56 protein-coding genes (1 of these 56 cut by a window edge) are annotated in these 55,485 nt (G+C 63.9%); 23 read left to right on the top strand and 33 right to left on the bottom strand.

Features of this window, described 5'->3' with window-relative positions:
• The 7 genes from HZZ16_RS02670 to HZZ16_RS02640 form a co-directional block, all read right to left on the bottom strand.
• Positions 1–1,081 carry the 5' portion of a polyamine ABC transporter substrate-binding protein gene (locus HZZ16_RS02670; RefSeq protein WP_197946950.1) on the bottom strand. 26 nt of this gene lie to the left of the window's left edge, so the window shows 1,081 of its 1,107 coding nt (coding positions 1–1,081); the start codon lies at positions 1,079–1,081; its stop codon lies off the left edge, out of view.
• A 6-nt stretch (positions 1,082–1,087) separates the two neighbouring features.
• On the bottom strand, positions 1,088–2,269 hold the full coding sequence (locus tag HZZ16_RS02665; RefSeq protein ID WP_197946949.1) for an aminotransferase: 1,182 nt from the start codon (positions 2,267–2,269) through the stop codon (positions 1,088–1,090).
• Positions 2,270–2,276: 7 nt separating this feature from the next.
• Positions 2,277–2,603: a rhodanese-like domain-containing protein gene (locus tag HZZ16_RS02660; RefSeq protein ID WP_197946948.1), complete on the bottom strand. Its 327-nt coding sequence runs from the start codon at positions 2,601–2,603 to the stop codon at positions 2,277–2,279.
• A gap of 211 nt (positions 2,604–2,814) precedes the next feature.
• Positions 2,815–4,743, bottom strand: a complete 1,929-nt coding sequence (locus HZZ16_RS02655; protein ID WP_197946947.1) for a potassium transporter Kup — start codon at positions 4,741–4,743, stop codon at positions 2,815–2,817.
• Positions 4,744–4,883: 140 nt separating this feature from the next.
• On the bottom strand, positions 4,884–6,782 hold the full coding sequence (locus HZZ16_RS02650) for a potassium transporter Kup (protein ID WP_197946946.1): 1,899 nt from the start codon (positions 6,780–6,782) through the stop codon (positions 4,884–4,886).
• A 172-nt stretch (positions 6,783–6,954) separates the two neighbouring features.
• Complete coding sequence (locus HZZ16_RS02645; RefSeq protein ID WP_197946945.1) at positions 6,955–7,785, bottom strand: OmpA/MotB family protein; 831 nt, start codon at positions 7,783–7,785, stop codon at positions 6,955–6,957.
• Between the two features lie 23 nt (positions 7,786–7,808).
• Complete coding sequence (locus HZZ16_RS02640; protein ID WP_197946944.1) at positions 7,809–8,582, bottom strand: motility protein A; 774 nt, start codon at positions 8,580–8,582, stop codon at positions 7,809–7,811.
• Positions 8,583–8,859: 277 nt separating this feature from the next.
• Here HZZ16_RS02640 and HZZ16_RS02635 point away from each other — a divergent pair, with 277 nt between their 5' ends.
• On the top strand, positions 8,860–9,177 hold the full coding sequence (locus tag HZZ16_RS02635) for a hypothetical protein (protein WP_246509919.1): 318 nt from the start codon (positions 8,860–8,862) through the stop codon (positions 9,175–9,177).
• A 117-nt stretch (positions 9,178–9,294) separates the two neighbouring features.
• On the opposite strand, the gene HZZ16_RS02630 is transcribed toward HZZ16_RS02635, so the two are convergent.
• From HZZ16_RS02630 to HZZ16_RS02615, 4 genes are all read right to left on the bottom strand, one after another.
• A complete protein-coding gene (locus HZZ16_RS02630; protein WP_197946943.1) occupies positions 9,295–10,014 on the bottom strand; it encodes an RraA family protein in 720 nt (239 codons plus the stop codon).
• Between the two features lie 123 nt (positions 10,015–10,137).
• Entirely contained in the window at positions 10,138–11,016 is an 879-nt protein-coding gene (locus HZZ16_RS02625) for a CDP-alcohol phosphatidyltransferase family protein (RefSeq protein WP_197946942.1), read from the bottom strand.
• A gap of 86 nt (positions 11,017–11,102) precedes the next feature.
• Positions 11,103–11,825, bottom strand: coding sequence for a phosphatidylserine decarboxylase (locus HZZ16_RS02620; RefSeq protein ID WP_311973699.1), 723 nt, complete (start codon positions 11,823–11,825; stop codon positions 11,103–11,105).
• Positions 11,826–11,895: 70 nt separating this feature from the next.
• Positions 11,896–13,854, bottom strand: a complete 1,959-nt coding sequence (locus HZZ16_RS02615; RefSeq protein ID WP_197946940.1) for an ABCB family ABC transporter ATP-binding protein/permease — start codon at positions 13,852–13,854, stop codon at positions 11,896–11,898.
• Positions 13,855–14,056: 202 nt separating this feature from the next.
• On the opposite strand from HZZ16_RS02615, the gene HZZ16_RS02610 reads away from it, so the two are divergent.
• Positions 14,057–14,662, top strand: coding sequence for an LOG family protein (locus HZZ16_RS02610; RefSeq protein ID WP_197946939.1), 606 nt, complete (start codon positions 14,057–14,059; stop codon positions 14,660–14,662).
• Between the two features lie 10 nt (positions 14,663–14,672).
• Here HZZ16_RS02610 and HZZ16_RS02605 read toward each other — a convergent pair whose 3' ends face one another.
• The 4 genes from HZZ16_RS02605 to cysS all read right to left on the bottom strand — a co-directional run bounded on the left by HZZ16_RS02605 (position 14,673) and on the right by cysS (position 18,765).
• Complete coding sequence (locus HZZ16_RS02605) at positions 14,673–15,050, bottom strand: VOC family protein (RefSeq protein WP_197946938.1); 378 nt, start codon at positions 15,048–15,050, stop codon at positions 14,673–14,675.
• A 130-nt stretch (positions 15,051–15,180) separates the two neighbouring features.
• Positions 15,181–16,779, bottom strand: coding sequence for a citramalate synthase (gene cimA, locus HZZ16_RS02600; RefSeq protein WP_197946937.1), 1,599 nt, complete (start codon positions 16,777–16,779; stop codon positions 15,181–15,183).
• A complete protein-coding gene (locus HZZ16_RS02595) occupies positions 16,776–17,267 on the bottom strand; it encodes a GNAT family N-acetyltransferase (protein ID WP_197946936.1) in 492 nt (163 codons plus the stop codon). Before HZZ16_RS02595 ends, cimA begins: the two co-directional genes overlap by 4 nt.
• Positions 17,268–17,382: 115 nt before the next feature.
• A complete protein-coding gene (gene cysS, locus HZZ16_RS02590) occupies positions 17,383–18,765 on the bottom strand; it encodes a cysteine--tRNA ligase (protein WP_197946935.1) in 1,383 nt (460 codons plus the stop codon).
• A 289-nt stretch (positions 18,766–19,054) separates the two neighbouring features.
• Between cysS and HZZ16_RS02585 the strand changes: the two genes are divergently transcribed.
• The gene (locus HZZ16_RS02585) at positions 19,055–19,336 is read left to right on the top strand and encodes a hypothetical protein (protein WP_197946934.1); all 282 of its coding nucleotides are present in this window, start codon (positions 19,055–19,057) and stop codon (positions 19,334–19,336) included.
• 151 nt (positions 19,337–19,487) lie between these two features.
• On the top strand, positions 19,488–20,669 hold the full coding sequence (locus HZZ16_RS02580; RefSeq protein ID WP_197946933.1) for a DUF2865 domain-containing protein: 1,182 nt from the start codon (positions 19,488–19,490) through the stop codon (positions 20,667–20,669).
• A gap of 52 nt (positions 20,670–20,721) precedes the next feature.
• Here HZZ16_RS02580 and HZZ16_RS02575 read toward each other — a convergent pair whose 3' ends face one another.
• Positions 20,722–21,627 carry a DUF2189 domain-containing protein gene (locus HZZ16_RS02575; RefSeq protein WP_197946932.1) on the bottom strand — a complete coding sequence of 302 codons (906 nt, stop codon included), beginning with the start codon at positions 21,625–21,627 and terminating at the stop codon, positions 20,722–20,724.
• A 525-nt stretch (positions 21,628–22,152) separates the two neighbouring features.
• Between HZZ16_RS02575 and HZZ16_RS02570 the strand changes: the two genes are divergently transcribed.
• The 5 genes from HZZ16_RS02570 (at position 22,153) to HZZ16_RS02550 (ending at position 26,681) form a co-directional block, all read left to right on the top strand.
• Positions 22,153–22,986: a cytochrome c oxidase subunit II gene (locus tag HZZ16_RS02570; RefSeq protein ID WP_197946931.1), complete on the top strand. Its 834-nt coding sequence runs from the start codon at positions 22,153–22,155 to the stop codon at positions 22,984–22,986.
• A 76-nt stretch (positions 22,987–23,062) separates the two neighbouring features.
• Positions 23,063–24,841, top strand: a complete 1,779-nt coding sequence (locus HZZ16_RS02565; protein ID WP_197946930.1) for a cbb3-type cytochrome c oxidase subunit I — start codon at positions 23,063–23,065, stop codon at positions 24,839–24,841.
• Positions 24,838–25,542, top strand: coding sequence for a cytochrome c oxidase subunit 3 (locus tag HZZ16_RS02560; RefSeq protein ID WP_197946929.1), 705 nt, complete (start codon positions 24,838–24,840; stop codon positions 25,540–25,542). The genes HZZ16_RS02565 and HZZ16_RS02560 overlap by 4 nt, the downstream gene beginning before the upstream one ends.
• Positions 25,543–25,556: 14 nt before the next feature.
• The gene (locus HZZ16_RS02555) at positions 25,557–26,279 is read left to right on the top strand and encodes a heme-copper oxidase subunit III family protein (RefSeq protein ID WP_027571656.1); all 723 of its coding nucleotides are present in this window, start codon (positions 25,557–25,559) and stop codon (positions 26,277–26,279) included.
• Between the two features lie 9 nt (positions 26,280–26,288).
• Positions 26,289–26,681 (top strand): cytochrome C oxidase subunit IV family protein, encoded by a 393-nt coding sequence (locus HZZ16_RS02550; protein WP_197946928.1) that lies wholly within the window; start codon positions 26,289–26,291, stop codon positions 26,679–26,681.
• Positions 26,682–26,706: 25 nt separating this feature from the next.
• Here HZZ16_RS02550 and HZZ16_RS02545 read toward each other — a convergent pair whose 3' ends face one another.
• The 3 genes from HZZ16_RS02545 to HZZ16_RS02535 are packed head-to-tail and all read right to left on the bottom strand — an operon-like array spanning position 26,707 to position 30,233.
• Positions 26,707–28,464: an NAD+ synthase gene (locus HZZ16_RS02545; protein ID WP_197946927.1), complete on the bottom strand. Its 1,758-nt coding sequence runs from the start codon at positions 28,462–28,464 to the stop codon at positions 26,707–26,709.
• A gap of 22 nt (positions 28,465–28,486) precedes the next feature.
• Positions 28,487–28,840, bottom strand: a complete 354-nt coding sequence (locus tag HZZ16_RS02540) for a diacylglycerol kinase (protein WP_197946926.1) — start codon at positions 28,838–28,840, stop codon at positions 28,487–28,489.
• A 4-nt stretch (positions 28,841–28,844) separates the two neighbouring features.
• Positions 28,845–30,233, bottom strand: a complete 1,389-nt coding sequence (locus HZZ16_RS02535) for a class II 3-deoxy-7-phosphoheptulonate synthase (protein ID WP_197946925.1) — start codon at positions 30,231–30,233, stop codon at positions 28,845–28,847.
• A gap of 180 nt (positions 30,234–30,413) precedes the next feature.
• On the opposite strand from HZZ16_RS02535, the gene HZZ16_RS02530 reads away from it, so the two are divergent.
• Positions 30,414–31,310 (top strand): alpha/beta fold hydrolase, encoded by an 897-nt coding sequence (locus tag HZZ16_RS02530; protein WP_197946924.1) that lies wholly within the window; start codon positions 30,414–30,416, stop codon positions 31,308–31,310.
• A 7-nt stretch (positions 31,311–31,317) separates the two neighbouring features.
• Here HZZ16_RS02530 and HZZ16_RS02525 read toward each other — a convergent pair whose 3' ends face one another.
• The 5 genes from HZZ16_RS02525 to HZZ16_RS02505 all read right to left on the bottom strand — a co-directional run bounded on the left by HZZ16_RS02525 (position 31,318) and on the right by HZZ16_RS02505 (position 33,864).
• A complete protein-coding gene (locus HZZ16_RS02525) occupies positions 31,318–31,581 on the bottom strand; it encodes a hypothetical protein (protein ID WP_197946923.1) in 264 nt (87 codons plus the stop codon).
• Between the two features lie 202 nt (positions 31,582–31,783).
• Positions 31,784–32,362: a TIGR00645 family protein gene (locus HZZ16_RS02520; protein WP_197946922.1), complete on the bottom strand. Its 579-nt coding sequence runs from the start codon at positions 32,360–32,362 to the stop codon at positions 31,784–31,786.
• A 31-nt stretch (positions 32,363–32,393) separates the two neighbouring features.
• Positions 32,394–33,029: a TerC family protein gene (locus HZZ16_RS02515; protein WP_197946921.1), complete on the bottom strand. Its 636-nt coding sequence runs from the start codon at positions 33,027–33,029 to the stop codon at positions 32,394–32,396.
• Positions 33,026–33,388, bottom strand: coding sequence for a hypothetical protein (locus HZZ16_RS02510; protein WP_197946920.1), 363 nt, complete (start codon positions 33,386–33,388; stop codon positions 33,026–33,028). Before HZZ16_RS02510 ends, HZZ16_RS02515 begins: the two co-directional genes overlap by 4 nt.
• Before the next feature lie 2 nt (positions 33,389–33,390).
• Positions 33,391–33,864, bottom strand: a complete 474-nt coding sequence (locus HZZ16_RS02505; RefSeq protein WP_197946919.1) for a tellurite resistance TerB family protein — start codon at positions 33,862–33,864, stop codon at positions 33,391–33,393.
• A 251-nt stretch (positions 33,865–34,115) separates the two neighbouring features.
• Between HZZ16_RS02505 and HZZ16_RS38240 the strand changes: the two genes are divergently transcribed.
• From HZZ16_RS38240 to HZZ16_RS02485, 4 genes are all read left to right on the top strand, one after another.
• Entirely contained in the window at positions 34,116–34,436 is a 321-nt protein-coding gene (locus HZZ16_RS38240) for a hypothetical protein (protein ID WP_376707547.1), read from the top strand.
• A gap of 18 nt (positions 34,437–34,454) precedes the next feature.
• The gene (locus HZZ16_RS02495; RefSeq protein ID WP_197946918.1) at positions 34,455–35,684 is read left to right on the top strand and encodes a carboxylate-amine ligase; all 1,230 of its coding nucleotides are present in this window, start codon (positions 34,455–34,457) and stop codon (positions 35,682–35,684) included.
• A gap of 62 nt (positions 35,685–35,746) precedes the next feature.
• Positions 35,747–35,932, top strand: a complete 186-nt coding sequence (locus HZZ16_RS02490; protein ID WP_197946917.1) for a hypothetical protein — start codon at positions 35,747–35,749, stop codon at positions 35,930–35,932.
• A 330-nt stretch (positions 35,933–36,262) separates the two neighbouring features.
• The gene (locus HZZ16_RS02485; protein WP_197946916.1) at positions 36,263–37,402 is read left to right on the top strand and encodes a hypothetical protein; all 1,140 of its coding nucleotides are present in this window, start codon (positions 36,263–36,265) and stop codon (positions 37,400–37,402) included.
• Between the two features lie 248 nt (positions 37,403–37,650).
• Here the strand turns inward: HZZ16_RS02485 and gor are convergent, their stop codons facing one another.
• From gor to rpiA, 3 genes are read right to left on the bottom strand one after another with little or no spacing between them, the layout of a single operon-like run.
• Positions 37,651–39,039: a glutathione-disulfide reductase gene (gene gor, locus HZZ16_RS02480; RefSeq protein WP_197946915.1), complete on the bottom strand. Its 1,389-nt coding sequence runs from the start codon at positions 39,037–39,039 to the stop codon at positions 37,651–37,653.
• 47 nt (positions 39,040–39,086) lie between these two features.
• Positions 39,087–39,629 carry a DUF2059 domain-containing protein gene (locus tag HZZ16_RS02475; RefSeq protein WP_197946914.1) on the bottom strand — a complete coding sequence of 181 codons (543 nt, stop codon included), beginning with the start codon at positions 39,627–39,629 and terminating at the stop codon, positions 39,087–39,089.
• Positions 39,626–40,345, bottom strand: a complete 720-nt coding sequence (gene rpiA / locus HZZ16_RS02470; RefSeq protein WP_197946913.1) for a ribose-5-phosphate isomerase RpiA — start codon at positions 40,343–40,345, stop codon at positions 39,626–39,628. The genes HZZ16_RS02475 and rpiA overlap by 4 nt, the downstream gene beginning before the upstream one ends.
• A 180-nt stretch (positions 40,346–40,525) precedes the next feature.
• On the opposite strand from rpiA, the gene HZZ16_RS02465 reads away from it, so the two are divergent.
• From HZZ16_RS02465 to HZZ16_RS02445, 5 genes are all read left to right on the top strand, one after another.
• Positions 40,526–41,215, top strand: coding sequence for an HAD family hydrolase (locus HZZ16_RS02465; protein ID WP_197946912.1), 690 nt, complete (start codon positions 40,526–40,528; stop codon positions 41,213–41,215).
• 255 nt (positions 41,216–41,470) lie between these two features.
• Entirely contained in the window at positions 41,471–42,505 is a 1,035-nt protein-coding gene (gene moaA / locus HZZ16_RS02460) for a GTP 3',8-cyclase MoaA (RefSeq protein ID WP_197946911.1), read from the top strand.
• Between the two features lie 169 nt (positions 42,506–42,674).
• Positions 42,675–43,256: a TRAP transporter small permease subunit gene (locus tag HZZ16_RS02455; RefSeq protein ID WP_197946910.1), complete on the top strand. Its 582-nt coding sequence runs from the start codon at positions 42,675–42,677 to the stop codon at positions 43,254–43,256.
• 27 nt (positions 43,257–43,283) lie between these two features.
• Positions 43,284–44,939 carry a TRAP transporter large permease gene (locus tag HZZ16_RS02450; RefSeq protein ID WP_197946909.1) on the top strand — a complete coding sequence of 552 codons (1,656 nt, stop codon included), beginning with the start codon at positions 43,284–43,286 and terminating at the stop codon, positions 44,937–44,939.
• 117 nt (positions 44,940–45,056) lie between these two features.
• The gene (locus HZZ16_RS02445; RefSeq protein WP_197946908.1) at positions 45,057–46,346 is read left to right on the top strand and encodes a M20/M25/M40 family metallo-hydrolase; all 1,290 of its coding nucleotides are present in this window, start codon (positions 45,057–45,059) and stop codon (positions 46,344–46,346) included.
• 125 nt (positions 46,347–46,471) lie between these two features.
• On the opposite strand, the gene HZZ16_RS02440 is transcribed toward HZZ16_RS02445, so the two are convergent.
• Positions 46,472–47,860, bottom strand: a complete 1,389-nt coding sequence (locus HZZ16_RS02440) for a sensor histidine kinase (protein ID WP_197946907.1) — start codon at positions 47,858–47,860, stop codon at positions 46,472–46,474.
• Position 47,861: 1 nt separating this feature from the next.
• Positions 47,862–48,536 (bottom strand): response regulator, encoded by a 675-nt coding sequence (locus tag HZZ16_RS02435; RefSeq protein ID WP_197946906.1) that lies wholly within the window; start codon positions 48,534–48,536, stop codon positions 47,862–47,864.
• Between the two features lie 180 nt (positions 48,537–48,716).
• Between HZZ16_RS02435 and HZZ16_RS02430 the strand changes: the two genes are divergently transcribed.
• The 3 genes from HZZ16_RS02430 (at position 48,717) to HZZ16_RS02420 (ending at position 51,411) form a co-directional block, all read left to right on the top strand.
• A complete protein-coding gene (locus HZZ16_RS02430) occupies positions 48,717–48,953 on the top strand; it encodes a hypothetical protein (protein WP_197946905.1) in 237 nt (78 codons plus the stop codon).
• 317 nt (positions 48,954–49,270) lie between these two features.
• Positions 49,271–49,810 carry a TRAP transporter small permease subunit gene (locus HZZ16_RS02425; RefSeq protein ID WP_197946904.1) on the top strand — a complete coding sequence of 180 codons (540 nt, stop codon included), beginning with the start codon at positions 49,271–49,273 and terminating at the stop codon, positions 49,808–49,810.
• The gene (locus HZZ16_RS02420) at positions 49,807–51,411 is read left to right on the top strand and encodes a TRAP transporter large permease (protein WP_197946903.1); all 1,605 of its coding nucleotides are present in this window, start codon (positions 49,807–49,809) and stop codon (positions 51,409–51,411) included. The genes HZZ16_RS02425 and HZZ16_RS02420 overlap by 4 nt, the downstream gene beginning before the upstream one ends.
• Before the next feature lie 460 nt (positions 51,412–51,871).
• On the opposite strand, the gene HZZ16_RS02415 is transcribed toward HZZ16_RS02420, so the two are convergent.
• From HZZ16_RS02415 to HZZ16_RS02400, 4 genes are all read right to left on the bottom strand, one after another.
• Entirely contained in the window at positions 51,872–52,165 is a 294-nt protein-coding gene (locus HZZ16_RS02415; RefSeq protein WP_197946902.1) for a hypothetical protein, read from the bottom strand.
• Between the two features lie 98 nt (positions 52,166–52,263).
• On the bottom strand, positions 52,264–52,626 hold the full coding sequence (locus tag HZZ16_RS02410) for an SPW repeat protein (RefSeq protein WP_197946901.1): 363 nt from the start codon (positions 52,624–52,626) through the stop codon (positions 52,264–52,266).
• 93 nt (positions 52,627–52,719) lie between these two features.
• The gene (locus HZZ16_RS02405; protein ID WP_197947262.1) at positions 52,720–53,205 is read right to left on the bottom strand and encodes an Hsp20/alpha crystallin family protein; all 486 of its coding nucleotides are present in this window, start codon (positions 53,203–53,205) and stop codon (positions 52,720–52,722) included.
• A gap of 98 nt (positions 53,206–53,303) precedes the next feature.
• A complete protein-coding gene (locus HZZ16_RS02400; protein WP_197946900.1) occupies positions 53,304–53,756 on the bottom strand; it encodes an Hsp20 family protein in 453 nt (150 codons plus the stop codon).
• 466 nt (positions 53,757–54,222) lie between these two features.
• On the opposite strand from HZZ16_RS02400, the gene rpoH reads away from it, so the two are divergent.
• On the top strand, positions 54,223–55,125 hold the full coding sequence (gene rpoH, locus HZZ16_RS02395) for an RNA polymerase sigma factor RpoH (protein WP_197946899.1): 903 nt from the start codon (positions 54,223–54,225) through the stop codon (positions 55,123–55,125).
• The last annotated feature ends 360 nt before the right edge of the window (positions 55,126–55,485 follow it).

Here is a 55,485-nt window from a genome sequence, read left to right as displayed (position 1 = left end):
AGAGCCGGTTGATGATCCGCTGCGTGGCCGGCTCGCGCGCCGTGATGACGAACAACTTCGAAAGCGTTGCCTCGTCCGGATAGATGTTCTTGTCGTTCAGGATCTTCGGATCGATCAGCTTCTGGCTGGCGAGATTTCCGTTGGCATAGGACAGGAAGTCCGAGTTCTTGGCGGCGACGTCGGGGCGGTAGAGATAATTGATCAGCTCGTAGGCTTCCTTGACGTTCTTGGCATCCGCGGGGATCGCGAGATTGTCGAAGAACATCTGCGCGCCCTCCTTCGGGATGCTGTAGCCGATCTCGACGCCGCTCTTGGCTTCCGCCGCGCGGGCGCGGGCCTGCATGATGTCGCCGGACCAGCCGACCACGAAGCAGATCTCGCCGGTCGCGAGCGCGCTCAAATATTCGGAGGAGTGGAACTTGCGCACGGAGGGGCGGACTTTTGCCACGACATCGGCAGCCTTCTCGAGGTCGGCCTGCTTGGTCGAGTTCGGATCGAGCCCGAGCCAGCTCAGCGCCGCCGGAAAGATGTCGTCGGCGGAGTCCAGCATGTGCACGCCGCAATCTTTGAATTTTGCCAGGTTCTCCGGCTTGAAGACGATATCCCAGCTGTCGATCTTCGCGTCCGCCCCGAGGATCTGCTTCACCTTGGCGACGTTGTAGCCGATGCCGGTCGTGCCCCACATGTAGTTGGCGGCGTAGACATTGCCGGGGTCGTAGGTGGCGAGGCGCTGCGTCACCACCGGCCAGGCGTTGGCGAGGTTCGGCAGCTTCGACTTGTCGAGCTTCTGGAAGATGTTCGCCTTGATCTGCCGCTGCAGGAAATAGGCGGTGGGCACCACGACGTCATAGCCGGACTTGCCGGCCATCAGGCGCGTCTCCAGCGTCTCGTTGGCGTCGAAGGTGTCGTAGACGACCTTGATGCCCGTCTCCTTGGTGAAGGCCTCAAGGACATCCGGCGCCATGTAATTCGACCAGTTGTAGAAGTTGACGACGCGCTCCTCGGCGCCCGCCCCTTGCGGGAGCAATGTCAGCGCCGCGGCGATCGCGAGACCAAAGCGAGAGCGGCTGACGTTCGTCATCTCGATCTACCTCTTGCGTCCACGCACCGCGTCCGACAGCCGCTCCAGTGCGGTGTCCAGCGTCTGGTCCTTCTTGGCAAAGCAGAAGCGCACCACCGAGGTCACGGGGTCCTGCTCGTAGAACGCCGAGACCGGGATCGCGGCGACCTTGTAGTCTCTCACGATCCGCCAGCAGAACTCGGTGTCGCTCTCGTTGAGCCCGAGCGGCGACAGGTCGACGGTGAGGAAGTAGGTGCCTTGCGACTTCAGCACGGGGAAGCCGAGTCTCTCCAGGCCCTTGGTCAGGCGGTCCCTGCTCCGTGTCAGATCCTTGCGCATCGACAGAAAGTAGTCGTCGGACTTGCCGAGGCCATAGGCGACGGCGGCCTGCAGGTTCGGCGCGGTGGTGAAGGTCAGGAACTGGTGCACCTTGGCCGCGACGCGCAGCAGCGGTGGCGCCGCGCAGACGAAGCCGATCTTCCAGCCCGTCAGCGAGAAGATCTTGCCGGCCGAGCCGACCTTGATGGTGCGCTCGCGCATGCCGGGGATGGTGATCAGCGGGATGTGCTTGTGCTCGTCGAAGGTGACGTGCTCCCAGACCTCGTCGCAGATCGCGATGACGTCGAACTCCTGGCAATAGCGCGCCAAGAGCTCGAGGTCCTCGCGCGGATAGACCACCGCGCTGGGATTCAGGGGATTGTTGAACAGCACCGCCTTGGTCTTTGAATTGAAGACGCTTTTCAGCATGTCCTCATTCAGCCGCCAGTGCGGCGGCTCCAGACGCACCAGGCGCGGAATGCCGCCGGCCTGGCGGATGATGGGCAAATAAGAATCATAGACCGGCTGGAAGCAGACCACCTCGTCGCCGGGCTGGACCACCGCGAGGATCGCCGAGGTCAGCGCCTCGGTGCCGCCCGAGGTGACCATCACCTCGCTCATCGGATCGAGCTTGAGGCCGTGCCAGTGGCCGTAATGGGTCGCGATCGCCTGGCGCAGCTCCGGCAGGCCCATCATCGAGGGGTACTGGTTGTAGCCGTTCAGCGAGGCCTCGGCCGCGGCGCGGCGGATGTCCTCGGGGCCGGGATCGTCAGGAAAACCCTGGCCGAGATTGATGGCGTTGTTGTCGCGCGCCGCCTGCGACATCGCCTCGAAGATGGTGACGGGAAGGTCGGCGAAGACCTTGTTCAGCGAAGAGCTCTTGGTCGTCATTGCGCGGTTAGCCACCGACCTTGCTGGGAAGCCCCGCCGCCTTCCAGCCCAGCATGCCACCGGCCAGATGCTTGTCGTAAGGCAGGCCCGCCGCCTGTGCCGCCAGCGAGGCGGTCACCGAACGCTTGCCCGAGCGGCAGGCGAACACGACCTCCTTGCCTTGGGGATCGGGGATCGCCTTCGGATCGAAGGTCGAGAGCGGAACCACGACGCCGTAAGGGTAAGCCTCGGCCTCGACCTCGTTCGGCTCACGGACGTCGACCAGCAGATAGCGCCCTTCCGCGACACCCTTGGCGACCTCGTCCGGGGTCAGATCCTGCACTTGATTTGCCACATCATCCTCCAACGTCGCGGGCCGCATGCCGGGGCATCCCGGCCGGCGGCAACCTCGCCTCTCGGGAGACGAAAATCAAGCGCCACAAAGGCTTGAGCCGCGCGGCGCAAGCTAAAGCTAAATCGCAGCGACTTGAAGTGCGGGTTTCGAGGGACCTGCCCGGCCTTCACCTCTCCCGAAGGGAGAGGTGTGCACCGCGACCCGGCTCGTCCTAGATCGTCACCTGAGTGCCGACCTCGACGACGCGCCCCGACGGGATCTGGAAGTAGTCGGTGGCATCGTTGGCCGAGCGGCTGAGCGAGATGAATAGCCGGTCCTGCCAGCGCGGCATGCCGGAATGGGCGGCGGGCTTGAGCGCCCTGCGCGACAGGAAGAACGAGGTCGACATGATGTCGAACTGCCAGCCCAGCTTGCGGGCGATCGCGAGCGCCTTCGGCACGTTGGGCGATTCCATGAAGCCGAACTTCAGCGTCACCTTGGAGAAGGTCGGTGAAATCTGCTCCAGCTTCACCCGTTCGGCCGGATCGATCCGCGGGGTCTGCGCGGTCTCGATGGTGAGAATGACATTCTTCTCGTGCAGAACCTTGTAGTGTTTCAGACTATGCATCAGCGCGGTTGGCGCGCTGAGCGGATCCGAGGTCAGGAACACCGCGGTGCCAGGCACCCGCTGCGGCGGCCGCTTCTCCAGCATCGCCACGAGATCGGCGAGCGGGAACTCGAGCTTGCGCGACTTCTCGAACAAGAGGCGGCTGCCGCGCCGCCACGTGTACATCAGGATGATCATGACCGCACCGAGCGCCAGCGGCACCCAGCCGCCCTCGAACACCTTCAACAGGTTCGCGCTCAGGAAAGTCAGATCGAGGAACAGGAACGGCGCAATCAGCGCACCAGCGGCAAGCGCTGACCACCGCCAACCCTTCCAGACCACGACGAAGCCCATCATCGCCGTGACCACCATGGTGCCAGTGACGGAGATGCCGTAGGCGGACGCGAGCGCACTGGAGGAGCGGAACAGCAGCACCAGCAGCACCACCGCGACCAGCAGCAGCTGGTTGATGCGCGGAATGAATATCTGGCCGGAATGGGCTTCCGACGTATGGCGAATTTCGAAACGCGGCAGCAGCCCGAGCTGGATCGCCTGGCGCGTCAGCGAAAAGGCGCCGGTGATGACGGCCTGGCTCGCGATGACGGTCGCCATGGTGGCGAGCACGACCATGCAGCCTCGGATGAAGCCTTGCGGAAACAGCTGGAAGAACGGGCTCACGATAGCGCCGGGATCGCCGAGCACCAGCGCGCCCTGGCCCAGATAGTTCAGCGCCAGCGCGGGCAGCACGATGAACAGCCAGGCGGTCTGGATTGGCCGCTTGCCGAAATGGCCGAGGTCGGCATAGAGCGCCTCCGCGCCGGTCACGGCCAGGAACACCGCGCCCAGCGTCACGAAGCCGATGATGCCATGGTGCAGCATGAAGTTCACGGCGTAGAACGGATTGAGCGCGAGCAGCACCTGCGGCTGCTGGATGATCGGATGGATCGCTGCGGCCGCGAGGACCGCGAACCAGACGCACATGATCGGGCCGAAGAAAGCGGCGACGCGCGCCGTGCCGCGCGACTGCACGGCGAACAGGCAGACCAGAATCACCACGGTCAGCGGAACGATGTAGGGCTCGAACCTTAGCGTGACGTCCTTCATGCCCTCGATCGCCGACAGCACCGAGAGGGCCGGGGTGATCACGGCATCGCCGTAGAACAGGGCTCCGGAAATGATGCCGAGCAGCACGATGGTGGCCCCGCGGGTGCCGACCGCCCGCTGGGCCAGGGCCATCAGCGCCAGCGTGCCGCCCTCGCCGTTGTTGTCGGCGCGGAGCAGGATCACGACGTATTTGAGCGTCACCACCACGATGAGCGCCCACAGGATCAGCGAGAGCACGCCGAGGACGGCGGCCGGCGTCGGCAACCCGTCCGCGCCCGAGGCGGCCATCACGGCTTCGCGGAACGCGTAGAGCGGGCTGGTGCCGATGTCGCCGTAAACGACTCCGATGCTGCCGAGCGTCAGCGCGCCGAAACTGGCGGTGGTATGGGCATCGCCATGCCCATTGGCCGCCACCGTTGCCGGGGCGGGAACTGCTATGTCGCTTGTCATGGGAGAGCCCGATGGCCTCTAAATGCTTCACTGCACAACGGCGGAAGAGCGCGCGGGCTTATAGTGCTGCGCCACCGGCATAGCCTAGCCCGATTCTGGGCCATAGCCATGCAAATCTGCATGGCTACACCGGTTGCATTCTAGATGGTGACCTGGGTCCCGACTTCCACCACCCGGCCGGTGGGGATCTGGAAATAGTCGGTGGCATCGTTGGCTGATCGGCTCAGCGCGATGAACACATGATCCTGCCAGAGCGGCATGCCCGACTGCGCCGAGGCCTTCAGCGACCTTCGCGACACGAAGAACGAGGTCGACATGATGTCGAACTGCCAACCCTGCTTGCGGGCGATGGCGAGCGCCTTGGGCACGTTCGGCTGCTCCATGAAGCCGAAGCGCAAGCGGACCTTGGAGAACTTGTCGCTGATCTTCTCCATTCTGAACCGCTCCGACAGATCGACCCGGGGCGTCTGCGCGGTCTCGATCGTCAGGATCACGTTGTGCTCGTGCAGCACCTTGTTGTGCTTGAGATTGTGCAGGAGCGCGGTCGGCACGAAGGCGGGATCGCTGGTCAGGAACACCGCGGTGCCCTTGACGATGTGTGGCGGCCGCTTCTCCAGGCTGCGGATCAGATCGTCCAGTGGCACCTCGATCCGGCGGGTCTTCTGGACCAGGATTGCCGAGCCCTTGCGCCAGGTCCAGATCGTCCCTGCCATGACGATGCCGAACAGCAGCGGCACCCAGGCACCTTCGAGCAGCTTGAGCAGGTTGGCGCTGAAGAAGCTCAAATCGACGATGACGAAAGGCACGATCAGGGCCGCGGCAGCAGCCGCGCGCCAATTCCACAGCTTCCAGATCACGACGAAGCCCATGATCCCGTCGGCGACCATGGTGGTTGAGACCGCAATGCCGTAGGCCGAGGCCAGATTGCTGGGAGTGTGGAACAGCAGCACCAGCAGCATCACGCCGATCAGCAGCAGCCGGTTCACCCGCGGCAAATAGATCTGGCCGGCATGCGATTCGGAGGTGTACCGCACCTCGAAACGCGGCAGCAGTCCGAGCTGCACGGCCTGATAGACCAGCGAGTAGGCGCCGGTGATCACCGCCTGGCTCGCGATCACAGTTGCGGCCGTTGCGAGCCCGACCAGCGGCAGCACCAGCTTCTCGGGCACCATGCGATAGAACGAATGCTCGATCGCGCTGGGATCGGACAGCACCAGCGCACCCTGCCCGAAATAATTGATCAGAAGCGCGGGCAGCACGAAGAACATCCAGGCCGACTGGATCGGCTTGCGGCCGAAATGGCCGAGATCTGCGTACAGCGCCTCGCCGCCCGTCACCGCCAGGAACACGGCACCGAGGGTCACGAGGCCGATCGTGCCGTGCGACAGCACGAACTGCACGGCGTAATAGGGATTGATGGCCGCCAGCACGGAGGGGTCGTCGGCGATGTGGACAGCCCCCATGATGGCAATGACGGTGAACCAGATCACCATTACCGGCCCGAAGGCCGAGGCGACCAGCGCGGTCCCCTTGCTCTGGACTGCAAACAGCAGCACCAGGATGAGGACGGTGACCGGCACGACGTAGTGCTCGAGCGCAGGGGTTGCGAGCTTCAGACCTTCCACCGCCGATAGCACCGAGATCGCCGGCGTGATCATGGAATCGCCGATGAACATCGAAGCGCCGATCACGCCGAGCGCGAGCAGGATCCAGCTTCGCCGCCCCAGCGCGCGCTGCCCCAGCGCCATCAGCGAGAGCGTGCCGCCCTCCCCGTTATTGTCGGCGCGCAGCAGCAAGAGGACATATTTGGCGGTGACGACGATCAGGAGCGCCCACAGGATCAGCGAGAGCACGCCGAGCACGATGACGCGCGAGACCGGCTCGCCATGGGCGGCGGCCTTGACCGCCTCGTGGAATGCGTAGAGCGGCGAAGTGCCGATATCGCCGAAGACGACGCCGATGCTCCCGAGCGTAAGGGACCAAAAACCTGAGGTGGCCCGTCCCTCCTGGGTCTCGGCCTGTGTGATGCTCGCCGTCATGAAGGTGGAGAACGCTTCGTCCCTGAAATTGATCCGGCGCCTTTTGACGCTTCCGGTGCACCTGTCAATCGGCGCACCATCATAGCAGGCGCCGAGCCGGATGCTGTGACGCCACAGCCACGCTCATCGCCAGCGCAACGACATGCCTCAGGTAAGATGGTAGCGCAAGGGGTTACGGCTTCAGATTCGGCGGCAGCGGCGGATCTTCGCGCATCAAGGTGATGGTCACCCGCCGGTTGGCTGCCAGCGAGGGATCGTCCGGAAACAGCGGCTGGGTATCGGCCTTGCCGGAGACGGCGAAGATGTGCGACGGCGGCAGGCCCTCGCGTTCGAGGATCTGGCGCACGGCGTTGGCGCGATCGGCCGACAGATCGAAGGCGCCATAGTCGCTGCGGGTCGGCACGAACCCCACCGCGGTGTGGCCGGCGATGGAGACGCGGAGCGGCGTCGCCTTGAGCGGGATCGCGAGCTTCTCGATCAGGCGGCGGGTGCGGTCGTAGGGCACCTTGGAGCCGTCGGCGAACATCGAGCGGCCGTCCTGGTCGACGATCTCGAGGTTCAGGCCCTGCTTGGTCTCCTCGAACATGATGTGCTTGGACATCTCGGTCAGTTCCGGCATGTCCTGCAACGCCTGGCGCAGCGAGGCCGCGGCCAGCGCGAAATTGCGGTCGATCTTGATCTTCGCGCCGGAGGTCTTTTCGCGGTCTTCCTGATCGGGCGTCGGCGTGTTGGAGGCATCCTCCGGCTGGATGTGGTCAACGTTCTTGAGCCGCGGGCGCGTCGGCAGGCCGTCGGATTCGACGATGCCGGAGTAGCGCGCTTCGCTCTGCACGCCGAACGCCTCGCGCATCGAGCCCGCGACGATCTTCAGCTTGTTGGCATCTTGCGTGGAGAACGCGACAAGCATCACGAAAAACGCCAGCAGCAGCGCCATCAGGTCGGCGAAGGTCACGAACCAGCCGTGGCCGCCGCCGTGAGCATTGCCGCGCTTCTTCTTGGCCATTTCTCAAAATCCAGGCAGCGGCCTCAAGCCGGCACCGGCTCGCCTTCGGCGTGACGATGCTTCTCCGGCAGATAGGCCAGCAGCATTTCGCGCACCAGGGTCGGGCTCTTGGAGTCGCGGATCATCAGGATGCCATCGATGATCAGGGTGCGATTGGTCTCTTCGTCCAGCAGCTTGCCGTGCAGCTTGTCGGCAATCGGCAAGCAGATCAGGTTGGCGACAACGGCGCCGTACAGGGTCGCCAGCAGCGCGGTGGCCATGAACGGACCGAGCTTGGAGGGATCCGACATGTTGGAGAACATCTGCACCATGCCAAGCAGCGTGCCGATCATGCCGAACGCCGGGGCGCAGTCGCCGACGGCGCGGTAGATCTTGCTGCCTTCGTCGAGGTGCATCAGGAAGTTGTCGCGGTCGCGCTCCAGATTGTCGCGAATGAAATCGAGGTCGTAGCCGTCAGCAACATAGCGGATGCCCTTGGCGAGGAACGGCTCGTCGGTCTCGACCTTTTCCAGTCCGACCGGGCCCTGCTTGCGGGCGATTTCCGCGATGCGGGCGAGTTCGTCGACAAGGTCGTGAGCCGAAAGGCGGCTCAGAGTGAAGGCAAACTTCGCGCCGAGCGGCACGCCGTGGATCATCGCGGACAAGGGAAAGCGGATCATCGTTGCTGCGAACGAGCCGCCGAAAATGACGATCACAGCGTGGATGTCGTAAAACATCCCGAAGCTGCCGCCCATCAAGATCAGGGTCGACACCACAGTGGCGCCCGCGGCCAACCCGACAAGTGTTGCGATATCCATTACTGACTCCAACACGTACGCAACAACGGCTGTCCTGGCCGCTGGCGCGGCCCAAGGCGAACCGCTTCGCAGGACCCTAGAGCGCCGCCCTTAAAGCCGCGTAAAGGTTAAGTCTGGACGATGTGCCGCGCGCTGCCCCAAATGTTCCGGTTGCCGTCCAGCGATAGGAATTTCAACACTTCGCTAACCATGAGCAGGCGCGCCACGACGTCACATCGGCTGCGGCCCTCCGCCACATCGTGGACGGGGATCAGTTGGTGTCTGCTAGCGTTGCGACATGGCCGATCGCGGAGCCATCGCGATGTTGACGCTATTCAGTCTTCTCACGGCGATGCCCGCGGCACTGGCGTTCCACATGCTGGAGCCGGAACTCGTGCTTCCGGCGTTCAGCGTGCTGCTCTTTGTCGAGGCCGCCTTTGCCGTGCTCGCAGCGCGCTTGATGCACACCGCCGATAGCGCACACGACATCACGCTTTGGGACCTTGCCGGCGGCTTCACCCTGATCGGATGCGCCGCCGCCGTGCTCGGGGAACCGGATCAAGCCGCCCTGCTTCTGACCGAGCAAGACGGCCTCCGGCCGTCGTCGCGGCCATAGATTGCCCTAAAGCGCGATGCGATTCGGAGAATCGTCATCGCGCCTTAGGGTTATTGTTTGAGCATGATCTTTTCGGAAAACCGCTAGGCACTTTTCCGGATCATGCTCGAGCAGCCGTCAATGGATCTCCGCCGAGCGCTTCAGCGCGGCCTTCAGCTTCTCGAGCGAGAAGTCGGGGCTGCGGGCGATCTCCAGGATCGGCGTCTCGCGGCGGCCGCACAGTTCGGCGGCCTCCGGCAGCTTTGCGGCAAGCTCGAGCGGGATCACGATGGCGCCATGCCGGTCGGCGTGGATGAGATCGTCCGACTTCACGGTCATGCCGGCGACGCGCACTTCGCCGCCAAAGCTTTCCGCGTGCACCCAGGCGTGCGACGGACCGATCGAGCCGGCCAGTGCCTGGAACCCAGGGGCCCATTGCGGGATGTCGCGGATCGAGCCGTCTGTGATGACGCCGAGGCAGCCGAGCGCCTTGTGCACGTTGCTTTGGACCTCGCCCCAGAACGCGCCATAGCCGACGTCGGGTCCGTCGATGTCCTGGATCACCGAGATGCGCGGGCCATGGCCGGTGCCGACATATTCGTAATATTCGATTCGGCGCTTGGACTGCTCCTCGGCCGGAAGCGATGACTTCAGAACCGAGCGGATCGTCACCGTGCGGGCATAGCCGACGATCGGCGGCAGGTCGGGAAACGGGCAGACCAGTTGCTTGGTGGTGTAGCCGATCAGCCGCCGCTCGGGCGCCACGATCTCCATGGCATTGCAGATCGTCGGCGTGTCGTAGCGGCCCAGCGCTTCGAGGACGGAAGCGGGCAGCGGCCCGGTCGCGGAATTGGTCACGGCGTTCTCTCCCAGGTTGGCGGCGATTGATTGCGCGATGCCGCCGGCACAAGGGCGATATAGCCGAGATCGGCTCTCGACCCAACTCAGCGCGCCATCATGGCAGATATCTGCTTGCGGCCTTTAGTGCAGCCGCTCGGGCCGGTCGTCCTGGGGCGGCTCCGACAAATTCGCCAGCGTCGGCGCCGACGGCGGTGACGGGACCTCGCCTCCCGCCGGCGCGGTGGCCTCCATCGCGCGCGCCTGGTCGCGATAGGATTTGTAGCCGAGCGGCAGCGCGAGAAGATACAGCACCGTGCCGATCGACAGCACGTGCCAGGGATAGGCGATCAGGAGCGCGATGAAGACGATCACGGCGACGAACGCCGGCAGCACAAGCTCAGGCGGCACGCGCATGCGCTTGGTCTTGCCGGAGAACACCGGCAGGCGCGACACCATCAGAAACGCGATCAGAAGCGTGTAGGCCGCGGTCACCGCCGCAGGTGTGCGGCCGAGATCGAGGAACGCGACATAGATCGGCAGCAGCACGGTGATCGCGCCGGCGGGCGCCGGCACGCCGGTGAAGAAATTGGCGGCGAAGGCCGGCTTGTTCGGATCGTCCATGGTGGCGTTGAAGCGGGCGAGCCGCAGGCCGCCGGAGATCGCGAACACCATGGCGGCGATCCAGCCGGCATTGCCGAGCTCGTGCAACTGCCAGAAATACAGCATCAGGCCGGGCGCCACGCCGAAATTGACGAAATCGGCGAGACTGTCGAGCTCGGCGCCGAATTTGGACTGCCCCTTGATCATGCGCGCGATGCGGCCGTCGATACCGTCGAGCGCAGCGGCGAACACGATGGCGTAGACGGCGAGCGACATCCGGCCTTCGATCGACAGACGGATCGAGGTCAGGCCGGCGCAGATCGCCAGCAGCGTGATGACGTTGGGCACCAGCATCCGCACCGGGATCGGTCGGAACCGCCGGCGGCGGACGTCGGGATCCTTGAAGTCGTAAGGCGTCATGGCTCGTCCTTATCTCGAGGCGAGATATAGCAAGCCGCGGCGCCCTCCGCCATTGCGGCGGAACGCCTGCGAGCACCGACTATTGGTTAATTGGTGCGGAAGGCGCGGCCCGGGTCATCGCTGGCAAGGTCGGCAAGGATCGTCTCTCCGGCGATCGCCGTCTGCCCTTCCGAGACCAGCGCCTTGGTGCCCACGGGCAAGTAGACATCGAGGCGGGAGCCGAAGCGGATCAGGCCGAAGCGTTCGCCGGCGCCGATCGCCTGCCCCTCCCTCACGAAGCAGACGATGCGCTTGGCAACCAGGCCGGCGATCTGGACCACGCCGATCCGCGCCGTCGGCGTCGTGATCACCAGCGAGTTGCGCTCGTTGTCCTCGCTCGCCTTGTCGAGCTCGGCGTTGATGAAGAGGCCGGGCCGATAGGCGATACGATCCACCCTGCCCGCCACGGGCGCACGGTTCACGTGGCAATTGAACACGCTCATGAAGATCGAGACGCGCGGCAGCGGACGGTCGCCGAGCCCGAGCTCGGCCGGCGGCAGCGCCATGGTGATCATGGAGACACGCCCGTCGGCCGGCGACACCACGAGACCTTCGCGCACCGGCGTCACGCGGACGGGATCGCGGAAGAACAGTGCGCACCACACGGTCAGGATCGTGCCGATCCACCCCAGCGGCGACCACAGCCAGAACAGGATCAGGCTCGCCAGCGCAAAGGCGCCGATGAAGGGATAGCCCTCCTTGTGGATCGGCGGGATCTGACGCTGGATCGAATCGAGAATGGACATTGCTTTTTGCCGGTCGGGGTTGATGCGTGGGGTCGTCGCGCGGGCTTGTTTAGGCCAGACTTTGTTTAGGCCAGACTTGGGACCGGAGACAAGGTCACTCCGCCGCCGCGGGTGTCGTCAGGTTATCATCGACCGGCGGCGGCTCCCGGTTGGGCGCGGCATTGGTGTCGGCCATCTTGGCCAGCTTCTCGCGGGCCTCCTCGGCCTCGCGCTGCCTGTTCCACATGCTGGCATAGAGCCCGCCCTGCGCAAGCAGGCTGGCGTGAGTGCCGCGCTCGGCGATGCGGCCCTGATCCAGCACGATGATCTCGTCGGCGCCGACGATGGTGGAAAGCCGATGCGCGATCACCAGCGAGGTGCGGTTCTTCGCCACGCGGTCGAGCGCCCCCTGGATCTCGTGCTCGGTGTGGGTGTCGAGTGCCGAGGTCGCCTCGTCGAGCACCAGGATCGGCGGCGCCTTGAGCACCGTGCGCGCGATCGCCACGCGCTGCTTCTCGCCGCCCGACAGCTTCAGGCCGCGCTCGCCGACCTGGGTCTCGTAACCCTTGGGCGCCATGCGGATGAAGTCATCGATCTGCGCCAGCCGCGCGGCCTCCTCGACTTCGGCATCGGCCGCATCCCAACGGCCGTAGCGGATGTTGTAGCGGATAGTGTCGTTGAACAGCACGGTGTCCTGCGGCACCATGCCGACCGATGCGCGCAAGCTGGCCTGCGTGACCTCGCGGATGTCCTGGCCGTCGATCAGGATCCTGCCGCCGGAGACGTCATAGAGTCGAAACAGCAGCCGCGAGATGGTCGACTTGCCGGCGCCGGAGGGGCCGACGATGGCAACGGTCTTGCCGGCCGGCACTTCGAAGCTGATGCCCTTGAGGATGGGGCGCGTCGACTCATAGGCAAAGCGCACGTCCTCGAAGCGCACCGTGCCGGCGGAGATGACCAGCGGCTTCGCGCCAGGTGCATCCTTGATCTCGGCCTCGCGGCTGAGCACGCCGAACATCTTCTCGATGTCGATGATCGCCTGCTTGATCTCGCGATAGACCATGCCCATGAAGTTCAGCGGCTGGTAGAGCTGGATCATCATGGCATTGACCAGCACGAAATCGCCGACCGTGTTGGTGCCGTTGCGCACGCCGATCGCGCACATCAGCATGGTCGCGGTCAGGCCCAGCGTGAAGATCACCGCCTGGCCTGTATTGAGCACCGCGAGCGAGGTGTAGGTGCGGACGCTCGCCTCCTCGTAGCGCTCGACCGATCTGTCGTAGCGCTGCGCCTCGCGCGCCTCGGCACTGAAATACTTCACCGTCTCGTAGTTGAGCAGCGAGTCGATCGCCTTGGTGTTCGCCTCGGTGTCGGAATCGTTCATCTTGCGGCGGATGCCGATCCGCCACTCGGTCGCGACGTAGGTGTAGTACATGTAGAGCGTGACCGTGATCAGGGTCGCGACCACGTACCGCCAGTCGAATTGCCAGAGCAGCACCGCCAGCAGCAGCGAGACCTCGACGATGGTCGGGATCAGCTGCAGGATCACCATGCGCACGATGACCTCGATGCCCTCGCGGCCGCGCTCGAGCACGCGCGTGAGGCCGCCGGTCTTGCGCTCGAGGTGAAAGCGCAGCGACAGCTCGTGCATGTGGATGAAGGTGAGGGTCGCGAGCTTGCGCACCGCATGCATGGCGACGCGGGCGAAGATGCCGTCCCGCCATTGCGTCAGCACCGCCATCAGGATGCGCATCACGCCGTAGCTTGCGGTCAGCAGCAAGGGCGAGGCGATCACCCAGAGATGCCAATTGTCGGCCGCTACCGGCGCGGTGTTGGCGCCGGTCAGCGCATCCGTCGCCCATTTGAAGCTGAACGGCACGGCGAGCGTGATCAGCTTGGCGGCGAGCAGCAGCACCAGCGACCAGACCACTCTCATCTTCAGGTCGAAACGGTCGCCCGGCCAGATGTAGGGCCACAGATGTGCCAGCGTGCCCATCAGCGTGGCCCCGGCCTGCGGTCCTGCCACGGAAGGATCAGGAACGTCGGCGCCGTCGAACGATTGAGGTTGGTCCATCAAGAAACCTGGAAGCCCGCCGGGGTGCGGGCGCAACTGCGATTAACGATTTTCGCCCGTCATATAGAGCCTTCCCGATGGCCGCGCACCCCGCCAGATGGCGAATCCTGGATTGTTTGTGGCGATTTACCGGTAAATTCCCGGAAGTATCGAATCACCGTTTGGGCTTGACGCCACTTCGCTGCAATGCATCATGGCACCAATGAGCACGATCAAAACCGTCTGTGTCTATTGCGGCTCCGGCCCTGGAACAAATCCCAACTTCATTGAAGCGGCGAAGGCGCTCGGCAGAGCGCTGGCGGAAAGCAAGATCCGCCTCGTTTATGGCGGCGGCTCGCTCGGCCTGATGGGGGCGGTCGCAACCTCGGTGCTGGATCACGGCGGCATGGTCACCGGCATCATTCCCGACTTCCTCCGCATGCGCGAGAATGCGCTGACGCGCGTGCAGGAGATGGTCGTCACACCCGACATGCACGAGCGCAAGCGGCTGATGTTCGAGCGCTCCGACGCCTTCGTGGCCCTGCCCGGCGGGCTCGGCACGCTGGAGGAGCTGGTGGAGCAGCTGACCTGGCAGCAACTCGGCCGTCACGCCAAGCCCGTGCTGCTCGCCAATGTCGACGGCTTCTGGGAGCCGCTGTTTTCCCTGGTGGCCCACATGCGGCAGACCCAGTTCATCCGCGCCGGCCTCACCGTCGATATCCTGAAGGCGGACAAGGTCGAGGAGATCATCCCACGGCTGCGCGCCGCGGCGGCGCAGATTCCCGACGATCAGCGCGATCTCGCGCCCGACGTGGCCCGGCGCCTGTAGGCCGCCTTTCCTATTCCTGCGGAAACGTCACCGCCTCGATCCGGTTACCGTCGGGGTCGATGACGAAGGCGGCGTAATAGCGCACGCGATCGTGCGGCCGGAGACCCGGTGCGCCGTCGGAGGCGCCGCCAGCGGACAGCGCGCTTACGTGAAACGCATCGACCTCGGCCGTGGTTCTTGCCCGCAGGCAGATGTGCACGCCGCTCTCCGGCGCGACACGCGGCATCCCCTCGCGCAAGTTGATCCAGAACTCCGGATAGGCCTTGCCGAACCCGACCGTCCGCGGCCGCGTGACGAGGCGCGTGAGGCCGAGGGCGGCGAGCGCGGCTTCGTAGAATCTTGCGGCGCGATCGAGATCGCCGACGCCGACGGAGATGTGGTCGATCATGGCGGCCGTGCTCCCTCCCCTCGTCATTGCGAGCGAAGCGAAGCAATCCAGAATGCATCCTCGGAGGCAGTCTAGATTGCTTCGTCGCTTCGCTCCTCGCAATGACGGCGCTTGCAGCGCCTCCGTCACCTTACGCCGGCGCCCCCGACTTCACCAGCTTGTAGATCACCGAATCCATCAGCGCCTGGAACGAGGCGTCGATGATGTTCGGGGACACGCCGACCGTGGTCCAGCGATCGCCGTTCTCATCCTCGCTCTCGATCAGCACGCGCGTGACCGCGCCGGTGCCGCCATTGAGGATACGGACGCGATAGTCGATCAGCGTCAAGCCCTCGATGAATTTCTGGTACTTGCCGAGGTCCTTGCGCAGCGCGACGTCGAGCGCGTTGACGGGACCGTTGCCTTCGGCGGCCGAGATCAGATGCTCGCCGGCGACGTCGACCTTGACCACCGCGAGCGCCACCGTGACGCGTTCGCCGAGCGCGTTGTAGCGCTGCTCGACGTTGACGTCGAACTGCTCGACCTCGAAATAATGCGGCACCTTGCCGAGTGTGCGGCGCGCCAGGAGCTCGAACGAAGCGTTGGCGGATTCATAGGCATAGCCGGCCGCCTCGCGCTCCTTCAATTCCTCGACGAGACGCGTCAGCTTCGGATCGCTCTTCTCGTAAGGGATACCGGCGCGGTCGAGCTCGGCGATGACGTTGGAGCGCCCGGCCTGGTCGGAAACCAGCACCTTGCGGTGATTGCCGACCAGCTCCGGCAACACATGCTCGTAGGTCTGCGGATCCTTCAGCACGGCAGAGGCATGGATGCCGGTCTTGGTGACGAAGGCGCTCTCCCCGACATAAGCCGCATGCCGGTTCGGCACGCGGTTGAGCATGTCGTCGAGCGTCCGCGACACCTTGACGAGCGTCGCCAGCTTCTCCGTGGTGACGCCGATCTCGAAAGCGTCGGCAAAACCTGGCTTCAGCTTCAGCGTCGGGATCAGCGAGCAGAGATTGGCGTTGCCGCAGCGCTCGCCGAGCCCGTTCAGCGTGCCCTGGATCTGCCGCGCGCCGGCACGCACCGCGGCGAGCGAATTGGCCACCGCCTGCTCGGTGTCGTTATGGGCGTGGATGCCGACGTGATCGCCGGGGATGTGCCTCGTCACGTCTCTGACGATGGCCTCGACCTCATCGGGCATGGTGCCGCCGTTGGTGTCGCACAGCACCACCCAGCGCGCCCCGGCCTCATAGGCGGCCCTGGCGCAGGCGAGCGCAAAGGCGGCGTCTTCCTTGTAGCCGTCGAAGAAATGCTCGCAATCGAGCATCACCTCGCGACCGGCGGCCTTCGCCGCCGCGACGCTGTCGCGGATCGAGGCGAGGTTCTCTTCCTTCGTGGTCTCCAGCGCGACGCGCACCTGATAGGCCGACGCCTTCGCCACGAAGCAGATCGCGTCCGCCTTCGCTTCCAAGAGGCCCGCGACGCCGGGATCGTTGGACACGGACCGTCCCGCCCGGCGCGTCATGCCGAAGGCGGTGAAGCGTGCATGGTTGAGCTTGGGCTTGGAGCCAAAGAACTCCGTGTCGAGCGGGTTGGCACCGGGATAGCCGCCCTCGACATAGTCGATGCCGAGGTCATCGAGCATCGCCGCGATGACCTGCTTGTCGGCCAGCGTGAAGTCGACGCCGTTGGTCTGCGCCCCATCGCGCAGCGTGGTGTCAAACAGATAGAGACGCTGCTTGCTCATTGCCCCGCTCCGAGCGTCTTCTTCATGGTGGTGTTGGCGAGCCACTCGTCGTTCACAGTGACACTGTTGCGCTGCTGGGCGGTGTAGCCGCGCTTGGCGAAGAAGCCCTCCGCGGTATCGCTCGCATCCACCGATAAACTCTGGGCGCCGCGGCTGCCGGCGAGCTTCTCCAGCGCGTCGACCAGCATGGTCGCGATGCCCTGCCCGGCCACGGCCGGATGCACATAGAGCATGCGGATGTGATCGTTGCCGCGCAGCGAGGCGAAGCCGACGGGCGAGCCCTCCAGCGTCGCGATCAGCGTCAGGTCGGACGCGAGCCGCTTGCCGAACTCCTCGTCCTCGGCCGCCGCCATCCAGGCTTCCTGCTGCGCCTCGCTATAATCGTCGCCGGTCAATTCCTCGATGCTGGCGGCGAAGATCGCGGCGAGGATCGGCACATCCGCCGGCAGGAAAGGCCTAAGCGCGGGCTTTGGCAAAGTCTGTCCCATCGTCCTCACCACATCCCATAGAGCTTGAGCACGATCGCCACCGCGCCGGCGAGCAGCGCGATCTTCAGCGCGATGTAATAGAGCCAGTGCCGCGGAAATGGCGTGTCGGGCCGCTTCATCGCGCGATCTCCCAGGTCGTGCCTTCCTTGGAGTCCTTGATCGCAACGCCCATTGCAGCAAGCAGATCGCGGATGCGGTCGGACTCCCCAAAGTCCTTGCGCGCACGCGCAGCTGTCCGCTCCGCGAGCAGGCGCTCGACCTCCTTGGCGTCGACCCCGCTCGCCTGCTGCTTGCGTCCTTCCCACTGCGCCGCGCTCTCGGAGAGGAATCCGAGCAGCCGCAACGAGCCCGCAAGACCCGCGATATCCTTGCCGCGCAGGCCGTGCAGCGCCGCGATCGCCTGCGGCGTATTGAGGTCGTCGAGCAGCGGTTCGACCACCGACGCAGCCGGCTCGCCGGGCGCGACATCGGCCGCGACGCGATACCAGTCGTCGAGCGTCTTGGCGCTCTCCTCGAGCGACTTCATGGTCCAGTCGATCGGCGAACGGTAATGCGTCCTCAGCATGTTAAGGCGCAGCACCTCACCCGGCCAATCCCCGAGCAGCTCGTGGATGGTGATGAAGTTGCCGAGGCTCTTCGACATCTTCTCGCTCTCGACCTGCAGGAAGCCGTTATGCATCCAATAGTTCGCCATACGCTCGCGGTGGAACGCGCAGCAGGTCTGCGCGACCTCGTTCTCATGGTGCGGAAACACGAGATCGATGCCGCCGCCGTGGATGTCGAAATGCTCGCCGAGATGCTTCCAGGCCATCGCCGAGCACTCGATATGCCAGCCCGGACGCCCCTCCGCCTTGATGCCTGATGGCGACGGCCAGGACGGCTCGCCGGGCTTCGATGGCTTCCACAGCACAAAGTCGGTCGCATCGCGCTTGTAGGGCGCAACATCGACCCGCGCGCCCGCGATCATCTCGTCGAGCGAGCGCTTCGACAGCGCGCCATAGCGCGGCAGCGCGGAATTGGCCGCGTTCATCGCCTGCGGCGAGAATAACACGTGGTCCTCGGCGACATAGGCAAAGCCACCGGCGACCAGCCGCTCGATGATCTCGCGCATCTCGCTGATATGCTCGGTGGCGCGCGGCTCGACGCTCGGCCGAAGCGCGCCGAGCGCATCGACGTCGGCGTGAAATTGTTTTCCCGTCTGCTCCGTGACCTTGCGAATGGCCTCATTCAGCGGCAGGCCGGGAAAATCGCGCGCGGCGCGGTCGTTGATCTTGTCGTCGACGTCGGTGATGTTGCGCACATATTTGACATGCGCCTCGCCGTAGGTGTGGCGGAGCAGCCGAAACAGCACGTCGAACACGATCACCGGCCGCGCATTGCCGATATGGGCGAAGTCATAGACCGTCGGTCCGCAGACATACATGCGGACGTTGTTCGGATCGAGCGGCACGAAGGTGCGCTTTTCCCGGCTCAGCGTATCGTAAAGACGCAATTCCATGACAACCCATCCCTCTCGGCCGGGCGTCCAAGGCTCTCAATGTGTTTGAGAAAAGACGGCTCCAGCCAGCGAATCGCTAGCTCGTAATCTCGCGGCAAATGGCGCAAATGGCGAGGAGACCGTTCATGCGGTCACATATGGGCCACCACGGGCCCTGGCGTCAAGGGCCGCGAAAATGCCGTTTTTGCCCCCGCAAGGGGCGCGGCCGGCCTTAAGGGTTCATGATCCCCTAACCATTTGAGGCCATTCTGGAACCTGCGGTTCTCCAATTTCTTGACCCGGTATTTTCATGCGATCCCTGCTCGCGCTTATTTTCGGCGCCTCGCTCCTTGCAGCTCCTCCCGCGTGCGCCGAGACCCGCGTCTTCATCATCGCCGACCAGTGCCTGGCCAAGGGCGACACATGCGGCGCCTCCGCCGCGCACACCTATTGCCAGTCACGAGATTTTGCGAAGGCATCAAGCTATCGCCGGGTCGATCCCGACGAAATTACCGGCTCTGTCCCCAAAACCGGCACAAACTGCTCCCATGGCCATTGCGACGAATATGTCGCAATCACCTGCCAGCGCTGAATTCCCTCGGAGCCGGCGGACCTTAGACCGGTTCGGCCCCTGAAACGACGTGACGATGCCGCAGGAAGCGGCTATTGGGAGGGCGCGCTTCGGCCCCCAACCCACTTGGGACGTCACTTGGACAATTACGCCGGGCCGTGACCTCGCTAGAATGGCGGATATGCCTGAATTCTTCTCTCTCCTCCGTGCCCGCTCCCTCCTTGCCTGCACCGTGCTCCTCGGCAACGTCGTGCTCGCCAATGGCGCGTTGGCGCAGGCCGGCCCGCCGCCCCAGCCCAGCCAGAACGGGCTCGGACCGAACCCGATGTGCGTGCGCCTGGAAGCCCAGCTCGCCGCGCTCGATCGCGGCGGCGGAGGTGATGCCGCCCGCGAAGAGCAGATCCGCCGCTACCAGGATTCCCAGGCCAAGCAGCAGGCCGAGCTTGATCGCGTCACCATGCAGGCCAAGCGCATGGGTTGCGATTCCTCCGGCTTCTTCTCGCTGTTCAACGGCCAGTCGGCGCAGTGCGGCCCGGTCAACACCCAGATCCAGCAGATGCGCGCCAATCTGGACCAGATCACCGGCAGTCTCGAGCGGCTGCGCGGCGGTCCCGGTGCCAGCCCGGAGCGCGACAACCAGCGCCGCTCGGTGCTGATGGCGCTGGCGCAGAACAATTGCGGCCCGCAATATGCCAATGCCGCACAGTCCCAAGGCGGCGGTAATTTCCTGACCAGTCTGTTCGGCGGCAACAACCCGAACAATCCGCAAGTCATGCCGCCCTCCGATCTCGGCCCGCAATCCGGCACCTTCCGCACCGTCTGCGTGCGCACCTGCGACGGCGCCTATTTCCCGATCTCCTTTGCCACCGTGCCGGCGCGCTTTCCCGACGATGAGAAGACCTGCAAGGCGCTGTGCCCGGCCGCTGAAGCCGTGCTCTATACCCATCGCAATCCCGGCGAGGACATGAACGCGGCGGTTTCGATCGGCGGCCAGCCCTACACGGCGCTGCCGACCGCATTCAAATTCCGCAGCGAGTTCAACCCGTCCTGCTCCTGCAAGGCGGCAGGGCAGACCTGGGCGGATGCGCTGAAATCGGCCGACGACAAGGCGAGCGTCGAGCAGCAGGGTGACATCATCGTCACCGAGGAAAGCGCCAGGAAGATGCAGCAGCAGCGGCTCAACAAGGGCACGCCGCCTGCCAATGCCAAGAAGGGCGCGGCCGGCGCAGCGCCGACACCGACCGCGGCGACGGCACCGGCTGCAACGCCGGCGGATGCAGCCCCCACGACCTCGTCGGAGAACAAGCCGATCCGCTCGGTCGGCCCGACCTTCCTGCCGCAGCAGCAGAAGTAGGCCGTCGCTCTGTCATGCTCCGCGCAGGCGTCCCAGCGCGGCCGTTCCGCTGTTACGGCTCGCGCTCGCGGCTCCACGGGAAGAGATTGGCCGGAAAGTCTGCCGCGTAGCGCCTGCCCTTCGGGAGCGCCGTCGGTGCGTCCGGTGGGTTCGGATTGGGCTCGACCACCCGCCGATAGAGGTGCCAGGTGGCATGACCGAGCACCGGCAGAACGACGGCGAGACCGACGAAGAGCGGCAGCGAGCCGATCACGAGCAGCGCCGCCACGATGAGGCCCCATCCGGCCATCGCAACCGGATTCGCCGCCACCGCTCGGAGCGACGTGCGGATCGCGTCGATCGCGGTCGCATGACGGTCCAGCATCAACGGAAATGACACGACGCTGACGCACAATGCCACAACCGCAAACAGGAAGCCGACACCGCAACCGATGATGATGAGCGACCAGCCTTCGGGTGTCGTCAGCACGCGCGTTGCAAAGTCCGGAATGCTTGCGGCCGCAGCGTGACCGAAGATCGAGACATAGATTGCGTTCGCGACACCGATCCAGGCCCCGAACAGGACCAGCAGGAGCACGCCGAGTTCCACCATGGCGCCGAACGACGGTGCGCGCAGCACCTTGATCGCATCCCATGCTTCGACCTCCTCGCCGCGCTCGCGACGACGGCTGAGTTCGTAGAGACCGACAGCGGCAAAAGGACCGATCAAGGCAAAGCCGGCGGCCAGCGGAAACAGCAGCGGCAGCACCGAATAGCCGAGCACCATCCTGAACAGGACGACACCGAGAACGGGATAAATCAGGCACACGACGATCGCGTGGCTCGGCATCGCCTGGAAATCCTCCCAACCCAGGCGCAGGACCTCGGTCAAGTCGGACAAGCTGATCTTGCGAATGGGGTAGGAGGCCGCTTCACCGAATGCGTGCCGCCTGATGTCGTGGGAGTACAGAGTGGCCATGTACGGACCCTCCCGTGCTGAAAATCGCGGTTTTCGACGACACGCGCTCTTCAGCCACGCGTGTCCGCCTGACGAGCAGGAAACGCGATGGGTCGGTACGGCAACCCAGGTTCAGCAACCGAGCCTGGCCGGACGGAACCCGTCGCGACCTGCCGGCCAAGCTTAGCGCGCGCGGAGCGCGGCTGCACTCACGGTTGGGTGAATTGCGCACCAGCATGGATTTGTGCGTTGCATCACCCAAACCGAGCATCCGCACCTGATGGCTTGTCGGTTTGCCAGCAGGGCAATCACACCAATTCGGGCACCCACATTGCTCTATTGACGCCGGATTAGGCTGGTATCATTTTAGACTTGAGACGCCCTTAGAGTTGATGGTCGCGAGCGTTCTCTCGATTTCGCGATCAGTGGAATGGGCGAGGCAAGAGGCCGGCGATGGCATATGCCAAGAAAGGCCAGCCATCGCGACAGACATGAGCTCCGCCCTGGATTGGTATCCGTAGCCTTCAATGGCAAGGATGGATCAGGATGGCTGTCGCACTGATACTGCTTCTGGTCGCGATCGGCTCGGTGCTGTTTCACATCTACAGCCCGTGGTGGTGGACGCCGATCGCCACGAACTGGGCCTATATCGACCACACCATTAACATCACGTTCTGGATCACGGGCTTTGTTTTCGTCGCCGTGATCGCCTTCATGGCTTACTGCGTCTTCCGCTTTCACCACAGAGAGGGAAGACGGGCTGACTACAATCCGGAAAACAAAAGGCTCGAATGGTGGCTGAGCGTCGGGACCGGCGTCGGCGTCGCGGCCATGCTGGCGCCCGGACTCGTGGTCTGGCACCAGTTCGTGACGGTGCCTGCGGATGCCACTGAGGTCGAGGTCATGGGCCAGCAATGGCAGTGGAGCTTCCGCCTTCCGGGCAAGGATGGGCAGTTGGGCACATCGGATGTCCGCAACATCGCTTCCGACAATCCGATGGGGCTCAATCGTGACGACCGGCACGCGCAGGACGATGTCGTGATCGAGAACGGCGACCTGCACCTTCAAGTCGGAAAGCCGGTCAAGGTTCTCCTCCGCTCGGTTGATGTCCTGCACGATTTCTACGTGCCCGAATTCCGGGCCAAGATGGACATGGTTCCAGGCATGGTGACCTATTTCTGGATAACGCCTATCCGAACCGGAACTTTCGATGTTCTCTGTGCGGAGCTTTGTGGCGCTGCTCATTATCAGATGCGGGCCAAGGTCATCGTCGACGAAGAGGGTGAATATCACGCTTGGCTGGAGCAACAAAAAACGTTCGCAGAATTATCGCCGGCAAGAGCCGTCGTGAGGGCGACGTACCAATCCGGCGGCAAGTAGCAAGCTGCCGCCGGAGACAGATCGGGCGCAAGAGGCCAACGCCTCACCCCCGATGGAAACGACCGAGGAGGTCTCTATGGTCGATATTCCATATGAAGGAATCCGCGGCATCCCGCCTGCCGAAGTACCTGAGGTCGAGCTCTATCATCCGCGGAGCTGGTGGACACGGTATGTGTTCTCGCAGGACGCCAAGGTGATCGCCATTCAGTATTCGCTGACCGCCACGGCCATCGGGCTGGTGGCCCTGGTGCTGTCGTGGCTGATGCGGCTGCAACTGGGATTCCCCGGCACCTTCTCTTTCATCGATGCCAATCAGTACCTCCAATTCATCACCATGCACGGCATGATCATGGTGATTTACCTGCTCACCGCATTGTTCCTGGGCGGCTTCGGCAACTACCTGATCCCGCTGATGGTCGGCGCCCGGGACATGGTCTTCCCTTATGTGAACATGCTGAGCTACTGGGTCTACCTGCTCGCAGTCCTGGTGCTTGCCTCGACATTCTTCGTGCCGGGCGGCCCCACCGGCGCCGGTTGGACGCTGTACCCGCCGCAAGCAATCCTCTCCGGAACGCCCGGGCAGGATTGGGGCATCATTCTCATGATGGCGTCCCTGATCCTGTTCATCATCGGCTTCACCATGGGCGGGCTGAATTATGTGGTCACGGTGTTGCAGGCGCGCACGCGCGGCATGACTTTGATGCGCCTGCCCCTGACGGTGTGGGGCATTTTCACGGCGACCGTCATGGCGCTGCTGGCATTCCCTGCCCTGTTCGTTGCCTCGGTCATGCTGCTGCTCGACCGTCTCTTGGGAACCAGCTTCTTCATGCCCGCCCTCGTCGAGATGGGCACGCTTTCGAAATATGGCGGCGGCAGCCCGCTGCTCTTCCAGCACCTGTTCTGGTTCTTCGGCCATCCCGAAGTCTACATCGTCGCCCTGCCCGCCTTCGGTATCGTCTCCGATCTGATCAGCACGCATGCGCGCAAGAACATCTTTGGTTATCGCATGATGGTCTGGGCGATCGTAGCCATCGGCGCGCTCAGCTTCATCGTATGGGCGCACCACATGTATGTGAGCGGCATGTTCCCGCAATTCGGGTACTTCTTCGCCACCACGACGCTCATCATCGCAATCCCGACCGCGATCAAGGTCTACAACTGGGTGCTGACCCTGTGGCGCGGCGACATTCACCTCACGGTGCCGATGCTGTTCGCCCTCGGCTTCATCATCACCTTCGTGAACGGCGGGCTCACCGGCCTCTTCCTCGGCAACGTCGTCGTGGACGTGCCCCTCTCGGATACCATGTTCGTGGTCGCGCATTTCCACATGGTGATGGGCGTGGCGCCGATCATGGTCGTGCTCGGCGCGATCTATCATTGGTACCCAAAAGTCACGGGGCGGATGCTGAACGAGGCCCTGGGCAAGTTTCACTTCTGGGTCACTTTCCTCGGCGCCTACCTGATCTTCTTCCCCATGCATTATCTTGGACTGCTCGGGGTCCCGCGCCGGTATTTCGAACTGGGGGATGCGACGTTCATCCCGTCCTCGGCCCATTCACTGAACGCCTTCATCTCCGTGGTGGCCTTGACCGTCGGCTTCAGTCAGATGGTGTTCCTGTTCAACCTCGCCTGGAGTTTGTTCAAGGGTGAGGCCTCAGGCGGCAATCCGTGGCGGGCGACGACGCTGGAGTGGCAGACGCCGGAGACGCCCCCAGGGCACGGCAATTGGGGCAAGGAGCTCCCGGTCGTGTACCGCTGGGCCTATGATTACAGTGTGCCCGGCGCCGCGGAGGATTTCATTCCGCAGAACCAGCCGCCGCGCGCGACGCAGCTCGCTCAGGGAGCTGCTTCGTGAGCGCCGTCATCCTGTTCCTGGCTGTGCTTGCGGTGATCGCCGGATGGTGGCTGTCGCAGCAGCGCCTGACGGCCAAGCCCTGGCTGGAGGAAGGCCCGGCCGGTGACTTCCCTGGCAGCGATGCCATGACCTGGCCGGCAGCGAAGGTCGGACTTGGCGTGTTTCTCGCTGTCGCGAGCGCATTGTTCGTGCTCTTCATCAGCGCCTACTCGATGCGGATGAGCGTGGTGGACTGGCGGCCGCTGCCTGTACCGCGGCTGCTGTGGGTCAACACGGGCGTCCTGGTCGTGAGCAGCGTCGCGCTGCAATGGTCGTACGCGGCCGCGCGCCGACAGGATACTGAAGGCGTCGTCATCGGTCTGCTCGCGGGCGGAGCATCTGCCGTGATCTTCCTCGCCGGACAGCTCCTGGCCTGGCAGCGGCTCGGGGCTGCCGGATATTTCGTGGCGTCCAATCCGGCGAATTCCTTCTTCTACCTGTTGACCGCAGTGCACGGGCTGCATCTGACGGGCGGTCTGGTGGCCTTGGCCCGAACCTCAGCCAAGATGTGGCGCGGCGCCGACATCGCCGAGATGCGCTTGGGCGTGGAGCTCTGCGCCATCTACTGGCACTTCCTGCTGTTGGTCTGGCTTGTCCTGCTCGGTCTTCTCACCGGCTGGACCGACGATTTCGTCAACATCTGCCGCCAATTGCTGAGCTAGGGAGGCGAGACCAGATGGCTGAGACCGTGCTGACAAATCCAGGCCAATCGCCTGCGCGGCTTGAAGGCTGGCGCGGCATCGCCGCCGACTGGGCGTCCGATCAGCGCGCCTTCAAGAACGTGTCCTGGGGAAAGGCCATGATGTGGATCTTCCTCCTCAGCGACACCTTCATCTTCAGTTGCTTCCTGCTCTCCTACATGACGGCGCGCATGTCGACGACCGTACCGTGGCCGAATCCCAGCGAGGTCTTCGCCCTCAATATCGGGGGCAACCACATTCCCCTGATCCTGATCGCCATCATGACGTTTGTATTGATCAGCAGCAGCGGTACGATGGCGATGGCCGTCAATTTCGGCTACCGGCGCGATCGCGTGAGAACCGCAATCCTGATGCTGGTCACTGCAGCCTTCGGCGCAACCTTCGTCGGAATGCAGGCCTTCGAATGGACCAAGCTGATCATGGAGGGCGTTCGGCCCTGGGGCAATCCATGGGGTGCGCCGCAGTTTGGTGCGAGCTTCTTCATGATCACCGGCTTCCACGGCACCCATGTGACGATCGGTGTGATTTTCCTGATCGCCATTGCGCGGAAGGTCTTTCGCGGCGATTTCGACGTCGAGAGGCGCGGCTTCTTCACGAGCCGCAAGGGGTATTACGAGATCGTCGAGATCACGGGCCTGTACTGGCACTTCGTCGATCTCGTGTGGGTGTTCATCTTTGCATTCTTCTATCTTTGGTGAGGTGGGCGCATGACCAACGCGGCGGTACACATGGAAGGACAGCTCCACGCGCCGGCGCATGGCGCAGTCGCAACGGGAGCCGTTCATGCCAAGGAGCAACAGCACCCGATCAAGCTCTACCTCGTGGTCTGGGGCTGGTTGTTCGTCCTCAGCACGTGCTCCTATCTCGTCGACTACTTTGGCCTGCACGGCTATCTGAGGTGGTCGCTGATCCTGCTGTTCATGATGTTGAAGGCCGGCCTGATCGTCGCCGTCTTCATGCACATGGCCTGGGAGCGGCTGGCCTTGGCCTATGCCATCCTGCTGCCGCCGGTGGCGGTGTTGGTATTCGTGGCGATCATGGTGCTCGAATCCGAATATACGCACTTACTAAGGGTGCTGTTTTTCGCAACCCCGTCATAGCGCCCGCGGTCGCTCAAGCTGGGCTTCACCCCTCGAATGCGTCGATTGGCGCCGTGCTTCCACGTGACACCAGCGCCTCATCCGTCGCCGGCAACGGCTGGCCCTTGTCGCGGAAGCGGTTGGTGATGGGATAGCGGCGGTCGCGGCCGAAATTCTTCGGCGTCACCTTCACCCCAGGCGCGGCCTGGCGGCGCTTGTATTCGGCGACGTTGAGCAGATGGTCGATCCGGGTCACCGTTTCGCGGTCGAAGCCGGCGGCGATGATCTGGTCGAGCGGCTCCTCGCGCTCGATCAGACGTTCAAGGATGGCGTCGAGCACCTCGTAAGGCGGCAACGAGTCCTGATCAGTCTGGTTCTCGCGCAGCTCGGCCGTCGGCGGACGCGTGATGATGTCGGGCGGGATCACCTCGCCGGCCGGGCCGAGCGCGCCTTCCGGCTTCCAGGAATTGCGCAGGCGCGCCAGCCGGAACACCTGCGTCTTGTAGATGTCCTTGATCGGGTTGAAGCCGCCGTTCATGTCGCCATAGAGCGTGGCGTAGCCGACCGACATCTCCGATTTATTGCCGGTCGTCACCACCATCAGCCCGGTCTTGTTGGAGATCGCCATCAGGAGCGTGCCGCGGGTGCGGGCCTGGAGGTTCTCCTCGGTGATATCGGGCGGCAGATTCTTGAAGATGCCGGACAGGATCGTCTCGAACCCGGTCACGGCTTCCGCGATCGGCAGCACCTCGTAGCGGATGCCGAGATGGCCGGCGAGCTCGCCGGCATCCGCGATCGAATGCGGCGCGGTGTAGCGGTAAGGCAGCATCACGCCATGTACCTGGTCGACGCCGAGCGCGTCGACCGCGATCGCCGCGCAGAGCGCCGAATCGATGCCGCCGGAAATGCCGAGCAGCACGCCGGGAAAGCCGTTCTTGGCGACGTAATCGCGTAAGCCCAGCACGCAGGCCGCGTAGTCGGCCTTGTCGCCCTCGGGCAGTTCGGCGATTGGCCCGGTGCAGCGCCAGTCGTCGCCGTTTCTGCTGAAGCGCAGCGTGACGATGCTGTCTTCGAAGGCCGGCAGCTGCGCCGCGAGCGAGAGATCGCCATTGAGCGCGAAGGATGCGCCGTCGAAGACGAGCTCGTCCTGGCCGCCGACCTGGTTGAGATAGATCAGCGGCAGCCCGCTCTCGGTGACGCGCGCCACCGCGACCGACAGGCGCACGTCGTTCTTGTCGCGGGCGTAAGGCGAGCCGTTCGGCACCAGGATGATCTCGGCGCCGGTCTCGGCCAGCGTCTCGACCACGTTCTCATAGTCCTCGGACTCCTCCAGCCAGATGTCCTCGCAGATCGGCACGCCGATGCGGACGCCGCGCACGGTGACGGGACCGGCGGCAGGGCCGCGGGAAAACAGTCGCTTCTCGTCGAACACGCCGTAATTCGGCAGGTTGCACTTGAAACGCAGGCTCGCGATGCGGCCGCCATCGAGCAGCGCGCAGGCATTATAGAGCCTGCCCTCCTCGACCCAGGGCGTGCCGACCAGCATCGCGGGCCCGCCATCGGCGGTCTCGCGCGCGAGGCTTTCGATCGCGGCGCGGCAGGCGGCCTGGAAGGCGGGCTTCTGCACCAGGTCTTCCGGGGGATAGCCGGCGATGAACAATTCCGGAAACAGCACGAGATCGGCGCCGTCGGACTTGGCCTGCGCCCGGGCCGCGCGCGCTTTGCCCGCATTGCCTTCCACGTCGCCCATGGTCGGATTGAGCTGGGCGAGCGTGACCGCGAATGTGTCCAGACGTTCGGTCATGGCCGCTCTATCCGATCCCGAGTTACAGGAACCCCAATCGCTCGATGACGGCGATGATCCAGAACGCGCCGGTCATCAAGAGCGCAACGCCGACAGCGGCCGAGCCCATGTCCTTGACGCGGCCGATCTGCTTGTCGTGATCCATGGTTAGCCTGTCGGCGAGCTTCTCGATCGCGGTATTGAGCAGCTCGACCGTCAGCACGAACGCGACAGAACACACCAATTCCACCGCGCGCATCGCGGTCGCGCCGATGAACCAGGCAAACGGCACCGAGAGGATCAGGGCAAAGATTTCCTCGCGGATGGCCTGTTCCGAGCGGAACGCAAAGGCCATACCGTTGCGGGAATTGATCGTGGCCTTCCAGATCCGCAGCAAGGTCTTACAGCCCCGCTGCGGCCGGCATCGGCTGGGTCTTGCCGGCGCGCTCCTGCTTGAGCAGCTCCGCGACCAGGAACGCCATATCGATGGATTGTTCGGCGTTGAGGCGGGGATCGCAGACCGTGTGGTAGCGGTCGTTGAGATCCTCGTCCGTGATCGCGCGGGCGCCGCCGAGACATTCGGTGACGTCCTGGCCGGTCATCTCCAGATGCACGCCGCCGGCATGGGTGCCCTCGGCGGCATGGACCGCGAAGAACGACTTGACCTCGGACAGGATGCGGTCGAACGGCCGCGTCTTGTAGCCGGACGTCGAGGTGATGGTGTTACCGTGCATGGGATCGCACGACCAGACCACCACCCGGCCCTCGCGCTTCACGGCGCGGATCATGTTCGGCAGATGCTCGCCGATCTTATCGGAGCCGAAGCGGCCGATCAGCGTCAGCCGGCCCGGCTCGTTGTCGGGATTGAGCACATCGATCAGCTTCAACAGCTCGTCCACCTTGAGCGAGGGACCGCATTTCAGCCCGATCGGATTCTTGATGCCGCGGAAATATTCGACATGGCCGTGATCGAGCTGGCGGGTGCGGTCGCCGATCCAGAGCATGTGGCCCGAGGTCGCGTACCAGTCGCCGGTGGTGGAATCGACGCGGGTCATGGCCTGCTCGTAGCCGAGCAACAGCGCCTCGTGGCTGGTGTAGAAATCCGTGGCACGCAGCTCCGGATGGCTCTCGAGATCGAGGCCGCAGGCGCGCATGAAGTTGAGCGCGTCCGAGATGCGGTCGGCCAGCTCCTTGTAGCGGCGTGACTGCGGGCTATCCTTGAGGAAACCGAGCATCCATTGATGCACGCTGCCGAGATTGGCGAAGCCGCCGGTGGCGAACGCGCGCAGCAGGTTCAGCGTCGCGGCGGACTGGCGATAGGCCATCAGCTGGCGCTGCGGATCGGGAATGCGCGCTTCTCTGGTGAAGGCGATGTCGTTGACGATGTCGCCGCGATAGCTCGGCAGCTCGACGCCGTTCACCTTCTCGGTCGGCGATGAGCGCGGCTTTGCGAACTGGCCGGCGATGCGGCCGACCTTCACCACCGGCACTGCACCGGCATAGGTCAGCACCACCGCCATCTGCAGCAGCACGCGGAAGAAGTCGCGGATATTGTTGGCGCCGTGCTCGGCGAAGCTCTCAGCGCAGTCGCCACCCTGCAGCAGGAAGGCATCGCCGGCCGCAACGCGGCCCAAGGCCTTCTTCAGATTGCGCGCCTCGCCTGCGAACACCAGCGGCGGAAAGGTCGCAAGCTGCGCCTCGACGTCGGCCAAAGCCCTGGCGTCGGGATATTCGGGCACCTGTAGCACCGGCTTGCTGCGCCAGGACTCGGGCGTCCACCGCTCGGACATCGCAATCTCTCCGTGAAGCAAAAACCACAACCTGATCTAGGGGTTGCGAGGGCCGCCTTATACACAGGCCGGACACGCCCCGCCAGTTGTAAATCCATTTCGCAGCGCAAACCCTTGCGGCCAAAGCCGAATTCGCATTTGCTTGGGCAGGCTCAAGGAATCCGGAGGATACCGACCGCCATGGGCGCGGCACTGGATGACGTTTTCATCGACCAGATCAGCTTCCCGGCGGCCGACGGCTATGCCCTGACCGGCACCCTGTTCCTGCCGCGCGGCGCCAAGCGCCATGCCGTCGTGATCAATTCGGCGACGGCCGTGCCGCGAAAGATCTATCGGGGCTTTGCCTCCTACCTCGCCCATCGCGGCTGCGCGGTGCTGACCTACGATTATCGCGGCATCGGCGATTCCCGCCTGCCGGCGATGGTCGGCTACAACCGGCCGAAATCGCTGGTCGGCTTCAAGGCCTCGATGTCGGACTGGGCCGCGCTCGACGTCACCGCCGCGGTCAGTTGGATGCGCGAGCGCTATCACGCCCTGCCGCTCGCCTATATCGGCCATTCCTTCGGCGGCCAGGCGCTCGGGCTGATCGCGAACAACAGCGAGATCTCGCGCGCCGCCTTGGTGGCCTCGCAGGCCGCGACGTGGCGGTTGATGACCTCGCCGGAAAAATACCGGGTCTACGCCTTCATGAATTTTGTCGGCGTGCCGCTGGCCCATGCACTCGGTTACGCACCGGGCTGGGCCGGTATCGGCGAGGATTTGCCCAAGGGCGTCTTCCTGCAATGGACCGAATGGGTCTCGAGCCCGCGCTATCTGTTCGATTCAAAGCTGCCGGCGCTGGAGAACTTCGCCAAGTTCAAAGGCGAGCTCCGCGCGCTATGCTTCTCCGACGATCCCTGGGCGACGCGGCCCGCGGTCGAGCTGCTCGCGAGCGGATTCACTGCGATCAAGCCGGAAGTGCTGATGGTCAAACCGTCCGACGTCGGCGCCAAGGAAATCGGCCATTTCGGCTTCTTCCGCCCCGAGCACCGCGACACGCTGTGGCGCGGCGTCGCGGAATGGATTCAGGGGGAATGAGGCTGCGTCAGCGGATGATCGTCGTCAGCGACGAGTAGCGCCGGTTCGGCTTGGCGTCGCCAGGTGCGAACTGCGCGAAGGCGTCGCTGACGCGGACTGCCGGCGGCGTGTCGCTCGCGAACCGAAACTCCTTCGGCCGCGGTGCGTAGAAGCTGGCGCGGTAATAAGCGTCGTCGAAGCGCGCCTCGCCTACGCCGAACAATGCGTCACAGACCAGCAGGAGCGCGTAGACTCCCGCGACCGCTGCGACGATCTCCCTGAGAATTGTCATGCTGATGCCCTGCCCTTTTGCGGGCAGGATGCAGATCGGTTCCAAAGGCCTGGTTTAAGGCGCCGGGTCTCTTGTCCGGAGGGTTTGCCCGCGCTGAACGGATTGCAGACAATTTTATCGATCTCGAAGGAGAGCCCGCCCGACGAGACGATCGGGCGGGCTCAGGATTGGCCGCTCGGGAGGTATTGGGTGGCCGGTTGCGTCAGCCGTGGCCGGCCTCCTTGTGATGGCCGTTGTCGCTGAGGCGGTCGACCCAAGCGATGCCGATGGCCGAGAAGATGAAGGTCAGATGGATCAGCACCTGCCACATCACGCCGCCTTCTGTGAAATTGCTGCGGGTGGTGCCGAGATTGCCGGCCTCGATGAAGGTCCTGAGCAGCGAGATCGAGGAGATGCCGATGATCGCCATCGCGAGCTTGATCTTGAGCACGCTGGCATTGACGTGACTGAGCCATTCCGGCTCGTCGGGATGGCCGGTCAGGTTCAGGCGGGAGACGAAGGTCTCGTAGCCCCCGACGATCACCATGATCAGAAGGTTCGAGATCATGACGACGTCGATCAGCCCAAGCACGACCAGCATGATCTGCTGCTCGCTGGCGTCGAACGAGTGCAGGACCAGGTGCCAGAGCTCCTTCAGGAACAACAGCACATAGACCGCCTGCGCGACGATGAGGCCGATATAGAGCGGCAGTTGCAGCCAGCGCGAGCCGAAGATCAGCTTCGGAAACAAGCCGACCGGCGGCAGCGGCGCGGCCGAAGGTGCTTTGGGTTCAGGCGTCATTGATCACTCCGGGGTAGCAAGCAGCATGCGCTCAGAGACTCGCGATGACGGGTGCGAGCTCGAGCGAGCCCCGATAGATCATCTCGAAAGCCACGTAAATGATGATGGCGAGGCCGACATAGGCGACCCAGCGATGCTTCTGGAGCACGCGGCCGAGCAGATCGGCGGCGACGCCCATCATCGCAACCGACAGCAGCAGGCCGAAGATGAGGATGTAGGGATGCTCGCGCGCGGCGCCCGCCACAGCGAGCACGTTGTCGAGCGACATCGAGACGTCGGCCGCGACGATCTGCACCGCCGCCTGGCCGAAGGTCTTTCCCTGCACCGGCGCAGCTTCCGCGCCGCCATGGCTGAAGGCGAGCTGCCGCGAATGCGCAGAGTGCTCGCGCAACTCGCGCCACATCTTCCAGCACACCCAAAGCAGCAGCACGCCGCCGGCGAGCAGCAGGCCGATGATCTGCAGGAGCTGGGTCGCGACGCCGGCGAACGCGATGCGCAGCGCGGTGGCGGCCGCGATGCCGACGATGATGGCCCGGCGGCGCTGCCCGTCCGGCAGGCCCGCCGCGGCGAGACCAATGACGACGGCGTTGTCGCCGGCGAGCACGAGGTCGATCAGGATGACTTGGAACAGCGCGGTCAGCGCTTCGGCGGTGATGAATTCGGTCATGTTTGATCATTCTTCGATGCCGACGGATCGAGCCAATGCGGCTTGCGCCGCTCGATCCAGTCGAAGACCTTTGAACGGGAGGAGCGCAGCGCAGGCACGTCCTCGGCGAGTAGCGCGAGGCCGAGCGGCAGCATCCAGACGCCGAGCACCGGCAGGATGGAGAACACACCTCCGACGACCAGCAGCGTGCCCGAGGGGATCCTGACCCAGCGGCTGGACGGCTTGAGCAGATAGGTCAGGGTGTCGCTCATGCGCGGCGGCAGGCGGTCGACGAGCTTGGCCAGGCGCGGGTCTCCACCGGCGATCTGGTCGGTGTTCCCCTCGGTTTGCCTGGCGCGCTCGTTCGAAATCGTGCTCATGCTTACTCCCTCGAGGCGGCCTGCAGCTTGGGGCCCGACGCACTCGCCCCGACCGGCCTCGCGCGCGGCAGCACCAGCGTCAGCAAGCGCAACAATTTGATCGCCTGGACTTCGTGGGGATGTACGTCCTCGTCTGCGGCAGCAACGCGCTCCGACAGCTCCACCAGATGCGACGAGAGCGGCAGGTTCGAAACCGGTCGCAGCGTATCGATCACGACGTTGGCGAAATCCGGCTCTTCGAGCCGTTCGGCGAGTTCGTCGAACATCGCACAGAGCCGTTCGTCGGCGATGTGCGGCGCCAGCTTGCGGTCTCTGATGAAACGGATCACCTCGTCGCGTTCGACCGGCGAGACGCGCCGGTCGGCAACCGCTACCAGCGCGCCCACGATCACCACGGCGGCCGCGGCCTGCTCATTCAGGCTGGACGGTTCAGTGATCTCGATCTCGATCGGATTTGAGGTTTTGGCGTCGGACATCGTAGCTCCCTTAACTTGCGAAATGGCCGCACGGAGCTGCGATGGGGACGAATGGTCGGAGAAAACAAAACAGGGGCCCGACAATCGGCCGATCCATCGCATTCGCGCGGGACAGGTCATCCGACATCACGAGGTTTGCCGACATTGTCGGCGTCCTCGCCAGAGGGGCCCGGATTCTTGTTCGTGTTGAGAAATAAAGGTGGTCCTGTCGGAATCAAGTCGAACCGGATGCGACCAGCAGCCGCATCGGATTGGCGTTGCTGGATTTGGTTAAGCAGTCCTTTGGACCTGGAACCATGCAGCCGCACCGAGTGTTGGTGCACCTCGCGACACTTCAATTGACTGGCATAACCCGCATGTGCCGCACGCTGTACTTCCGCGTGGACGGCGGGCAGGTCATCGTCGTCTCCGAGCCGTTCGATGAGGAATCGGACTGGGCGGAAGTCCCGCCGAATCATGCCCTGATCGCGCCAGCGTCCGAATCCGTCAAAATTGTTCCGTTCGACCCTACAATTTCCAGTACATCGGGTGCGGAACCGGCCACAGTCGGACGGATTATCGCCCGCAGGTAGTGACCGCGCCGGTGGCCAATGACATTTGCTTCAGACGTTTCAAAGCTGCTGCGCCTCGCCCCCTCCGAGGACAGGCAGCACGTCGTCATCCGTTCTGCCGGCGTCGGCGGCAATCCGGCGGAATATTCCTTCGGAATCGAGGAGGAATACTTCCTCGCTGACCGCCGCAGCTTCGAGGTCGCGATCCGCACGCCCAACGAGCTGTTCGAATCGGCAAACTGGTCGACCGGTGGCCAGGCCATGCGCGAGATGCTGCAATCCCAGCTCGAGGTCGCAACCAACGTTCATGTCGACGTGAACGACGCGCGCGAGGAGCTGCGCTTCCTGCGACGCGAGGTCGCGAACGTCGCTGCGCAATACGGCTTCGTGATCATGGCCTGCGGCACGCACCCGAGCGCGGTCTGGCGCATGTCGCAGCCGAGTCCGAAACCGCGCTACGAGGAGATGATCGAGGATCTGCGCAGCATCGGTCACCGCAACATGATGTGCGGCATGCATGTGCACGTGCAGCTGCCGGATCCCGAGAAGCGCATGGCGGTGATGCGGGCGATGCTGCCGCACCTGCCGTTGTTCATCGCGCTATCGGCGTCCTCGCCGTTCTGGAATTCGCACAAGACCGGATTGAAGGGCTACCGCCTCGCGGCCTATTCCGAGCTGCCGCGCACCGGCCTGCCCGAATTGTTCGAAGGCAAGCAGGATTTCGACGCTTATGTCGGCGCGTTGCAGCGCTCCGGCGTGATCCCGGACGAAAGCCACATCTGGTGGGCAATGCGTCCCTCCATGAAGCATCCGACGCTGGAGCTTCGCGCGCCCGACACCTGCACCTTCGTCGACGACGCGGTTGCCATCGCCTCGCTCTACCGCTGCCTGACGCGGCATCTCTATCTGCGCCCTCAACTGTCCCGGGAGGTCACTGCGGTCGAGCGCGCGATCGCGGTCGAGAACAAATGGCGCGCCCAGCGCTACGGCACCGACTGCACCTTCGCCTCAAAGGACGGACCGGTGACGATCTCGGAACTGCTCACTGGGGTGATCGACGACATTGCGGAGGACGCAGCCGCACTGAACTGCTCCGCCGAGATCGAACACTGCCGCACCATCGTCGAGCGCGGCAGCTCGGCGGAATTTCAGCTCCGCGCCTATCGCGAAAGCGGCGACGACGTCGCAGCCGTGTCACAATGGATCGCTACCTCTACGCTGTCCGGAACGGGCGCGTCGGTCCAACGCAGTGCTCCTGCGCCGTCATAGCGCCCGCGCAAGCTTCGGCGACGAAAATATCATTCCTGAATTCGGAGATCGTGGAGCAGCGCATGAATCGCATCACACCTTGCGCCGGCTGCGGCCATGCGCTTGTCCCGATGCTGACGGCCAAAGGCCGCGCAGAGCCGAGCTGCCTCTGGTGCGAAGGCTTCGACGCGCGCGCCATGGACATGGCGAAATGGGCTGACAGCCCGTCCGGCAAGCCCGAGCCGGCGCTCCCTCGATCGTTCGACTGAACCGTACCAGGCGCCGGTCGCGGCGGCCGGCACGGCTGCATGCGCTTTTGCAGGGCATGCCGACAAATTAGACAAGACGAATAGCTTCGCCCACTTGCGGCTTGCGCGGACAGGCCGGGCGAGTTCGGCGGCACCTGTTGTCTAACCTCAGGTGCAATCTCGATTATTTGCGCACCGCCTGCAGCGGGCGGGCCGACACGCCGCATTGCGATCCGGCTGGCCTGAAATTCGCAAGACAGCGTCAGGCCAAGTCCCTGCCTGGCCATGATGAGGAGCGGCCAGTCACGTGCGCTCGGCTCCGGGATGAATGGCCTCAGATCGGAGATTGCCATGAACGTGCATGCCGCCGGAGACATCAAGTTCACCGGTCTCACCCATCCGAACGGTGCCCGGCTGCGTCTCAACGATCAGGACTTCGTGGCGATCGATCGCGACAGGAATGCGAAGTTCGAGGCGACCTACCGGCCGCAGGCGCTCTACAACCGCGCCAACGAAGGCTTCCACGCCAACAACGAAACCTTCCTCCTGCACGAGGTCGCGACCAACCTGCCGATCTACCGGCCCGACACCGGCCCCACCGATTTCCATCTGCATCTGCCGCCGGGCGGCTTTCAGCTCGTGCTGGTCACTTCGGGCGCGTTCACCTTCGACTATGACGGCCGCTGGTACAATGTCGGCCCGGGCGCGGTCATGCTGCAAAGCGCGATCGTGCATCGCCAGCTGTTCTACACCTGGTCGGGCCTGTCGACCGAAGAGAATTTGAAGACACCCCAGACGGTGGTGCCCGATCCGATCTCGATGGGCTATTCCGGCAAATTCCTCGAAGCCTTCATCACCGATCCCACCACCTTTCCTAATCCGACCATCGTGGGTCCGGATCAGATCAATGAGGACGAAACGCCGCGCGTGGCCTGGAGCCATCCGCTGCATGACCGTCCGGCCGATGCCGGCTTCTGGCTTCAGGATCCCCTGGCGCTCGACGCGCTGTTTAAGCCGCTCACCGATGGTTCTGTCAGATCGGCGATGCCGGTTTATGTGCGCGATATCGGCATCGAGATTCCGAGCGGGCATCTCGTCACGGGCCACATCATTGCGACCGACCCGCGTGGCCACGCACTCTTGCCGAAGAGCACGTCTGCCGCGGCGGACGCGACCTGTTTTGCGAAGGGCGAGGTCGTGATCTATCGCGTCATTCGTGGCACGGCCGAGTTCGAGAAAAAGTCCGGCGAGAGCTTTGAACTCTCCGCCGGCGACGTGGTGACCGCGGGCAAGGGTTCCATCAGCCTCATCGGCGTCGGCGAAAACACCCAGGTCCTCCGCCTCGGCCTGCTCAAGGGCATGAACGAGCTGCGCAGCTGGACGGCGACGCAGCGCGACGAGATCGACGGCCTCGCCGGGCAGATCATCACGCAAAAGGACGTGCGTCCCCTGCGCACCGAAGGCAAGCCGGTCGGGTATTTGTACGGGTAAGCGCCGGCCTCGTCTCGGCGTAGACGTGATCACGTTCAGTCAGCTGACTGAGTTTCCTTCTTCCCTTGTGGGAGAAGGTGGCGCGAAGCGCCGGATGAGGGGTCTCTCTCCGCTCGCACGACCGTTCGCGAGGAGAGAGACCCCTCACCCGCCGAGCTTCGCTCGGCACCCTCTCCCACAAGAGGAGAGGGTATCCGCGTCAAATCGACCAAATCCTGTTCGCTTGCGAGCGGCTCGTACCGCCGGCCCTACTCCGCCGCCTGCCGCACGTGCCGTGCGGTCGGGGTGCGCATGGTGACGAGCTCTTCGGCCGCGGTCGGATGCAGCGCGATGGTCGCGTCGAAATCGGCCTTGGTCGCCTTCATCTTCACCGCGATCGCGACGGCTTGCGTGATTTCGGCGGCGGCATCGCCGACGATGTGGCAACCGAGCACGCGGTCGGTCGCGCCGTCGACCACGAGCTTCATCAGCACGCGGGTGTCGCGGCCGGACATCGTCGCCTTGATGGGCCGGAACGTCGTCTTGTAGATGTCGACGTGGCTGAATTGCGCGCGCGCCTCGGTTTCCGTCAGGCCAACCGTGCCGACCTCCGGCTGCGAGAACACGGCCGTCGGGATGTTGGCGTGGTCGACCTGCACCTCGCGCTTGCCGAACACCGTGTCGGCGAAGGCATGGCCCTCGCGGATCGCGACCGGCGTCAGGTTGAAGCGATGGGTGACGTCGCCGATGGCATAGATGCTGTCGACCGAGCTCTTGGAGAAATGGTCGACCGCGATGCCGCCGTTCGCGGGATTGATGGCGACGCCGGCATTCTCCAGGCCGAGATTGGCGACGTTCGGATGGCGGCCGATCGCGAACATCACCTGGTCGGAGGCGAGGCTCGAGCCGTTCGACAAATGCGTGGTGAAGTCCTCGCCGTGGCGGTCGACCCTGGTCACGGTGCAGCCGGTGAGGATGGTGATGCCCTGCTTCTCCATCTCAGCGCGGACATGGGTCCGGACATCCTCGTCGAAGCCACGAAGGATGTTGTCGCCGCGATAGATCAACGTGACGTCGGAGCCGAAGCCGGCGAAGATGCCGGCGAATTCCAGCGCGATATAGCCGCCGCCCTGGATCACGATCCGCTTCGGCAGCTTCTTCAGATGAAACGCCTCGTTGGAGGAGATCACATGCTCGATGCCGGGGATCGCCGCGCCGTGGTTGGGCGCGCCGCCGGTGGCGATCAGGATGTACTTCGCCGTGACCTTCTTGTCGTTCTCGAGCAGGCGGACGGTCTGCTTGTCCTCGATCACCGCGCGGCTCTTGACGATCTGCGCGCCTGATTTCTCGACGTTGGCGGTGTAGGCCGCCTCCAGCCGCGCGATCTCCTTGTCCTTATTGGCGATCAGCGTCGGCCAGTCGAAACTCGCTGGCGGAACGGTCCAGCCGAAGCCGGCGGCGTCCTCGAGCTCCTGACGGACATGCGAGCCGATCACGAACAGCTTCTTCGGCACGCAGCCGCGGATCACGCAGGTGCCGCCCATGCGGTACTCTTCCGCGATCATGACGCGGGCGCCGTAGCCGGCCGCGATGCGGGCGGCGCGGACGCCGCCCGAGCCGCCACCGATGACGAAGAGGTCGACGTCGAAATCAGCCATTATCCACTCCGACCCCTTGTCAGGAACGACCTTTCAGATAGGTGCGCTCAGATCTCCTTGCCACGCTTGCGCATCTCGGCACGGAAAGCGCCCATCACGGTTTCCGAGAAGTTTTGGGCCCAGGTGTTCATGAACGTCATGCTCTGTCCGATCGCGCGCGGCTCGGCCTCGATCAGCTTCTTGCCCAGGGGCGACTTGTAGAAGGTGACGAGGTCCTTCAGCTCCTGCTCGGTGAACTCGCTGGCATAAATCTGCGCCATGCCTTCGCCGATCTCGTTCTGGCGGCCGTTGAGCTGCTGCGCCACGATCGGCGCGACCTCGTTGAGGTCCTTCTGGTAATTCAGGTTCTGCTGGATCAGCGCGCCCTTGGTCTTCTCGACCATGCCCGGCACGGCGCCCGCATACATCCCGGCGGCGTTCTTGATCTGCAAGATCTCCTTGGCCGCCGCAATCGCCGCGGGCGAGGCCTTTGGCAGGGCCGGCGCCGCGGGAGCCTTCTGGCCCGCCTGCTGCGCGGCGACTGGGGCGGCCGAAAGGGCCAATCCCACAGCGAGAGCCGCAGCCGGCAAGAATTTCAAGACGTTCTTCATTCCTGGTCTCCTTTCGGCTTGCGCCGTTCAATCACGCGGATTCCGCCGCCGCCCGCCAGAACGGCCGAGCTGGCCAAGCCGATGAACAGCCCGTGCTCGACTACACCGGGAATGGCGCTCAACGCCTTGGCGAGACCGGCGGGATCCGAAATACGTCCGAGCTGGGCATCGACGATCCAGTGGCCGCCATCGGTGACGAAAACGTGGCCGTCCTTGGCCTTGCGGACCGCCATTTGCCCGGAAACGCCGCATTCGGCAAATGCCTTTTCGATCGCGCGGCGCGTCGCACCGAGGCCGAAGGGGATGACCTCGACCGGCAGCGGAAACTTGCCGAGCGTCGGCACCCATTTGCTATCGTCGGCAATCACGATCATGCGATCCGAGGCGGCCGCCACGATCTTCTCGCGCAAGAGCGCGCCGCCGCCGCCCTTGATCAGATTGAGCTCGGGATCGATCTCGTCGGCGCCGTCGATCGTGAGGTCGAGATGATCGATCTCGTCCAGCGTCGTCAGCTTGACCCCGCAGCGTTCCGCATCGGCCCGCGTCGCCTCGGAGGTCGGCACGCCGATCACCTTGAGTCCGGCGGCGACGCGCTCGCCGAGCAGCTCGACGAAGTGCTTGGCCGTCGAGCCGGTGCCGAGCCCAAGCTGCATGCCGTCGCGCACCTCCTCCAGCGCACGCGCCGCAGCCTGCCGCTTCAACTGGTCCATGGTCACGTGTGCGCCTGCCTTGTGAAGTCTCGAACACGCGGCCGATTCCGGCCGCTTTCGGGCGCCTATGTAGCCTCGTTTTTCCCAGGAGAACAGGGCCTGGAACAGGGTCTGGGAACAGGCCTATAAGGTGATCTTATGGGCCCGCCCCTTGCGCGGATAGGACCGGGCCGGTAGCGCTGGATCATGACCTCCTTCAAGACGACATCCCCTCACACCATCGTCTTCGATCTCGACGGCACGCTGGTGGATACGGCGCCCGACCTGATCACGGCCCTCAATTACGTGCTCGACCGCGAAGGTCTGCCGCCGGTGCCGATGGCATCGGCTCGCAACATGATCGGCGCCGGAGCCCGCAAGCTGATCGAGCGAGGGCTGGAAGCGGAGGGCCGCACCGTCACGCCTGCGGACATGGATCGGATGACGGCGGATTTCATCGCGTACTACGCCGACCATATCGCGGTGGAATCCCGCCCCTTCGAGGGGCTCGAGGCCGCGCTCGACCAGTTTTCGGCGCAAGGCCACCGCCTCGCGGTCTGCACCAACAAGCTGGAATGGCTGTCGAAGCGCCTGCTGGACCAGCTCGACCTCAGCCCCCGCTTTGCCGCGATCTGCGGCGCAGACACTTTTGGCGTCCAGAAGCCCGACCCGACCATTTTTCGCGAGACCGTGGCCCGGGCCGGTGGCGACGTGAAGGCCAGCATCATGGTCGGCGATGCCGGAACCGATGTTGGCGTCGCCCGGCGGGCCGGCGTGCCCGTGATCGGGGTCAGCTTCGGCTACACCGACGTACCGATCGCCGAGCTCAACCCCGACCGGCTGATCCACCACATGCGCGACCTGCCGGCGGCCGCGATCAGCCTGATGACGGCTTAACTCGATGTAAGATACTGATATATCTACGGTATCCAGAATACCCCTGCATTACCCAGCCCAAGAGGCCGAAGCCGGCCGCGCCGGCGGCCGTTGCTGCACCCGCACCGAGCCCACCCTTCTCTGAATCGAATGCGGGCCGGCGCTGAGTTGCGTATACCAACCGATTGTCCTAGCTGCGTCCGATGCTTAGATTGCTTCCACCGCACCGCTGAAGCAAAGGTGCGCCCGCCGCCGTAAGGGACAAGGCATTTGGTTATGAACGGACTTCCTGTGAGCCCCCGCGCCCCGCTGTCGAGCGCGATGACCGATCCGTTCGGGCGGACCATCACCTACTTGCGCGTCTCCGTCACCGACCGCTGCGACCTGCGCTGTTTCTACTGCATGTCGGAAGACATGACGTTCCTGCCCAAGGCTGACCTGCTGACGCTGGAGGAGCTCGATCGGCTCTGTACGGCCTTCATCGCCAAGGGCGTGAAGAAGCTGCGCCTCACCGGCGGCGAGCCCTTGGTCCGCCGCAACGTGATGTCGCTGGTGCGCTCGTTGTCGCGGCATCTGTCGAGCGGCGCTCTGAACGAGCTGACGCTGACCACCAACGGCACCCAGCTGGCGAAGCACGCGCGGGAGCTCGCCGATTGCGGCGTCCGCCGCATCAACGTCTCGCTCGACACGCTCGATCCCAGGAAGTTTCGCGAGATCACCCGCTGGGGCGAGATCGACAAGGTGCTGGAAGGCATCGAGGCCGCGCGCGCCGCAGGGCTTGCCGTCAAGATCAACGCCGTCGCGCTGAAGAACCTCAACGAGGACGAGCTGCCTTCGCTGATGCGCTGGGCCCACGGCAAGGGCATGGGCCTGACGCTGATCGAGGTGATGCCGATGGGCGAGATCGGATCGGGCCGCATCGACCAATATCTACCGTTGTCGCTGGTGCGCGCCCGCCTCGCCCAGCAGTTCACGCTCACGGACCTCGCCGAGAGCACCGGCGGTCCGGCCCGCTATGTCAGTGTCGCCGAGACCGGCGGCAAGCTCGGTTTCATCACGCCGATGACGCATAATTTCTGCGAATCCTGCAACCGGGTGCGCATCACCTGCACGGGAACGCTGCACACCTGCCTCGGCCACGAGGATGCCTCGGACTTGCGCAAACCTCTGCGTGCATCGAGCGACGACCTGTTGCTGGCGGATGCGATCGACCGCGCCATCGGACTGAAGCCCAAGGGCCACGATTTCATCATCGACCGCCGCCACGACCGGCCCAGCGTCTCCAGGCATATGAGCGTCACCGGCGGCTGAAACCGTCGGGCTGTGGCCCTTATTCCCCTTAACTATCAACAAACTTCCGATTGACTGGCGGCACGCCCGCTGGTTTGGTGCGGCTGCCTCATGCCTGCGCGGCGAGATAAGCCACGCGCCCGCTCGGCGCAGTCAAGACGGCCGGGGCACAATCGGGGAGGACCTATCGTTGCAAGCGCTCCTAAAGTTGAGCAGCAGGATTGACGCGTTCACGCGGTATACGGGCAAACGCCTGGCGTGGCTGATCGTCGTCGCCGTCATCATCTCGGCGGTCAATGCGATCGTCCGCAAGACGTTCGACACGTCGTCCAATTCGTGGCTCGAGCTGCAATGGGTGCTGTTCAGCATCGTCTTCCTGCTCTGCTCGCCCTGGACGCTTCTCGACAACGAGCACATCCGCATCGACATCGTGAACAACACGCTGCCAAAGAAGGCGCGCAACGTCATCGACGTGATCGGTCACCTGTTCTTCCTCATCCCGCTGTGCATCGTGATGATCATCACGGGCGTGCCGTTCTTCCTGCGCTCGTTCCAGATCAACGAGCAGTCCGGCAATGCCGGCGGCCTGCCGCAATGGCCCGCCAAGGCCCTGATCATGATCGGCTTCGCCTTCCTGCTCGTCCAGGCCATCTCCGAGCTGATCAAGCGGATTGCGGTGATGCGCGGATTGATGCCCGATCCCCATGAATCGCAGGTGTCGGCGCTGGAGGCTGAAGTCGAGCACCTCGTCGAAGCGATCGAGAAGAAGTAGCCGTTGGCGACGGTTTAGGGGGAATCCATGACCGCATTCATCATCGCCAATATGGCGCCCATCATGTTCGCGTCGCTGGTCGTCATGCTGCTGCTTGGCTATCCCGCGGCATTCTCGCTCGGCGCCGTCGGCCTGTTCTTCGCCATCATCGGCGTCGAGCTCGGCCAATTCCACCCCGACTTCCTCCAGGCGCTGCCGGAGCGGGTCTACGGCGTGATGAACAACGACACGCTGCTCGCCATCCCCTTCTTCACTTTCATGGGACTGGTGCTGGAGCGGTCGGGCATGGCCGAGGATCTGCTCGACACCATCGGCCAATTGTTCGGCACCATCCGCGGCGGCCTTGCCTATGCCGTGATCTTCGTCGGCGCGCTGCTCGCCGCGACGACGGGCGTGGTCGCAGCGTCCGTGATCTCGATGGGCCTGATCTCGCTGCCGATCATGCTGCGCTATGGCTATGACCGCCGCGTTGCCGCCGGCGTGATCGCCGCATCAGGAACGCTCGCGCAGATCATTCCGCCCTCGCTCGTCCTGATCGTGATGGCCGACCAGCTCGGCAAGTCCGTCGGCGACATGTACGAGGGCGCCTTCGTTCCGGGCCTCGTGCTCGCGGGCCTCTACGCAATCTACGCCTTTCTCGTCAGCATGATCTTCCCGAAGGCAGCTCCGGGCCTGCCGAAGGAGGCGATCGGCTTCCGCGAGGACGATGGCGGCCGCGGCCTAGTTTCGCTCGGTATGCTGTTCCTCGCAAGCTGCGTGTTCGGATGGTTCATGATGCGCAATTCGAGCGTGCATGGCGCCGATTACGTCGTGCTCAGCATGTTCTACGGCATCATCTTCGCGTTCGTCGTCGCGGTGGTGAACTGGGTCATCGACAAGCTCACCGGCTTCCGGTTCCTGTCCAAGATGGCGCAGCAGACCACCTTCGTCATGGTGCCGCCGCTGTTCCTGATCTTCCTGGTGCTGGGCACGATCTTCATCGGCATCGCGACGCCGACCGAAGGCGGTGCCATGGGTGCCGCAGGCGCGCTCATCCTCGGCGCCGTGAAGCGGCGGCTGAGCTGGGACCTGATCCGGCAGGCCACGGAATCGACCGCCAAGCTCTCGGCTTTCGTCGTGTTCATCCTGGTCGGCGCCCGCGTGTTCTCGCTGACCTTCTACGGCGTCAACGGGCACGTCTGGGTCGAGCACCTGCTCACATCGCTGCCCGGCGGCCAGATCGGCTTCCTGATCTTCGTCAACGCCTTTGTCTTCGTGCTCGCCTTCTTCCTCGATTTCTTCGAGCTGGCCTTCATCGTGATCCCGCTGCTCGGGCCTGCGGCCGAGCACCTCGGCATCGACCTGATCTGGTTCGGCGTCATTCTCGGCGTCAACATGCAGACCTCGTTCATGCATCCGCCGTTCGGCTTCGCCCTGTTCTATCTCAGGTCGGTCGCGCCGAAGGAGCGATACACCGATCGCGTCACAGGCAAGCGGATGGACCCCGTCACCACCGGCCAGATCTATTGGGGCGCAGTGCCCTTCGTCGTCATCCAGATCATCATGGTCGGCCTCGTGATCGCGTTCCCGTCGATGGTGATGCACTACAAGGGCGTGCAGACCAACATCGATCCCAGCACGATCAAGATCGAGGTGCCGCAGATCGAGCTGCCGCCGCTGGATCTCGGCCCACCGCAGAAGTAGCGGGAACGAGGCTCGCCGTCATGCTCCGCTAAAGCGGCGCATGACGTGCTCGGCGCGTGACATGCACCGGAATCGGAGGCATACCGGGCCGTCCCCCACCCGCATGGATGGCCGCTCATGCCCCGATCGTACCCCGCTTCCACGTTCCTTGGCGCGTTCATCGCCTCACTCTGGCTGGTATGTGCCGCAATGCCGGTGCACGCCGAGCCGGTCGCCGACGTCCATGCGCTGGCACAAAAGGAACAACAGCCGCTCCTCGACACGCTGCGCGATCTCGTCAGCATCGAATCCGGCAGCAAGGACATCGAGGGCTTGAACCAGATCGCCGAGCGTGTCGCCAGCCAGCTCAAGCAGCTCGGCGGTACGGTGGAGATCCTGCAGCCCACCGACATTTATCGTCTCGACGACACTCCTGAGAAGATTGGCCCCGCCGTCCACGCCGTGTTCAAGGGCACGGGGACCAAGAAGATCATGCTGATTGCCCACATGGACACGGTGTACCTGAAGGGCATGCTGAAGGACCAGCCGTTCCGCATCGACGGCGACAAGGCCTATGGCCTCGGCATCGCCGACGACAAGCAAGGCGTCGCGCTGATTCTCCATACCGTCGCATTGCTGCAGAAGCTGAACTTCAGGGATTACGGCACGCTCACGGTGCTCACGAACGGCGACGAGGAGATCTCCTCGCCCGGCTGGCGCAGCACCATCACCAAGCTCGCATCGGACCAGGACGTGGTGTTCTCGTTCGAGGGCGGCGGCACCGACGGCACGCTGCGGCTCGCCACCAGCGGCATCGGCTCGGCCTATCTCACCGTGCAGGGCAAGTCGTCACATGCCGGCGCACGGCCCGAGGGCGGGGTGAATGCGCTGTACGAGCTCTCGCACCAGGTGCTGCAGATGAAGGACTTGTCCAAGCCGGAGCAGGGCCTGAAGCTGAATTGGACGGTGTCCAAGTCCGGCACCAACCGCAATGTCATCCCTGCCGAGGCCACGGCCCAGGCCGACGCACGCGCGCTCAAGGTGTCCGACTTCGACGAGCTGCAGAAGGCGCTGCAGGACAAGATCAAGAATCGCCTGCTGCCCGATTCCAAGGTCGACCTGAAGTTCGAGGTGCGCCGCCCGCCACTCGAAGCCAGCGAGGCCTCGCGCCGCGTGGCGACCTACGGCAAGACGATCTACGGGGAGATCGGACTGACCCTCAAGGTCGACGAGAAGGCGACCGGCGGCGGCACCGACGCGGCGTTTGCCGCGCTGCAGTCCAAGGGAGCCGTGGTGGAAGGCATGGGCCTGTCGGGCTTCGGCGCGCACTCCAACGATGCCGAATATGTGCAGGTGGGCAGCATCGTGCCACGGCTGTATCTGGCGACCCGCATGATCATGGACCTGTCCACGGGCAAGCTGAAATAATGACTGCGCTGTCTTCCTTCTCCCCTTGTGGGAGAAGGTGGCGCGCAGCGCCGGATGAGGGGTCTGTCTCCGCGTATTCAATTGAGAGTGAGACTCGCGGAGAGAACCCCTCACCCGTCTCGCCGCTATCGCGGCGAGCCACCCTCTCCCACAAGGGGAGAGAGTAAAGCGCCCTTCTCCGCCAGCCGGAACCGCAGCGTGAACTCCGCACCGCCGCCGGGGAGATTTTCCACCGCGACCGTGGCGGCGTGATCATCGGCCACGGCGCGCACGATCGACAGTCCCAGCCCCGCGCCGTCGCTGCGCCGGCGGTCGGCGCGCCAGAAGCGCTGGAAGATCAGCTCGCGCTCAGCCTCCGCGATGCCGGGGCCGGAATCGCGCACGCGCACCAAACCGTCCTCCCCCACCTCGACCTCGACGGTGGTGCCCTCGGCCGTGAACTTGATGGCGTTTTCGGCAAGATTGAACACCGCACGCTGCAGCATCTCCGAATTGCCGTGGATCAGGACCGGCGTATCGGTGCCCTTCAGCGCAATGTCCTTGCGTTGCGCGATCGCGAACGGGGCGATCGAGCCGACCACCTCCGCACAGACGCCGCGCAAATCCGCGGTCTCGCCGGGATCGAGCACCAGGGTGTCGAGCTCGGCGATCTCCAGCAGTTGGGCGACGATCCGGCTCATGGCCTCGATGTCGGCATGCAGCGCCTGCCGTTCGGCGCCGTCGCCGAGCGTCTCGATCCGCGTGCGCAGGATTGCGAGCGGCGTGCGCAATTGATGCGCGGCATCCGCCGTGAACTGCCGCTGCACGCGAAAGCCGGCCTCGAGGCGGTCGAGCGCGTGGTTTACGGCGGTGACCAGCGGCACGATCTCACGCGGAATCCGCGCGGTCGGCAGCCGGATGTCGGTGCGCGCGGGGCCGATATTGCTGGCCTCCTGCGATGCCTTCCATAGCGGCGCGATCGCGCGGCGGAAGATGACGATGTCGGTAGCAAGCAGGACCAGGAGGATGGGGATGGTGATCCACCCGACCCGCCGGAAGAAGTTCGAGATGATGTCGTCGATGATGACGTCGCGGTGCGCGAGGTCCTCGGCAACCTGGATGCGCACTGTCCTGCCGGCAATGTCCCGGGTGACGCCCGCGCCCGAGATGGTCTCGGACAAACGTGGCGCCGCCGCAGCGGCGGAGCGCCGGTGCGAGGAGAACAGCAATCTTCCGTCGGAATCGCGAATGTCGAACTGGTAGCGGCCGTAAGCGTCCGAATAAAGCCCCTTGAGGCTATCCGGCAGGTTGAAGGTCAACGTGCCGTCCGGCTGCGCGACAATGCGCTCCGCCAGCACCTCGGCCTGCGCACGCATGGCATCGCGATGCAGCTGGTCGATCTCGGAGTTGAGCAGCCAGAACAACACCAGCGGCAGGAAGATCGCGACCACCGCGACCGCGACGATGTGCAGGAACACGATGCGCGAGATCAGCGATTTGAAGGTCAGCGATCCGGCACGGCCCGCGGCGGGCACGCTATTTCTCCTCGGTCATGAGATAGCCGACGCCACGGATGGTATGGATCACGACCTTAGCGCCGTGCTCTGCCAGCTGCTTGCGCAACCGCGACACATAGACCTCGACCGCGTTGGAGGCGACGTCGCCTTCGAGACCGAAGATGTGGTCCTCGACGTTCTTCTTCGGCACCACCCGCCCCTGCCGGCGCAGCAGGATCTCGAGCACCGAGGTCTCGCGCGCGGAGATGATCCGCGGCTTGTCGTCGACAAAGATCTGCCGGCTCTCGGTGTCGTAGACGAGGTTGGCAAGAGTGAGCGAGCGGCCGAGCAACTGGCCGGGGCGGCGCAGGATGGCCTCCAGCCGCGCCACCAGCTCCTCCATCGCGAACGGCTTGGCAAGGTAGTCGTCGGCGCCGCTGCGCAGGCCGGTGACGCGGTCCTGCAAGCCGCCGCGCGCGGTCAGCACCAGCACCGGCAGCGGCTCCATCTTGAGGCGCAGTTCGCGCAGCACCGAAAGGCCGTCGCCGTCGGGCAGGCCGAGGTCGAGGATCATCGCGGCATAGTTCACGCTGCTCACCGCCTCGCGCGCCTCGGCCGCGCTGCCCACGATGTCGCTCTCATAGCCGGCCGTCGCCAGCCCGCCGGCAACGAGCCGCGCCAGCTCGGCATTGTCCTCGACGATCAGAAGGCGCATCCTAGTCCCCACGAAAACCTGAGGTCGCCGCACGGACCCGCGGCATCTTCGCTCTCTTCCACTATTCCGGCCGCGGCGGCTAGCGAAAAAGGTCCGATGGCCTTACGCTTGTCAGGTTGGTGTAAGCCCATCATCGCAGATGCCTGCGAACCATCCGGTTCGGACCAAAGGATGAGCGTCATGAGCAAACCTGTGAAGACTGAAAGGGAGCTCATCGCCATGGCGAAGGCCGAGTTGAAGGTTCATGCCGACTGCCCCGAAGGGATGATGATCTCGATCCTGCGCGACGGCAAATCCTGGGAATTTCGCGCCAGTGCGGATCGGGCCACCTCGGATCGGCCCGGCTATCCTGAATGCGTTGCGATGCTGGTCCAGATCGGCGATCACCTCAGCAAGCAGTACGACGTCGAGGGTTAGAGGGAGCTCGACGAACTGCGCATGTCGGATCTCGGAGTATCCGTTCGATAGCCATCGTCGGAGCCGCCGTGAGCCCAATCTAACGGCCGCTGCGGCGGATTGTCCATTTTTCGGTTGACCAGGAAATTGGCGACGGTAAAGCTGCCTTGCTTCACGCGCGGCCGGGACATCCACATGCCCCGGCGAAAACCGACAAGAATAACGGGCGGGAGCATCAGGAGGGTGAACTAGCTCCCGCGCAGATCTGAGGCTGCTGATGCAGCACCACGTTCCTGCTCGTTTGGGCTCAGCACTCAAGGAGCGGGGAAAAGTCTGCAATGCGCCTATTGTTGGCGGTAAGTACGGCGATCGACTGGCTGAACGAAAAGATCGGTAACGTCTGCAACATTCTGGTGCTCGCAGCCTGCCTGGTCAGCGCTGTGAATGCGATGATCCGCTACGCCTTCAGCTACAGCTCGAACAGCTGGCTCGAAACGCAGTGGTACATGTTCGCCGTCGTCGTGATGTTCGGCGCGTCCTACACCTTCAAGCGCAACGAGCACGTCCGCGTCGAGATCCTCTATCTCATGCTCTCCGAACGCGGCCAGCTGTGGCTGGACCTGATCGGGACATTGGTCTTCCTCGTGCCGGCCTGCCTGCTCCTCAGCTACCTGTCCTGGGCGATGTTCTACAACTCGTTCGTCATCGGCGAAATGTCCAACAATGCGGGCGGCCTCCTGCGCTGGCCGATCAAGTTTGTCCTGCCGGCCGGATTCTTCATGGTGGCTTTGCAAGGTGTCTCGGAGGTCATCAAGCGCGCCGCCGCCTTGCGCGGTGAAGTCACCATCGATGCGAAATACGAGCGGCCGACCCAATGATCACGATCGAAATGATGCCGCCGCTGATGTTCGGCGGACTTGTGCTGGCGATGCTGATCGGCTTTCCGGTCGCTTTCACGCTGGCCGCCCTCGGGCTTTCGTTCGGATTTCTCGCGATCCATTTGGGGTTTTTCGGGTTCAGCTTCCTCCAGGCGATCCCGGAGCGCATCTACGGCAGCGTTCTGGCCAACGAGCTGTTGCTGGCGATCCCATTCTTCACGTTCATGGGCGCGATCCTCGAACGATGCGGCCTCGCAGAGGACATGCTGGATTCGATGGGGCAGTTGTTTGGCCCCGTTCGCGGCGGTCTCGGCTATTCCGTGATCATCGTCGGCTTCATCCTCGGGGCCATCACAGGCACCGTGGCAGCGCAGGTGATCGCGATGGCGCTGATCTCGATGCCGGTCATGATCCGCTACGGCTACAACGTGCGCTACATCACCGGCGTGCTCGCGGCCTCCGGCACCATAACCCAGCTGGTGCCTCCTTCGCTCGTTCTGATCGTGCTCGCGGACCAGCTCGGCAAGTCGGTAGGCGACATGTATCTGGGGGCCTGGGGGCCATCGATCCTCCAGATCGCGCTGTTCGCGGGCTACACCTTCGTTCTGAGCATCGTCAAGCCGGGCCATGTTCCGGCGGTGCCCAAGGAAGCGAGGACGCTCAAGGGCTGGGCGCTCTGGCGCAAATGCCTTTTGGGCATCATTCCGTCCGCCGTTCTGATCTTCGTGGTGCTCGGCACGATGATGCTGGGCCTCGCAACGCCGACCGAAGCAGGCGCGATGGGCGCCGTCGGTGCGATCGTCCTCGCCGTCATCCATCACAAGGATTTCAGCTCGGCCGGTCACAGGATCTTGCTCGTCGGCGTTGCCGCTGCCGGAATCGGCACCATCATCGGCATCTACTTCACGCCGAATCTGCCGTTCAAGATCGCCTTTGCAATTGCCTATCTCGCGGTGGCCTGGGTCTGCATCGAGGCGATCAGGATCCCTGACCTGCGCACCCTGGTCAAGCAGGGCTATGAGACCACCATGCGCATCACCTGCATGGTGACCTTCATCCTGATCGGATCGACGTGTTTCTCGATCGTCTTTCTCGGCTGCAACGGTGGTGTCTGGCTGGAGCACATGCTGACGTCGCTGCCGGGCGGCGTCTGGGGCTTCCTCATCTTCATCAACCTGTTCATCTTCTTCATCGCCTTCTTCCTCGATTTCTTCGAGATCGCGTTCATCATCATCCCGATGATTGCGCCCATCGCGCAGAAGCTGCTTGCCCCCGTTGTGGGCGCAGACGCCGCCTTGATCTGGTTCGGCGTCATGCTTTGCGTCAACATGCAGACGTCTTTCCTGCATCCCCCCTTCGGCTTCGCCTTGTTCTACCTGCGCGGCGTGGCGCCGAAGGAGGTCAAGAGCTCGGACATCTACTGGGGCGCAATGCCCTGGATCGGCCTGCAGGCGATCATGGTCGCGGTCGTCATCGCCTTCCCGATCACGGTGACGGGACTGCTGGATGCGCCAGTGAAAGTGGACCTGGACAAGATCAAGATCGAGATCCCGGACGTCGAGCTGCCACCGCCACTCGATTTCGGCCAGCCGAAGAATTGATCGGCGAAACTTAGGGGCATACCGATCCAGGTCCTGCGCCCGCAACAGGCCCGATCCAGTTGAGGTGGGACGGTCGCCTCGCGCTTTGGCTAGCCCAAGCCGTCGGCCGGCATCGGTCCGGCATGGTGAAATCAGTAGGCATGACGGGCGTTCAATGACGAAGTTCAGATCCGCAATTGGGCCTGCGGCCGGTATGTCTATTGAGCGGTCCTTTGCGCGGCCTTCTCAATCCTTCTGGAAGAGAACAATCATCCTTGGCACCATCGTATCCCGAGACCCCGGTCGGCGCCTTTTGCGCCACGATCCGCGGACGTGGTTGCCGCAGCGCCTCGTCACTCGGTGCTTTGAGTGGGCGGCTCTTTTCGCGCAAGCCGGCGAACAGGCTCCTTGCCCAAGATCCCATCCCTGCGAAGGACGTGTATTTTCGCCAACCCTCCATGATCAGCACGCGCAATCGTCTTCAGGCAGCGGTCTGCTTCCGCGCGGCCTCCATTCTCCGGAATAGCTCCAGCCACCGCTGCTCTTTCGGAGAGAGCGGTAGTTCGGAATGTCGCCAAGCCGGTTTGCCGTCCAGCGGAAGCTGAGCATCCAAAAGTTCGAATTCGGTCGTCTCCTCAGGGGTAAGGCCTGCTAGGACTCGGCGACGTTTCTTATCAAGCGTGTACAAACGCGAGGTCAGCACGATCTCTCCGCTTGGCGCAACGATCGACGGAGAAACTATTGGCGTATTCCCTTTCACTGCAACACCCATCATCGTTCATCTCCCGGGCAACAAGCTTGGCCGGCAAAATTGTGCAATCGCGCAGGTCAGTTGCGAAGGAAGGCTGACTGCAGCCTCCCCTCGCCGAGCATTCACGCCGTTACACGTGGATGGCTCTGATGCAGTTGCCAGACTCGCAGAGCCGCAACAGCGGCGACGAGGATTCCGGCGATGACGTGGAGCGGTGTCACCGTTGCCTTGGCCGAGAAGTGCAGCACCCAGGGTGACACGGCGACCCAAACGCCGGCGGCTAGAGCTATCCACTCCTGCCATTCGGCGAAGATCGCCAGCGCCGCTACGGCCAGCGCAGCGATCAGGATGCCACTCAACCAGGCATTCCAGTTGGTGGGACTTTCAGCGGCGAACCCGAAGGCCCATGGCGAGATGAACAAACCGAGGCCGATCACAAGGTTGACCCCGTCGGCGATCATCTCCTTTTTCCAGATGGTGTTCATGTTGCAACTCCTTACATTGGCTCCTTTCCCTCACACTTTTTGCACAGACCAGTCCGGCGAGGGGCGAAAGCGAAACTTCCGCCCGCCCCGCGGTTACTTGCCGCTGATGGCGATCCGTTTCACCTTGTGCTGCGCAGTCGGTAACTTCGGCAGTGTCACGGTGAGCACGCCATTCTTGAATGACGCCTCGACCTTGTCCTGGTCGACATCCTCGACCGGGACGGAGCGCTCGAAGCGTCCGTAGTAGCGCTCGCTGAAGCGGCGCTCCTTGTCTTCTGTCTCGCTTCTTTTTTCGCCGCTGATGGTCAACACGCCATCCCTCAGTTCGACGTTGACGTCCTTCTCCTCGAGACCGGGGAGCTCGGCGATGACGTTGACTTCATTCTCGGTCTCATTGAGTTCGAGGTTCGGCCATCCGATCGCCTGGGAGCCAAACGGAGCGACGTCGAACGTGCGGAACGCATCGTCGAACAGCCGATTCATCTCGCGATGAAGCGCGAGAAACGGATTGGCTTCGCTGCGGTGCGTACTCAGATCGCGAGAGCCGTTATTCCGGGGAATGAGATCGCGTAGTGGCATAGCTTTCCTCCTTCCTGTTTCTTCATGCTCACTTGACAAAATTCAGCCGCGCGCGGCCGCGCCGCGCAAACGGTTCGACAGCACCGAGCGGAACTCCGTCAGGCCGTCTGCTTTCCTTCGATTTGCTTGTTGTCGTTGCCGGCGATTTCGATCGCGATACGACGTGGCTTCATCGCCTCCGGCACTTCCCGAACCAGAGCGATCTTCAGCATGCCGTTTTCGAACGTCGCATCCTTGACCTGGACATAGTCCGCCAGGTTGAAAACGCGGCGGAACGGCCGCAGGGAGATTCCCTGGTACAGGTAGTCTTGATCACCTTTGCTGGGCTCGCGCCCCTCAACCGTAAGGGTCGATTGCTCGGCGGTGATGGTGATCTCCTCCGGGCTGAAGCCCGCCAGTGCCAGCGTGATCTGGTACTGGTTCTCACCGGTACGCGCGATGTCGTACGGCGGATGATCGTCGTCCGCTTTCGCTGCGTCGTTGACGAGGTCGAACAGACGATCGAAGCCGACGCTCGAGCGCCAGAACGGGGGCATTTCGTAAGTTCTCATAACCACATCCTCCTTGGAGCAACATGGATAGGAGCAACACCGGTCTTCCGGCGACCTTGACCGGACCCTGATGGCGTCCGGCGCCACACATGTGGCACCCAAGACCTAGAGCGGCGCGGGTTGTTTTCAAGAGCGCAATACGCGTTCGAATTGCATTTTTGCCCTCCCGGACCGGCTTCGGCCGATTGTGCGCTTCGCATCACCGCCGCTGCGGACGGCCCCCTTGGCGCTGCAACCACCCCATACTGGGGCCCCCGTCGATAATCGACCGCCGGCAAGGCCATTGTCGAATTCACCGCCCGCTGATCGCCACCCACAGGAGCCCGGCACAGCTCTTATTTCTCGAAGGAACAATTCGGAAGATACGACATTTTGTGAGCGCCGCTGGCATCGCTTGGGCGCCGCTTCTGGGCCCAGGCGCATGCTCGGTTAGCTCAGCCACTTTGCTCTGAAGGAGGAATTGGAAATGAGCACCTTGTCCGCCCGATCGAATCTGCCCGCGATCCAATCGGAAGGCGGGCTCTGCCGGTACCTGACCGCCATTCGCAAGTACCCGCTGTTGGACGCCGCCGATGAAGCAATGTACGCGCGGCGCTGGCGCGAGCATGGTGATCGCGAGGCGGCCTATCGCTTGGTTACAAGCCACCTTCGACTGGCCGCCAAGCTGGCGCTGCGGTATCGCGGCTATGGTCTTCCCGTCGCTGACCTGATCTCGGAGGCGAATGTCGGCTTGATGCTGGCGGTGAAACGCTTCCAACCCGACAAAGGCGTTCGGCTTGCGACCTATGCGATGTGGTGGATCAAGGCGACGATCCACGAATATATTCTGAGGTCCTGGTCGTTGGTGAAGATGGGCACGACCGCCGCCCAGAAAAAGCTGTTCTTCAACTTGCGAAGACTAAAGAGCCGAATCTCTGCGAGCGACGACGTCGATCTGTCGCCGGAGCAGGCCGAATATATCGCCGGCGAACTAAAAGTAGCCTCGTGTGAGGTCGTCGAGATGAACGGCAGGATGCGGGGCGACACTTCGCTCAACCTGCCCACGACGCGGGAAGACGGGTCCGAGGAAATCCAGGAGTGGCTCGTCGATCCGGCGCCCGATCCCGAAACGCTGCTGGCTGAGCTGGAGGATCGCAACAGGCTGAGCAGCGCGCTGAACGACGCGCTCGCTGTCCTTAACCCCCGCGAGCGCCATATCGTCGGAGCGCGATTCCTGGCCGAACAGCCGAAGACCCTAGAGGAGCTTGCCGGCAGTTTCGGCGTGTCGCGCGAGCGGGTCCGGCAGATCGAGGTTCGCGCACTACAAAAGATCCGCAGCGCGATGCGCTCCCGTTTGCATGGATCTCCGCGCCTTCGCGATCGTGGCTGACGCAGCGATGTCGATGAGGCGGTGCGGGCCATTCCCGGATTGCTGGCGCTCGACCGCAAAGCCGTACGCGCCCGGTTCGAGGAACGTTTTTCCTCCGCCCGCATGGCGACGGAGTATACCCGGATCGACCAAGGCATGCTTCGCAGCCTTACGGCCAGCTCCGCCTATCGGCACTCGCTGCGCGTTCGGCCGCCCTCCGCGGACCCCCCTAGGGAAGCGCCGCCCACGGCCGTGTAAGAGGATAGTTGAAGGGACGGACCTACCGCACTGCGGAAAGCCGGCAGGGGCGCCGCTCGGTCCTGGAGTGTCACGACAATTCGTCGCGGAAACCTCTCCGGCGATGTCGAAAAAATTTTCGTA

This window comes from Bradyrhizobium glycinis (assembly GCF_016031655.1).
Classification (GTDB): Bacteria; Pseudomonadota; Alphaproteobacteria; order Rhizobiales; family Xanthobacteraceae; genus Bradyrhizobium; species Bradyrhizobium glycinis.
This window is presented reverse-complemented; position numbering and strand designations above follow the sequence as displayed.

What these genes read in the sequence shown, in the direction of transcription:
- HZZ16_RS02495 (WP_197946918.1), top strand. Translation starts at nt 34,455, where the DNA reads ATGACATTTGCTTCAGACGTTTCAAAGCTGCTGCGCCTCGCCCCCTCC.
- HZZ16_RS02410 (WP_197946901.1), bottom strand. Translation starts at nt 52,626, where the DNA reads ATGAACACCATCTGGAAAAAGGAGATGATCGCCGACGGGGTCAACCTT.
- HZZ16_RS02490 (WP_197946917.1), top strand. Translation starts at nt 35,747, where the DNA reads ATGAATCGCATCACACCTTGCGCCGGCTGCGGCCATGCGCTTGTCCCG.
- HZZ16_RS02520 (WP_197946922.1), bottom strand. Translation starts at nt 32,362, where the DNA reads ATGACGCCTGAACCCAAAGCACCTTCGGCCGCGCCGCTGCCGCCGGTC.
- HZZ16_RS02565 (WP_197946930.1), top strand. Translation starts at nt 23,063, where the DNA reads ATGGTCGATATTCCATATGAAGGAATCCGCGGCATCCCGCCTGCCGAA.
- HZZ16_RS02625 (WP_197946942.1), bottom strand. Translation starts at nt 11,016, where the DNA reads ATGACGCCTTACGACTTCAAGGATCCCGACGTCCGCCGCCGGCGGTTC.
- HZZ16_RS02415 (WP_197946902.1), bottom strand. Translation starts at nt 52,165, where the DNA reads ATGATGGGTGTTGCAGTGAAAGGGAATACGCCAATAGTTTCTCCGTCG.
- HZZ16_RS02405 (WP_197947262.1), bottom strand. Translation starts at nt 53,205, where the DNA reads ATGCCACTACGCGATCTCATTCCCCGGAATAACGGCTCTCGCGATCTG.
- HZZ16_RS02545 (WP_197946927.1), bottom strand. Translation starts at nt 28,464, where the DNA reads ATGACCGAACGTCTGGACACATTCGCGGTCACGCTCGCCCAGCTCAAT.
- HZZ16_RS02595 (WP_197946936.1), bottom strand. Translation starts at nt 17,267, where the DNA reads ATGGGACAGACTTTGCCAAAGCCCGCGCTTAGGCCTTTCCTGCCGGCG.
- HZZ16_RS02535 (WP_197946925.1), bottom strand. Translation starts at nt 30,233, where the DNA reads ATGTCCGAGCGGTGGACGCCCGAGTCCTGGCGCAGCAAGCCGGTGCTA.
- gor (WP_197946915.1), bottom strand. Translation starts at nt 39,039, where the DNA reads ATGGCTGATTTCGACGTCGACCTCTTCGTCATCGGTGGCGGCTCGGGC.
- HZZ16_RS02530 (WP_197946924.1), top strand. Translation starts at nt 30,414, where the DNA reads ATGGGCGCGGCACTGGATGACGTTTTCATCGACCAGATCAGCTTCCCG.
- HZZ16_RS02525 (WP_197946923.1), bottom strand. Translation starts at nt 31,581, where the DNA reads ATGACAATTCTCAGGGAGATCGTCGCAGCGGTCGCGGGAGTCTACGCG.
- HZZ16_RS02585 (WP_197946934.1), top strand. Translation starts at nt 19,055, where the DNA reads ATGCGATCCCTGCTCGCGCTTATTTTCGGCGCCTCGCTCCTTGCAGCT.
- HZZ16_RS02605 (WP_197946938.1), bottom strand. Translation starts at nt 15,050, where the DNA reads ATGATCGACCACATCTCCGTCGGCGTCGGCGATCTCGATCGCGCCGCA.
- HZZ16_RS02550 (WP_197946928.1), top strand. Translation starts at nt 26,289, where the DNA reads ATGACCAACGCGGCGGTACACATGGAAGGACAGCTCCACGCGCCGGCG.
- HZZ16_RS02445 (WP_197946908.1), top strand. Translation starts at nt 45,057, where the DNA reads ATGCCCCGATCGTACCCCGCTTCCACGTTCCTTGGCGCGTTCATCGCC.
- HZZ16_RS02435 (WP_197946906.1), bottom strand. Translation starts at nt 48,536, where the DNA reads ATGCGCCTTCTGATCGTCGAGGACAATGCCGAGCTGGCGCGGCTCGTT.
- HZZ16_RS02610 (WP_197946939.1), top strand. Translation starts at nt 14,057, where the DNA reads ATGAGCACGATCAAAACCGTCTGTGTCTATTGCGGCTCCGGCCCTGGA.
- HZZ16_RS02580 (WP_197946933.1), top strand. Translation starts at nt 19,488, where the DNA reads ATGGCGGATATGCCTGAATTCTTCTCTCTCCTCCGTGCCCGCTCCCTC.
- cysS (WP_197946935.1), bottom strand. Translation starts at nt 18,765, where the DNA reads ATGGAATTGCGTCTTTACGATACGCTGAGCCGGGAAAAGCGCACCTTC.
- HZZ16_RS02425 (WP_197946904.1), top strand. Translation starts at nt 49,271, where the DNA reads ATGCGCCTATTGTTGGCGGTAAGTACGGCGATCGACTGGCTGAACGAA.
- HZZ16_RS02505 (WP_197946919.1), bottom strand. Translation starts at nt 33,864, where the DNA reads ATGTCCGACGCCAAAACCTCAAATCCGATCGAGATCGAGATCACTGAA.
- HZZ16_RS02615 (WP_197946940.1), bottom strand. Translation starts at nt 13,854, where the DNA reads ATGGACCAACCTCAATCGTTCGACGGCGCCGACGTTCCTGATCCTTCC.
- HZZ16_RS02570 (WP_197946931.1), top strand. Translation starts at nt 22,153, where the DNA reads ATGGCTGTCGCACTGATACTGCTTCTGGTCGCGATCGGCTCGGTGCTG.
- HZZ16_RS02510 (WP_197946920.1), bottom strand. Translation starts at nt 33,388, where the DNA reads ATGAGCACGATTTCGAACGAGCGCGCCAGGCAAACCGAGGGGAACACC.
- HZZ16_RS02475 (WP_197946914.1), bottom strand. Translation starts at nt 39,629, where the DNA reads ATGAAGAACGTCTTGAAATTCTTGCCGGCTGCGGCTCTCGCTGTGGGA.
- cimA (WP_197946937.1), bottom strand. Translation starts at nt 16,779, where the DNA reads ATGAGCAAGCAGCGTCTCTATCTGTTTGACACCACGCTGCGCGATGGG.
- HZZ16_RS02635 (WP_246509919.1), top strand. Translation starts at nt 8,860, where the DNA reads ATGGCCGATCGCGGAGCCATCGCGATGTTGACGCTATTCAGTCTTCTC.
- HZZ16_RS02420 (WP_197946903.1), top strand. Translation starts at nt 49,807, where the DNA reads ATGATCACGATCGAAATGATGCCGCCGCTGATGTTCGGCGGACTTGTG.
- HZZ16_RS02430 (WP_197946905.1), top strand. Translation starts at nt 48,717, where the DNA reads ATGAGCAAACCTGTGAAGACTGAAAGGGAGCTCATCGCCATGGCGAAG.
- HZZ16_RS02645 (WP_197946945.1), bottom strand. Translation starts at nt 7,785, where the DNA reads ATGGCCAAGAAGAAGCGCGGCAATGCTCACGGCGGCGGCCACGGCTGG.
- moaA (WP_197946911.1), top strand. Translation starts at nt 41,471, where the DNA reads ATGAACGGACTTCCTGTGAGCCCCCGCGCCCCGCTGTCGAGCGCGATG.
- HZZ16_RS02450 (WP_197946909.1), top strand. Translation starts at nt 43,284, where the DNA reads ATGACCGCATTCATCATCGCCAATATGGCGCCCATCATGTTCGCGTCG.
- rpoH (WP_197946899.1), top strand. Translation starts at nt 54,223, where the DNA reads ATGAGCACCTTGTCCGCCCGATCGAATCTGCCCGCGATCCAATCGGAA.
- HZZ16_RS02655 (WP_197946947.1), bottom strand. Translation starts at nt 4,743, where the DNA reads ATGACAAGCGACATAGCAGTTCCCGCCCCGGCAACGGTGGCGGCCAAT.
- HZZ16_RS02665 (WP_197946949.1), bottom strand. Translation starts at nt 2,269, where the DNA reads ATGACGACCAAGAGCTCTTCGCTGAACAAGGTCTTCGCCGACCTTCCC.
- HZZ16_RS02400 (WP_197946900.1), bottom strand. Translation starts at nt 53,756, where the DNA reads ATGAGAACTTACGAAATGCCCCCGTTCTGGCGCTCGAGCGTCGGCTTC.
- HZZ16_RS02575 (WP_197946932.1), bottom strand. Translation starts at nt 21,627, where the DNA reads ATGGCCACTCTGTACTCCCACGACATCAGGCGGCACGCATTCGGTGAA.
- HZZ16_RS02515 (WP_197946921.1), bottom strand. Translation starts at nt 33,029, where the DNA reads ATGACCGAATTCATCACCGCCGAAGCGCTGACCGCGCTGTTCCAAGTC.
- HZZ16_RS02640 (WP_197946944.1), bottom strand. Translation starts at nt 8,582, where the DNA reads ATGGATATCGCAACACTTGTCGGGTTGGCCGCGGGCGCCACTGTGGTG.
- HZZ16_RS02650 (WP_197946946.1), bottom strand. Translation starts at nt 6,782, where the DNA reads ATGACGGCGAGCATCACACAGGCCGAGACCCAGGAGGGACGGGCCACC.
- HZZ16_RS02465 (WP_197946912.1), top strand. Translation starts at nt 40,526, where the DNA reads ATGACCTCCTTCAAGACGACATCCCCTCACACCATCGTCTTCGATCTC.
- HZZ16_RS02485 (WP_197946916.1), top strand. Translation starts at nt 36,263, where the DNA reads ATGAACGTGCATGCCGCCGGAGACATCAAGTTCACCGGTCTCACCCAT.
- HZZ16_RS02555 (WP_027571656.1), top strand. Translation starts at nt 25,557, where the DNA reads ATGGCTGAGACCGTGCTGACAAATCCAGGCCAATCGCCTGCGCGGCTT.